Raw genomic sequence first — 57,671 nt, 5'->3', positions numbered from 1 at the left:
CCATTTGGCTTGCATATCGGGGTCACCCATAAGCATTAGAGGAGGATTATTATTGAGGCCTTCTTTCAGCTTTTTGAACACGTCTACATCTTGCTGAATGAAGGTATTTGCGAACCTGTAAAAGATTGGTTTCAGTGGTTTGAACCAACTGATATCTGTGTAAACAAACTGAGTTAGCTCAGTCTCCTGATCATTGACAGGAGTGAGGGTGGTCATAATTACGATGTCGTTTTCACCCACCCTTAGGTGCTCAGTTCTGATTCCTGGTATTTGGAAACTGATTTCTGTAGTCTGCTCTTTCTTCAGGATTTTATACGCTGCAGAATTTTTAGAAGGCGCATGTCTCACCATTGTGAATCCAAGATGAGAAGGAGCGAATTTCTTTTCCTTCAACTTAAGGTTGCTTTTCTTTCTGAAGAACCAAGACTGATGCACGAATGGAACATGGGCTGGGTCAATCAAACCGATCACCGAATGGTCGAGACCGCAATCCATTTTTTTGGCAGTGACTAAATCGAAAGATTGATTCTCACTCAGCGGAAAATATGGGAAAAGGCTTTCGTCAATATCTTCAGGCTTCCGCATATCGCGTGGCATATAAATAAATACAATGCCATGCAGTTCACGAACTGGGTAATACGGTGCTCTGATTTTGGAAACGTCTAATTTAGACTGTGGTGGTAGTGCAGGAATTTTAGAACACACACCATCGGGTCTAAATCTCCAGCCATGGTAACAGCACTCAATTTCACAACCATCAAAGTTTCCATAGGTAAGTGGAATACCTCTATGAGGACACTGATTGCGTAGGGCAAACGGCTTTCCGTTTTCATCTCTCCCCAAGCAAATTTTCTCACCATCGATTTCCTTTTCCATGGTTTCTCCTTTTTTCAGGACACTTCCATGACAGGCTACATACCAGATATTTCGTAGGTTTTTCGACTTTACTGCACTCATTAGCGTACAAACTTAATATAAACTCTTGGCAGTTTGAACTTTATGAAACAAAGCTGTTACTGCTTTTAGTTATTATGGTTGTTAAAACTAAATCTGTATTCGCTATGGAAAAACTATTTACAGTATTGTTGTTGGGCTTATCGATAAGTGCAAGTGCCCAAATTGAGTTCACCAAACTAGAGTCTACAGACAAAGATAACCCTATGGATATTAGTAATATACTCGAGCTAGAGTCTGTGAAGGGCTCTCCTTTAGGTTTTAGGGCTTGGCTTAAAGGAAGAGCCGTAAGTATAAATAGAGATACCTCTGGCTATTATCTTATAAACTATCACACTCAAGGTGATGGCGTGTTTTTTATGGATAGCGCTACAAAAGATGTTTTTGAGACTGATGAGTCTAACATCGCGTCTCTATTGATATCTAGTGATGAAGGAAACGAGAATCTTTTTCGTAGAATTCCTTGGCATGAATTTAAGGTTTACCCCAAAAACCCTAGAATTTGTCAGATTTTAGTTGATAAGCCTGGCTTTGAATTGGTTAAGTACTACGATAAGAAATTTGAGAAATCGGAGGACATAACCTTACCAGAAGTGAATAGAGTGGCCTATTTGGATTTCTATATTCCTGAAGAACGGTATTTCTGGAGAGGTGAAAATGAAGAACAGTATGAAGAGGTGAATTTCACCAAAAGCTGGTTAAAGACTATACTGAATAAAGAGCAACAAAAGCGATATAAAGACTATCAAAGGCAGAATAAAGTCCGCTGGAAAAAAGAGCAAGAAGTAATTGCCATGTTAGAAGTGGTGCTATGAGGTAGCTGTGCCCTAAGAAGGGATGAGAAGGTTCGTGTTTTGATAATACTAGAAAAATGAGTCTACAACAAAGGTGCTAACAACCTACATACCGACTCTTTGAGTTTTGGCCATAATTTGCGCCCTTGCCATCTTTCAAGTTCAACTAAATCGCTATCAGTTTTATCTATTTCGAACTCCTGTATTAACTCGGCTACTATAGTTTTGTCATAGAAGTAGGCATTTACTTCATGGTTTAGGTCGAAGCTCCTATAGTCCATATTGGCACTACCCACGGAGGCAAAGTTATCGTCTATGATGATCACTTTGGCGTGCATAAAACCCTTATCATAGAAATACACATTCACTCCAGCATCGAGCAATTGCCTCACATACGACCTAGATGCCGACTTCACTATCCATGAGTCAGAGTCTTTTGGAATGATCAACTCCACTTTTATATCGCTCTGTGCCGCTGTTGTAATAGCGTCTAAGATACTTTCTGTGGGTATAAAATAGGGGGTTGCAATCCTTACTTTTTGGTTTGCAGAGTTTATAGCCAGAAAAAAGGAGTCCATGATACTCGCTAACTCCCAATGAGGGCCACTAGCATTAATCTGAACCCAGTGAGAACCTTTAGGTGTAAATTCTGGGAAGAAGTTACTCTCAGGTAAAATCTCTTCTTGCGTAACAAATTGCCAGTTGAGGATGAACAAAAACTGAAGGGTTTTTACGGCTTCACCTTCAATCTTTACATGAGTATCTCTCCAAAAGGTGGAGTGCTTCCCATTATTTATGTATCTGTCGCTAATGTTTATTCCTCCAGTAAAGCCAACCATTCCATCTACTACAATGATTTTTCGGTGATTTCTGTAGTTGATTTTACTGGTGAAAGAAGGGAAAAGCACAGGCATAAATTCAACAAGTTGAACCCCTCCACTTTTCAACTTATTGAAAAAAGACTTAGATAAAGAAAGTGAGCCAACTCCATCTACAATTAGCCTAACGCTTACGCCTTGTTTGGCTTTCTTTATGAGTAGGTCTGCCATTTGATGTCCTATGTCATCTTCCTCATAAATGTAGTATTCAAGGTGAATATGATGGCGCGCTTGCTCAATGGCTTTGAATACTTCCGGAAACTTTTCTTCCCCGTTTTTGAGAATGGTTACCTCGTTATTTTTTGTGAGCGGAGACAGGTCTTTCCGTAGAAACCTAACAACCCTTTCGTATTGGTTTAAGCTAGGAGGAAGCACCTCATTGATCTCCACCTCATTTACCCTGTCTTGAAAGTACTGTTCACCAAAAGCCTGATTAATGAGTAGTTTTTTAGCGAAGATTTTCCGCTTGCGGATATTTTGACCGAAGAATAGATAGATTATTATACCTAGAATCGGTAAAAGTAGAAGTAGTAAAAGGTAAGAATGTGTTTTGAGTGGATTCCTGTTTTCTAGCAAAATACCGATCACCACAAAGAAGATAGCCACATAGTAAAGAGGCAGTACAAAGGGCGAAATGGTTTGCCAGAGCTCAAGCATAAATCAAGATAAGTGCTTGGTTTGGAAATCCACTCATAAAACTGTTGAAATGGGTTTATTCTTAAATATTCTGTTTTTAATTGACCAATCCAGCCCCTACTGAATAGAAAGGGAGTTGATATTGTCAGTTAACCAATCATAGACTATTCAGTATTTAAGGAATCCACTTAACGTCTTTGAAGTTTGGCTTTCTTTTTTCTAGGAAGGCATTTCGGCCTTCTTTAGCCTCATCTGTCATGTAAGCCAAACGCGTGGCTTCTCCGGCAAATACTTGCTGGCCTACCATGCCATCATCAGTCGCGTTAAAGGCAAACTTGAGCATTTTGATTGAAGTTGGTGACTTCTGGAGAATCTCTTGAGCCCAATCGTAGGCTGTATCTTCTAATTCTTCGTGAGGAATAACGGCATTTACCATTCCCATTTCAAAAGCCTCTTGTGCAGAGTAGTTTCTACCAAGAAAGAAGATTTCTCTTGCTCTTTTCTGGCCAACCATTTTGGCAAGGTAAGCCGAACCGTAACCACCATCAAAGCTGGTTACGTCTGCATCGGTTTGTTTGAATATGGCGTGTTCTTTACTGGCTAAAGTAAGGTCACAAACAGTGTGTAAACTATGACCTCCACCAACGGCCCAACCAGGACAAACACAGATCACTACTTTAGGCATAAAGCGAATTAATCGCTGAACTTCAAGGATGTTCAATCTCGGCATGCCATCATCATCTACATAGCCTTGGTGTCCACGCGCGTTTTGGTCGCCACCTGAGCAGAATGCCCAGCCACCGTCTTTTGGCGATGGACCTTCTCCTGAAAGTAAAACCACTCCAATAGAGGTGTCTTCACGGGCATCGAGCAAAGCTTCGAAGAGTTCACCCACAGTTTTGGGTCTGAAGGCGTTTCTTACCTCAGGTCTGTTGAAGGCAATGCGTGCAACGCCATCTCCCGACTTTTTATAGGTAATATCTGTGTACTCTTTTACGGTGGTCCAGTTTACTTTGCTCATAGTGAATTAATTTGTTTGCGAAAATAAGCGATAGGGCAGAAGTAGCAAGATGGAATTAGGGAAAACATAGGTTTGATCTTTAAACTAGCTTAAAGCGGAATCTTGAATAGCGCTCACTTGTAATGAGTTTATACTTAAATTGTTGACTTTAAATAGCTTCGTACTGCAAGAGCACGCCAGCTTGGAAAGGGTTTAGTAGCAATGAATAAAAGCAAAAAGGGCCACCCACCGGGTAGCCCTTTTCAATTGGTTATTTGAAATAAACTAGTTTCTAATTGGGCTAGAGAAGTCTTTGAAGAAGTTGAAGCTTACTTGCTGATAGGCTCGCTGGAATGCTGGCCAATCATTGCTGAAGAAGTCATTAACCTCTTGCACTGCCTCGTTCATCATTTTCTCTGCATTTTCTTTCAGGTCTCTTTCGTTCGGACCTGGAGCAGTAAGTCTAGAGCTTGCATATCTACGAGCTTGACCAATCCAGTTGCCAGCAGTAGTATAACGAACTGGAGCAACAGCTTGACCTCTTTCCTGACGGATTCCGGTGGTCAACTTTTGCACTTCTTCAAACTCGGCTTTTACTGTTTTCAAAGCCTCGCTAAGCGCTTTAGTTTTCTCCTTGTCGTCTTCTTCCTTGATCTGAGCTTCTACCTTGCTAATAATCTCGTCAGCTTCTCTTACTCTGTTGGTAAGTTTAGCCCAAGTCTGAGACATTTTAAGAATTTCGTCTTGGAAGTTCTGCTTAGCTCTAAGGTCATTCAAGTTCACCTCAATTCTAGGGTCGGTATGAACAGTTACAGTCTTTTCAACTTTGTTATCACCTAACTCAAGAACTACAGTGTAGTCACCAGGTAGAACTTCGCCAGCAGTTTGCTCACGGTTACGGCCTCCGCCAAAACCACCGAAACGGCCACCGCCACCGCCTGTTATTTCAACAGGGTAAGGGTTTCTTCTATTTAAGTCCCAGCTAATAGTGTTAACCTGACCCTTTTTGTAAGTGCTTTCTGAAGTTCTTATAGTGTCGCCACTATTATCTAGAACAGTCATTTTGATACGACTAGGAAGCTTTTTTGCCTCTGGCTTAGCTTCTTCCTCCTGATTCTTCTTCTTGCGTCTTCTATTGTTTTCTGGCTCTGGCGTTTCTTCCTTCGCTTCATCATCTTTCACGTAGAATTTCACAGCAGCTCTACCAAAGTATTTGTTTTGTCCTTCGTAAGAACCTCCATCGGCAGGGAATCTCATACCAGCAGGCTGACGGTAGGTCATCTGATAAGCATCTGCAATATCGAATACAATTAAGTCTTCGTTTTTAGCACTGTTAGCGCCTCTAGCAGCAAATTCTCTTAATGGACGAATATCATCCAATACATAGAATGCTCTACCAAAAGTACCAATAGCTAAGTCATGCTCTCTTTCTTGGTAAGCCAAGTCGTAAGTAGATACATTAGGGTAACCGTGGTTCCACTTATTCCAGTTCTGAGCTTTATCGAAGCTTACGTATAAGCCATTTTCAGTTCCTAAGAATACCAAATTTGGCTCAATAGGATCTTGGAGAATAGTTAAAGTGTAACCGAATACCTTGTTATTATCAGCAATTCTTGTCCAGGTTTGACCATAGTCAGAAGTATGGTAAGCATAAGCAGACCAGTCGTTTCTTCTATAGTTGTTGGCTACAACCCAAGCTTCGCCAGCGTTGTAAGTAGAAGCACGGATTTGAGGAATCCAGCTACCTGCTGGTAGCCCAGGAAGCTTAGCTCCAACGTTAGTCCAAGTTTCACCGTTGTCTCTAGTAATTTGAAGGTTACCATCGTCAGTACCTGCCCAAATAACGTCTCTTTCTACAGGGCTTGGAGCTAATGCAATAATAGTAGTGTGGTTTTCAGCACCTGTGGCATCAATTGTCAATCCGCCACTTTCATTTTGCTTTTGTTTCTCAGGGTCATTAGTAGTCAAGTCTGGAGAAATTCTGGTCCAGTCATCTCCTCTGTTTGAGCTATAGTGAACAAATTGAGAAGCATAATACACACCATTAGGATTGTGTGGATCGATAGCTACTGGAGCATTCCAGTTAAATCTAAGTTCAACTGCAGTATCTTGAGATGTTGGCTTTACAGTTTTAGTGTAGCCAGAAACTCTGTCATAACGAGTTACATTACCCTGCTGAGACATAGTATAGCCATATCTAGAGTCGCCCGGAATAGGAGCAACATCAAAACCATCGCCAAAGCTTAATTCTTGCCAATCGCTATTTCTAACACCAGCGTAGTTAAATACGTATGAAGGCCCTACCCAAGAACCGTTGTCTTGCATACCACCGTAAAGGTTGTATGGGAATTCGTTATCTACATTTACATGATAGAACTGACCTACAGGTATTTTCTCAGTGAATCTCCAAGACTTACCCATGTCTCTGGTAATGTTTAAACCACCATCATTTCCGTCTACCATAAATTCAGGATCTTCTGGGTGAATCCACCAAGCATGGTGATCTGGGTGAACACCAGAATAAGGGATAATTACCTCAAAAGACTTTCCACCATCTTCTGAACGAGAAACCATTGAGTATAGACTGTATAGTCTGTTTTCGTTATCAGGATCAGCATAAATTGAAGAATAATAGAAAGGTCTGTTACCCATATTGCCTTCTTTGGCAGCAGTAGTTGTTTGTTTCCAAGTCATGCCACCATCTTCTGAGCGATAAAGAGCATTTTCTTTAGACTCAATCATGGCGTACATGAAGTTTGGTTTGTTATGAACAATGGTTAAACCAATTCTACCGTAAGGTCCTTTTGGTAAGCCACCTTCACCAGTAAGGTTCTTCCAAGTATCTCCACCGTCTAATGTAACGTAAAGACCGGAGCCTTCCCCACCAGACTTGAATGTCCATGGCCATCTTTTGTGCTCCCACATGGCCACAAAGATTTTATCAGGGTTGCTTGGATCGGCCACCATATCGGCCACACCAGAAAGGTTGTTGGTGTAAAGAATTTTCTCCCAAGTTTTACCACCATCTTGCGTTCTGTAAACACCTCTTTCTTCGTGCTCTCCCCAAGGAGAACCAATAGCACCTACATAAACAACATCAGGGTTTTCTGGGTGAATGTAAATTCTGTGAATGTTTCTTGTTAATTCAAGGCCCATCAACTCCCAGGTTTTACCACCGTCAATGGTTTTGTAAACTCCGTAGCCAGAGCTTACTGAGTTTCTTGGGTTACCTTCGCCAGTACCTACCCATACAACATCTGGGTTTTTCTGGTTAATGGCAATGGCACCAATTCCTTGAACAGCCTCATCGTCAAAAATTGGCTCCCAGTTGAGTCCTCCTCCAGTAGATTTCCATACTCCACCAGATGCAGCACCAGCATAAATAATGTCTGGGTTGCTTTGAACAACATCAATTGCGGTAATTCTACCACTCATGGCAGCCGGGCCAATACTCCTGGCTTTCATGTCTTTAAAAATGTCCATGTCTACTTTCTGTGCCCAGCCTGTAGAGACTGTGAATAGCAGCATGAACGCTAACAGATAGATTCGTTTGGTTAGTGAATCTCCGATTTTTCTAGTCGTCATCAGATTCTTTTTTGTTGAATAAAATCCAAAATAGACCAAGAATCTGGTGTCTAAAATTTAAATCTTAGGAACGAGTAAAAACCGTTATAAGTGGCAAAGTAGAGTCGATATTAATCGATATAGGCTTTAATGCCTATGCTAAAGGTAAATGTGTCGAACCTAGACCGTTGAACATCGAGAAGATAAATCTCTTGTTCCGTATCGAACGAAACAGAGTTAGGAGTGAGGTATTCCGTTTTTCCGGTTTTGAGCGTTTTAAAATTGATATCTATTAAAATGTCTGGGTTTACCGGGATTTCTACACCAGCACCTATGCCATATGTGAAAGAAAAGTCGTGCCAGTCTAGGTATCTATCAAAAGGGTCTTCCAAAGCCGAATCTCGTAAAATAGAGCGAGTGAACACAAAATTGACCCCTGCATTAAAATCTACATAAGGGTAAAACCCAGCATCACAATCTGGCGAAATTCTTATGAAACCTAAGAGGCGAGACATTTCAAATTGTCTTCTATGTCTGTAATCGCCCATTACCGAACCATGCCAGCCATTTCTTAATTGACTACCGTAGCGAGTGAAGTCCAATGTTCCTCCTAAGAATATTGGAGAGTCTTTTAGATTGAAGGCGCCAGTAACGGCAAAACCGCCACCCCATAAATCGGGAGAATCATTTTTAAGCTCTCCTGTTGGAAGTACCGTTTGAACGTTGAAGCTCATTGTGTTTTGAGCTGATAAATTACCTAAACAGAATAATGCAATGAGGATTGAGAAAAAGGCTTTCATTTGAAATTTGAGTTGATTGACGCTCTTTACCAAACCAATAACGTGCCAAATTAACACTAAATATTTTGACATTAAGCTAAAATAATTAGCTAATTTGCTTCCAAATATTCATTATGAGTCAGGTTGCCGAAAATATTAAACACTTGAGAAAACTCCATGGGTGGACCCAAGGAGAGTTTGCGGATAAGATAAATATTAAGCGTTCTTTGGTGGGTGCTTACGAAGAAGGAAGGGCAGATCCTAGGCTTAACAACCTCCAAAATATGTCTAAAGTATTTGGAGTTTCGGTAGACTCAATGATTTCTAGAGATCTTACGGCCAAAACACTCGAGCAAATTCGTTCAACCCAGAAGAATACGGGTGGTATGAAGGTGCTATCTATTACGGTAGATCAGGAGGACAATGAGTTTATTGATTTAATACCTCAAAAGGCATCTGCGGGCTATCTGAATGGTTATGCAGACCCTCAATATTTAGAAGAGTTGCCTAAGTTTCAAATACCAAGTCTACCTAAGTCTGGTACCTATAGAGCTTTCGAAATTACTGGTGATTCCATGTTACCCATTAAGCCCGGGACAATAGTAATTGGCCAGTATTTAGATGCCATTTCCGATATTAAGGATGGCAGATGTTACATTATTCTATCTAAAGAAGAAGGAGTTGTGTATAAGCGTGTGTTCGATTATACACATGAGCATGGACAGCTGTTTCTAGTTTCTGATAATAAAGCCTATTCACCGTATAAAGTAGATACTTCAGATGTAATAGAGATTTGGGAAGCTAAAGCTTATTTAAGCATGGAGATTCCTGAGTATGCAGATGATGATATGAGTTTTGAACAGTTAAAGAATATTGTGCTTGAATTGCAGCAAGAGGTAATTAAAATGAAAGGCTAAAAGAAGTCTTTCACCATTTCATCTATTGGGAAGTTATAATTAGGGAAGATGTCAATGTGCAACAATGATTTCATCTCTAATACCAATACTATAAAAACTACAAAGAATACTAGGTTGAGGATGAAGCGGCCAGCGGTTAAAATATCTGCAAGAACAAGTTCTTTAATTGGGTTGTGGTGGTGGGCGGCTTTTTGTGACATGGCTTTTGTTTTATTATGATTTAAAGGTAGTCCGATGCGCAAAAGAATCAATAGGAGATTTACCTAATTGCAGCGAATAATGAATAGCGCAATTAGCTATTAGCCAATAAAGTTTCTTGTCTATCTGGTTTTCCAGAAGCAGTAAAACACCATTTTCTCACTAAAACCCAACGTTTTGGCAGATGATACTTTTTGAATTCATCTTTAAGAGTGTGGTAGGAATTGTTCACTTTGTCTATTAACTCCTGACTTTCTGTAAGGCCAACCAGTTGTTCTCCCAATTTTTCATTGGGTACTTTCCATACCCAAACGGAAGTATTAAAGTACTTCGATAGTTCTTTCTCCAATGGTTCCACTGATATTTTTACTCCACCACTATTAACTACCAAGTCTAAACGGCCTAGCCAATGAAACCCATTTTCTGTAGATTCTACGAGGTCATTGGTTTCAATCCATTGATTTTTGGTAACCGTGCCTTTTACCTTTAGTCGGCCATGTTCATCAACTTTTATCTGATTGTCTCCGATTAGTTGATAGGAATTTACTCTATTGTCTCCATTTATACGCTTCAGTGCAATGTGCGAAACGGTCTCTGTCATCCCAAAAGTTTGGTAAACTTTGGTTTTCAGTAATTGAAGTTTATCCAATAAGTCTTCATCTACTTTTGCACCTCCAATAATCAGTTGATCTATACGATTTAGGAAAGATACTCCCTCAGCCGACTTCATTAGTTCGAGCACCTGAAGAGGAACCATTGCAGTGAAATCTAGCGCGTTCGGAATAATTGGGCTAGAAGAAGCAGGAAGAATATGCAACTGCCAATTGCCTATTAGCGCTCTAACCAGCATCATTCTGCCTCCAACCATATCGGGATTCATGCACAGTAAGGCACTAGCACCAGTAGGAATGTTAAGGTGTTGAATGGTAGCCTCGGCACTTGCTATCATTTGAGCTCTGAGAATATCTATGTTTTTGGGTTTACCTGTGGAACCAGAGGTTTGTAAGGTGAATGATAACTTGCCCTTCAGCCAATCTTTAATAAAAGCTTGAGTATTTGAAGCCCAATCTAGACCTTTAGGCAAAGTTATTGTGGTAAATTCACTAAAGGTATAAGACTCAGTGTTGATGATAATTGTGCCTTCCACAGCCAAGTTTAACCAAATAAAATGAGACAGCAACTCAGCCTAATTACTCTTTTGCTTTTTCTTTCTGTAGGACTAAAAGCGCAGAATGGTTTTACCATTTCAGGAACCGTTAGCGATGCAGAAACAGGAGAGACTCTTCCTTTTGCGAATGTGTTTTTTGCCGAAACCACTTATGGAGTAAATACCGATGCCGATGGTAGGTTTGAGATAAAAGTATCGGAACCTGGTACTTATGATCTTATTATTCGCTTTGTGGGCTATAAGACATACGGACTAAATATTCGCTTGGAAGATAAAAGAAGCTTGTATTTTAATGTCGCTTTGACACCCGAAGAAGTGAATTTGGGTAGTGTAACTGTAACGGCTGAGAAGGATGAAAACTGGAAGCGCTATTTGCAAATATTTAAAGATACCTTTTTGGGCTTCTCTAAAAATGCATCGCAATGCAAGATTCTCAATGAAGATGATTTAGATTTCTATTACGATAGAAAAGAGAATGCTCTTTATGCTTATTCTAAAGTTCCAATAAAGGTGGAGAATAAAGCTTTAGGCTATTTGATAGATTACTACTTAGAAGAATTTAAGGTAGATTATTCAAAACGATTGAATACCTATTTTGGCTATACAGTATTCACTGAAATGGAAGCCAAAACCAAGCGAAGGGCTAGAGTTTGGGAAGAAAATAGAAGGAAGGCATATGAGGGTTCTCTGCAGCATTTCTTCTCCTCGGTTTTTGAAGGCAAGTTAGAGGAGGAGGGTTATATAGTACAGGTGGCTAAAGACGTAACCAATTTTGGTAGAGTGTTAGACCCTACGAATGTGAATCTTCGCGAGTGGTTAGATCAAGGGCAATCTGACCTATCTCGCCAGCTTCCTTTCGATAACTTTCTGTACGTAACCTATACCAAAGAAAGAGAAACACCAGAGTATGTGCAAAAAGCCAAACCTGGCGGCAAGCTTAACTCTGTTTCGGCATCGAGGTTAGGTGAGCAGATCTCTTGGATTTCTTTAGCCGAAGGCAAGGAAGCCATTGAATTTGAGAGAACAGGGTATGTTTATGATCCGCTGAGCTTTTACTCCTCAGGGTATTGGGGTTTCGAAAAAGTTGCTGACATGGTTCCTATAAACTACAAGCCTAAGCAGTAGGATTTATATGCAGTGAAGATCTCTTCGTTTTTTCTAGGGTCGGAGAAGACTTCTATGATTTTTGGCGAAGCGGATGGTTTGAAGAACTCCTTCAACTCATCATTCAATCGGTCTTCGTTTTTCACTTTTGCGTAATCGAACCCAAACTCTTTTGCCGTTAGTTTTGCCGTTAAAGGCTGTTCTGTTTGAAAAAGCTTTTGGTAGCTACTTTGAGTTTTTGGCCCCTTAATCATTCCGAAAATTCCACCTCCTGCATTGTTCAGTACTATTATTCTGAGGTTGCTCAGATCGTACCCATGCCAAAAGGCATTTCTATCATAAAGAAATGCCATATCTCCGGTAAGTAGAGTGGTTAGTTTGCCAGAAGCTAGTGCTGCACCAACAGCAGTGCTGTTGCTACCATCAATACCACTGGTACCTCTGTTACAAAATACCTCAACCCCTTTGGCCCGAATCCCTACAAAGTTAGCGTAGCGCACAGCCATGCTGTTGGCTAGGTGTAATTGGGAGTTTGCAGGGATTTGTTGGAGTACATTGTGAACAGCTTTGAGTTCACCAAAATCAGACTGTTTAATAAATTCTTCGCTTTTGCGCGAAGCTTCTTGTTCAATTTTAAACCAGTCAAGATTCAGGTCAGAGTGGTTTTCTGAAGAAACTCTTTTGGTAAGTTCTGAAGCAAAATAGGTTGGTGATAGGTTTAAGTTATTGCTAAGGTGTTGAAGACCATCATTCAAACGGTTTCCCTCTTTAATATGCCAATGATATTTTGGAGGATTTTTCCTTAGGAATATTTTTAAGTTCTTGGAGATCAGTGATTTTCCAAAGGTGATGAGTAGGTCTGGGGTTTGTATTTTTAGTTGTCCTTGTAGGAACAAGTCTTGCTTACCGATTGCCTTCTCTATGTCTTGTTGATTTCCCGTAACCTCATTGATAATGGTCAGGTTGGTTTTGCTTTGAAGCAGAGTAAGAGATTCTGTTAAATCAGAATCAGGCTCTAGTTGACCAACAACCAGCAATCTGCTTTGCGCCTTTTGCCATACATTGAGCAATTCCTTCCAGGTATTTTCTGAAAGTGTTCGTTCTGTTTTGTTAGCTGTAATCCGTCTCGTTTCTGGGTACTCATATTTATCTCCTTCGCTGGGGTAAAAAGGCTCGCGAATGGGTACATTTAGGTGGACAGGGCCTTTTGGATATTCTTCAGAGACAAGTATTGCTTGGTTTACTAACCTATTAGAATGCCATTTTGCGTCTGAATGAGAAAGGTCTACAGGTAAGCTCAAACTGGCTTTAATGTGATTTCCGAAAATACCTTCTTGCTGAATGGTCTGACCATCATACTGGTCTATCCATTCAGGTGGTCTGTCTGCAGTAATAACGAGTAATGGAATTTCTTGATAATATGCTTCGGCAACGGCTGGTGCATAATTGTAAACTGCCGAGCCAGAGGTGCAAATTAGTGCTACTGGTCTTCTCAATTGCTGAGCTATCCCCATGCCAATAAAAGCAGCAGATCTTTCATCGGCAACCACCTTAACATCTATTTCTGGGTGATTCTCAAAGGCTAATGAAATGGAGGCAGATCTAGACCCAGGAGAGATAATCGCCTGAGTGATTCCGTGAGCTGCGCACAGGCTAGCAATTTCGTTGATGTGTGGTAGTATCAATGGGCTTGATTCAAAATATTGAGCAAGGTATTGAATTTCATTTCGGTTTCGGCAAACTCTTTTTTAGGATTAGAGTGAGCAGTAACTCCTGCGCCAGCAAACAGGCGAGCTTTATCTTTCGCCAATTCCATGCACCTAAGGTTTACATATAAGCTAGTCTGCTCTTCTATATTTACAGGCCCTAAAAAACCTGCGTAGAAAGATCGATCTAGTTGTTCTTCGAGCTTTAAAAATGACAGCGCTTGCTCTTTAGGCATACCTGCTACTGCCGAAGTAGGGTGAAGCAGCTCTAGCATTACGGTAGGGAGTTCAGGGAAGTTAGTAGCTACAACATCTACTTCAAAAGAAGTCTTAAGATGAAGTAGGTTGCCAGCCTTTATGGTTTCTGGGCCTTTTTCAACGTATTCACGAAGTCTAATTTTCTTAAAACAGTTAATGATGTACCGGCTCACCATGGCCTGCTCTTCAATTTCTTTTTGTGTCCATGCCGTTTCACTCAAATCATTTTCTGGGTTGAACCGTTGAGTGGCAGCCAGAGCATGAGTTCTAAATGTGTTGAACTCTTTCTCGATTAGTATTTCTGGAGTGGCGCCCAGCCATGAGCCCAATTCAGGGATGGAAACAAAAGAGATAAAGGCATTTGGATAAGCTGCACAAAGGTTGCTGTATAGTTTGATAAGATCGAAGCCAGCAGGTAGGTCAATGTCTGTTGACCTAGCGGGAACTACTTTTTCGAAAAAACCATCTCTAATTGCTTCAACACACTTTTCAACTAAGGTCTCGTAGTCGGAGCTTTTTGGTTTTGCTAAGTTTTTTGACTGATTGAAAAGTGGTGATTCCTCGTCACTTTCGATTCGGTCTATTAACTTTTTCTTGAAGCTATCTACTTGCAGGGTATTGGCAGAAGCCTCATTTACAGGCTTAATGACCACCTCGTCAAAGTCGAAAGACAATAATACATCTCCGTTGATGAAGAAGCCTTTTTCTTGATTGAAATTGAAGGGAGCGAAAGCAAAGCCGTTTTTAAGCTCTTGCAGTTCGTATCGATCTACTTGCAAGGCTTCTGAAAAGGAAATCAGCAGGTTGATTTCAGTTTTGTTAGGCTTTCTCCAAACAGCTACTGGTAGTTGTTCTTCTTGAGCTAAAGCCAATGCCGAACCAAGAATTTGTTCTTTAGAAAACAACTTCAAGTCGGGTTCCAATACGCTCCAATTCTTCTTCTCCATTCTTATTTTCTGTCCAACACTGCCATAGTAATTCTGCTTATGCAGATTAGCTGATCTTCATCATTGGTGATTTTAATTTCCCAAACCTGTGTTTTCTTTCCCACATGAATTGGGGTGGTTTTGCCGAATACATAACCTTCTCGAGCAGATTTAATGTGGTTGGCATTGATATCTAAACCTACACAATACTGCTTTTCAGGGTCTACCGTTAAGGTTGCAGCTACACTTCCTAGTGTTTCTGCAAGTACCACCGAAGCACCACCATGTAACATTCCCAAAGGCTGATGAGTTCTATGATCTACCGGCATTTTAGCTACTAGGTAATCTTTACCTAGTTCAATCATTTCTATACCCAAATGTTCAACTAAAGTGTTTCGGCCCATTTGGTTGATAATATCTAAGGTAGCTTGAGGATTGAACATGCCTTTCTAGATTAACTTTTTAGCTTTGCGGCTGGCTGTCGCAAAAATAGAACAAATCGATGATCAAAAAAATATACCTTACCAGACACGGACAAACGGATTATAATCTCAAAGGAGTAGTGCAAGGGAGTGGAATAGATGCAGATTTAAATGCGACTGGTAGAGCTCAAGCCAATGCGTTTTATCAAGCATATAAAGATCATCCGTTCGACAAGCTATATGTGTCTGGCCTGAAGCGTACTTTTCAGTCGATGGAGAGTTTTATTAATGATAAGTTGCCGTATGAGGCCTTAACTGACTTGAATGAGATTAGCTGGGGAAAGCATGAGGGTGTTCCTGTAGACCAGGAAGGGGCGGCATATTATGCAGACATGATTAAGCGTTGGCAATTGGGTGAAACAGATATAGCCATAGAAGGAGGGGAGAGTCCGAATGAAGTAGCGGCACGCATGCAAAGAGCTTTAGAGTATATTTTAGCTCAAAAGAATGAGAGTCAGGTACTAATTTGCATGCATGGCCGGGCAATGCGAATGATGCTCAGTGTTATGCTCAATTACCCTCTCAAAAGTATGGATAGCTTTGAGCATTCTAATCTTTGTCTATACCAGTTGGCCTATACGGGAAGTTCGTTTCAGCTAGAGAAGTATAACGATACTAGTCACCTCCAAAATCTAAAAGGCTAAGCGCTACGTTGGCTTTACTGTCTAAGCTAGCTTTATAAGGATGTTTCTTGAAATTTAACACGCGCTCAAAGTACATTTTGGCCATGTCGAGATTACTTTTTTCACGCTGCAAATAACCTAATTGCAGAAATGCATTTGGTGCAAAGTAGCTTTCTTCGATCATATCTGCTTCTGCAATAACTTTTTTGTAAAGTTCTACTGCTCTAGGTTGGTTTTGAATGTGAGCCATTCTGGCTTTTCTGTAAGTGAGTTCTATAAGTTGTAGTTTGTTGAGTGTGGTTTGTTCCAAATCTGACAATAAAGTGACCGCATTTTTAAAGAAGCCACCGTCAATAGCATACCTGAGTTTAAGCATCTCAAAGTTGATGTTTTCTAGGTTGTCTATCGTCTTCTGAGCATTTTTGTCAATTTCTGATGTGTTGGCTTTACTAGCTCTAGCTTCTTCAAGCTTGTTTTCGAATGCGCTGGAGTTCCCAAGAAATTTATGAGCCAAGGCAATTTTGAGCAAGGCGTCTTTGTGGTAAGTTAGGCCATCAAATTCACTTAAAAATTGCTGAAAGTAGTTTAAGGATTCATTGTAGTTTCCTTCTTGAAAATAACTTTCTCCAATGAGGTATGTGCTAAAGGGAACGTTGTTAGCAGATGAAAGCCATAGTTTTCTGGCCTTTTCCGCTTGATGAGATTTTTGAAGAATAATGCCTTGAAAGTACTGCGCTAGAGAAGAGTTAGAAAGCTGATGCTGAGCTATGAATTCAGGGGCTTTTTCTGTCTCCTCCAACAAATGAGAGTAGATCATGCCTAGAATGATATTGCTTTCCAACCCAAAAACTGAGTTGGTGTCTCTGGTTTCCGTCAACTGCTTTATGCCATCTCTTACTGTGCCCTTCATGCCAAAGAGTTTAAAGACCCATTGATAATTATCGGGAGTCACACCAAACAAAATATTGAGTAGTCCTCTGGTTCTATTGTTGAGTTTAAAGCTTGGGTAGGATTCAAGATTTTCTTCAATGGATTTGTTGGCGCTTTTTAGGCTCCAAAAGGTATTCCATTCTTCGCCATACTTAAGTTTTAAGAAGGCCCATTGGAGCTTTATCTCAGCTTGTAGAAAACCCTTCCATGGGCTAGGCAGTTGGAAGTTTTCGATAGCATCTAGCCTTTGTTCTTCCATTTCTTTGAGAGCTTCAAAGGCGGAATCGCTTTCGTGGAAGATTAGGTAGAAAACATCGTGTAGGTTTTCAAAGTAGATGTCTTTTAGTGCTTCTTCCGACTTGGGGGGAGAGGGGCGTTGACCTGGTTTTAATTGTAGGTCTAGAAGAGTTTGGGTAGTTTGCTTTTGTCCGTAAGCTGACACGGAAAGGCACAAAAAAAATGGATAGACCAATAAGCCTATCCATTCTTTATGTTTTATAAAAGATCTCAAAACAACCTTAAGCTGTTTTTCTTGTTCTTCTGGTTTTCTTCTTCTCTTCGTTTACAATCTCATCAGTTACTTCAGCTAAAATTCTACCGCAGTGCTCACAAACGATAAGTTTTTTGTTGTCTCTGATGTCCGCTTGTCTTTGAGGAGGTACAACGTTAAAGCAACCACCACAAGCGCCTCTGCTTACTGGTACAACAGCTAAACCGTTGCGTGCATTGTTTCTAAGCTTATTGTAAGAGTTTAATAATCTGTCTTCAATATTCTTAGTTGCTTTCTCTCTGTCTTTCAAAAGCTTTTGCTCATCGGCTTCACTTTCTTGAGTCAGTACTTCAAGCTCATTTTTCTTAGTATCAAGGTCTTTTTTTCTTTCGTCAAGTTCACCTTGAGTTCTAGAAATCTCCTCTTTCTTGGCATCTATTTTTACGTATGCCTCTTTAATTCTCTTCTCAGAAATTTGAATTTCTAGGTTCTGAAGTTCAATTTCTTTGGTGATGGCATCGTACTCGCGATTGTTTCTAACATTCATCTGTTGCTCCTCATACTTCTTAATGAGTGCTTCAGAGTTCTTTATCTGAGTTTTATGGTCAGAAATATTAGCTTCTAGCTCGCTGAGTTCGTTGTTGAATTTCTCAATTCGAGTTTCGTATCCGGCTATCTCATCTTCAAGATCGGCTACCTCATCAGGAAGGGCTCCTCTAACTTTTTTGATTTCATCTAACTCAGAATCAATTGATTGGAGCTTCTTTAACGCCTCTAATTTCTGTGCAACTGTTTTTTCCATTAACCGTGTTTTTAGAAGTATTTTACGGGATTCGTATCCACCTCTGACAAATAGGTTGCAATATTAGCAAATTTTTCGCTGATAAACGCACTGAGTAGCTCTTTTGTATAGACTTCACTCTCGTAGTGTCCTATGTCTGCGATCATAAGTTTTCCTTCAGCATCAAAGAATTCGTGATACTTAAAATCTGAGGTAACAAAGGCGTCTGCTCCAGCACCTTTAGCTATTGGCAGTAAAAAGCTGCCAGCACCACCACATACGGCTACTTTTTTGATCGATTTACCATTTACAGGAGTGTACTTTATGGTGTTCAAATTCATAGAGTGCTTGAGGTGAGAAAGGAAATCTTGCTCATTCATAGCCGTTTCGAGCTCTCCAATCATGCCTGAGCCTACTTCCTGATTAGTATTTTTCAATGACTGCAAGTAAAAGGCAACCTCTTCATACGGGTGGGCATTTTTCATTGCTGAAATTATTCTACCCTCTAAATGGCTAGGGAATATTACCTCTACCTTATTTTCTTCTACAGACTCCTGCTGGTTGCTCGAACCAATAGTTGGGTTAGCCATATCGTTAGGCTTAAAGGTGCCGGTTCCTAGCACCCTAAAGCTGCAATTGCTATAGTTGCCAATATTGCCTGCACCCGCTTTGTGCATTGCTTCCAAAACATGATCGGTATTGGCTACGGGAATGAACACCTCTAGCTTACTAAGCGTGGACGCTTTGGGCAGTAGAATTTGAGTGTTCTTCAGGCCAATTTTATCTGATATCTTTTTGTTTACACCTGTTTGAACGTTGTCTAGGTTAGTGTGTATAGCATAAATGGCAATGTCGTTTTTTATCGCCTTAATAATGGTTCGCTCAACGTAGTTTTTGCCATTAAGCTTCTTAATTCCTCTAAAGACAATTGGGTGGTGAGCTACAATAAGGTTACAGTTTTTGGCTATTGCTTCTTCCACAATAGACTCTACACAGTCTAATGTGCACAGAATACCACTTACCTCTTGATTGACATCGCCCGTAATTAGACCAGCATTGTCATAATCTTCTTGATAAGCTCTTGGTGCAATGCTTTCTAGTAAGTCAGTGATATCCTTTATTTTTGCCATATTTGCTGCCTTTTAGGGGCTAAGATAGTCAGCTTGCTATGAAATTCATGAGGTATTTACTGTTTCCATTTTCTGTACTCTATGTAGGAGTTATGCAACTGCGCAATAGGCAGTATGACAATGGAACCAGGCCTGTTAGTGCCTTTGAGAAGGTGGTTATTTCAGTAGGGAATCTTTCTACTGGGGGAACAGGCAAATCGCCAATGATAGAATTTCTGATCAGAAAGTTGGTTCAGAACTACCAGGTGGCCACAGTAAGTAGGGGTTACGGAAGAAAAACCCAAGGGGAACGAATTGCTTCAGAAGAAGATACGGCTAGAACTTTAGGAGATGAGCCATATCAATTCTACCGAAAATTTGGAGAAAAAGTAAAAGTAGTGGTGGGCGAAGAGCGCGTTTTGGCCATCCCTCATTTGCTAATGGATTTTCCAGAGACAGAAGTAATTCTTCTAGATGATGCCTTTCAGCATAGAAAAGTAGCGAGAGACTTAAATATTATGCTGAGCGACTACTCTGCTCCCTTTTATAATGATCTGGTATTACCTGCGGGAAACCTTCGAGAAAGCAGAACCCAAGCCAAAAGAGCTGATGTTATTGTGGTCTCTAAGTGCCCTGCCGATCTTTCCGTTGCGCAACAGGCCAAGATTACCCAAAAGATTTCGGCCTACAATAGTCATGCTCCTGTCTTCTTTTCAACAATAAAGTATGGAGAGCTTAAGCCAGCATTTAAAGAAGGAACCATAAAAACGGATGTAGTGGTTATTTCAGCCATTGCGAAACCAAAGCCTTTTTATAGATACTTAGAAGAGCGCTTTAGTGTAGTAGATAAGTTTGAATACGTAGATCACTACAATTTCAAAAAGACAGATTTAGATAGAATATTAAGAAAGCTTAACGGAAAAGATGTTTCGCTAGTAACCACTGAAAAGGACATGGTACGGCTTTTGCCTTTTGCAGACCATCCTTTAATGAAGCAATTCAATCTATTCTATCAACCAATTGAGGTTGAGATTGACAATGAACTAGGCTTTGAAAAATTGTTAATCCAAGCTGTTGAAAAGAGGAAACGTGAACTGAATTTGTAATTTTGGCCGTGCTTAGAAAAGTCTTCCTGTTTATTTGTTTTTGCTGTATTGGATTGAGCGTTTCTGCTCAAAATGATCTCAACTCTTTTAGTAATGGTGCCGATTCACTGTTGCAGGCTCGAATGAATGCCCGAGATGCAGAGGCCCTGCGTAACAAGGAAAGCTATAGTGCCAAGAGCACTCGCTTTACTTATGAGCGAAATTTTAAATACAACAATATTGTTTTTCAAAACCCAGACACTATTCCCGATAACATGCATAGGGTTAGTTATTACGAAAGCAATAATTATCTAATTCAAAATTTAGGGAATATAGGAACTGCTCAGCGGTCTCTTTTCTATGAGGTGCCTAAAGTAATTGGTAGAACCTCAGGTTATAATGCCTACAATCCGTTTTACACCACGCCAGATCAGATTCGGTATTACGATACACGCTCTCCGTATACCGATATAAAAGCCTATTTCGCTGGAGGAGGTAGAGCTATCACAGATATTACCTTCACGCTAAATGATAGTACACAGTTTAATATTGGGGGAAGTTTTAAGGCCTTAAGGGCAGAAAAACAATTAGCTTATCTTACTCGTGGTGATAGGCAGGTGACAAGTAACGATTGGAATATCTTTGGGTTTTATCGACCTCAGAAACTGAAGAAGTATTTGCTGCTGTTTAATACTACTCAGTTTAAGCATACAGTGCAGGAGCAAGGGGGAATAATTGATCCCGCTCTACAGCCAGAGCCACCAAATGGTGATGCCCTCAGCTTCTTCGATTATGAAGACGCTAACGTTTACTTAGATGGGGCTGATAGTTATGACAAGCGCGGAGGCTTACACCTTTATCAGCAATACGATTTAGACTCCATCTTTCAGGTATATCACACGCTAGATTATGTTCAGCAAATTGCTAGATACAACGATGATTATGATTTGAGGGGGTATGATAGGTATATCTATGATGATGTTGTGAATACTGAAGATAGTACTCGCACTATCAATGATAGGAACTTCTTTAGTGACTTCAGCAATGAGTTTGGTCTTAAAGGAAGAACCAAGAAGTTCTCTTACACCGCTTATTACAGAAACAGAATATTGAAGAACGAAAGCCTTCGCTCTAGCAGTGAGGCATATAGTTCTGCAATGGAGGCCAACGAGGTAGAGCACTACGTTGGAGGAACCCTCCGTCAGCAAATTACGCCTAAGGTATTCTTGAAAGCTACTGGAGAGTTCATGTTCGATGGCAATTACCTGATTGAAGGAGATTTTAGTAGCGATTGGTTCGATGCCAAGTACTCAAGAGTGGTGAGTCAGCCATCATTCTTAGCCGACTTTTATTTTCAAGATGGAAGGAATTGGATCAGCGGCTTTGAAAATGAAACCTCAGATAATTTAGAAGGGACCATAAAGATAAGTTCGAACAGGGTTTCCTTTAGGCCCTTTCTCAGGTTCAATCGAATTTCAAACTATATCTTTTTTAATCAGGATAGAGTGGCTGAACAGGCCAATAGCGATATAATTCTTTTAACTCCCGGACTCCACTTCGATTACGCTATCACCCCTAAGCTAAAATGGAGTAATTCGGTAAGATACAATTCTATTTCTGGTGGTTCGGCTAGCAACTATAAGCTTCCACAATTTATGGCTTTAAGTCAGCTAGCTTTTAAGAATGTGATTTTCGATGGAAAGATGATTGTTCACACAGGGATAGATGTCTTCTATCAGACGGAATATGAGCCTTTGGCTTATGATCCTATTATTCAGCAGTTCTACCTTCAAGACTCTTTTGTATCTGACGACTTTGCCAAGATAGACCTCTTTGTGAACTTCAAGGTGGGTAATTTTATGATTCTAGCGAAGATGGGACACGTGAATCAGCTAGGTACGAATGGCTACTTTATAAGCCCTAATTATACTGGAGCCAGACGCACCCTAGATTTAGGAGTGCGCTGGCTGTTTTTTGATTAATCTTCAGTGCTAAATAGCGAGAAGTTTACTCCAAAATTCAATACATGCTTAAACTGAATTGCTCTTTTTGGAGCACCGCCATCACCTGTATCAATTAAGATATCGTCATCATATATTAGTTGGGTACCAAAAGTTGCATTGAACCACTTGTTCACCTTCATCACCAACAAAGTTTCCCAGTTAGTATCTACATTACCAAATGAGTCATAAGCGGTAAAGAAGTTCAAGGTACTTTTGAACTTAATATTCTCCATAATAGGCAAGTCTAATACAGCCAGAAGGTTACTACCAAACTCAGCTCTAGACTTCTTGCCAGGGTCTACTCCATAAGCACCAGCTGCAGAAAGCACATCGTCTTGTACAAAAGTAAATTTACCAGCTGCAGGAGACATAGATAAGGTGAAGACTTCACTCGGATCATACTCAATACCAAGGTTGATGGTAAGGTAGCCAGGAGCCATAAAGTTTGAAATTCTCTCAGAAACTTCTTCACCAGGCACATTTGGGTTAGGGCTATACTTTAAACCTTCTAGTAACTGAGTTCTGAAAATACCAGAAATGGCGTAAGACCAATCTTCATTAATTGCGTGGGAGTATTTAGAAAGTAGAATAATATTATCATCCGTTTTACGGAAGTCTTTATCGCCAACTTTGGCGCCACCAAGAGCAAAATCAATTTGGTTTACCCATTTATCTTCGCCTTTAATTCTTTCAATTTTTGTATTGAAGACCGTTCCTAATGCAATAGAGTTTTCACCCCCTGCGGCCCAGTTAGAGAGCCCTACGTTAGCAAAATTCACTCCCCAAGAGCCCGACTTTTTTACTACTACAGAGTCGCTCTGCGCCATAGCAGTAAGACCAGTTAGGCAAATGAAGGATAAGCTTAGTAAAAGTTTTTTCATTCTTTAGATCAGTTTATTAACTGCAAAAATGTTGCAATCGTAGAAGGAAACCAAGTTAGAATTGAAATATGGCTCAATTTGGATGCATCACTTTTCAATCTGACACGATGCCCTTACTTTTGCCATATGGCTGACGAATACACTAATCACGTCCTAGGACTGCAATTGCCAACCGACCCAAGGTGGGTTGATATTGCTCAAATGAATATTGAAGATATTTTAGTAGACCATGCTTATTGCGAGCAAAAAGCAGCTTCTTCTTGTATTTCATTAATTGTTCAGTACCCCGATAAAAAGGAATTGGTAGACATGATGACTCCTGTTGTCGCAGAAGAGTGGAGTCATTTTGAGCGTGTGATAGAGCAGCTAAATAAGCGGGGAATGAAGCTAGGCAAACAGCGAAAAGATGAGTATGTCATTAAGCTTCAGAGTATTCTGAAAAAGGGCGGGGGAAGAGAAGCTCAGCTAGTTGAAAAACTTCTAATGAACGCTCTAATAGAGGCCAGAAGTTGTGAGCGATTTAAAATGCTTCATCAAAACATAGAAGATGAAGAGTTGCAGAAGTTCTATTATGAGCTGATGATCTCAGAAGCCAGCCACTATAAGAACTTTCTAAGTCTTGCCAAGTCTTACATGGGAGATGAATACGTTTCTAAGCGCTGGAAGGAATTTCTTATTGAAGAAGCCAAAATCATTGAGAGCTTAGAAGTAAGAGGGGATAGGATGCACTAAACCAATTTTGGGATTCTTTATAAGTGTAGATATTGACTCTAACCTTTTTCTTGGTCTTAAGTCTAGTTTTCCCGTTTCATTAATATTCTTGAAGAATAACTGAGTAAAAGTTTATCTATCAAAGAACCCTTTGCCTTCCATAATTTTCGGAATGAGCTTCTCGATTCTGGCTACTCTTGTTTTAGATTGTTTAGGTTGAGTAAAATGTAGGACATAACCTCTTTTTCGGCCTGGGGTGAGATTTTCAAAAGCAGTTTTCAGATCAGGTTGTTCTGTGAATTTAGCCACCAATTCTTCAGGATATTCTAGTTCATCTTTTGCCTTGAAATCCACACTTTTCCCTGACTTCTCAATAGCAATGGCTTCATTGATATAGGTTCTGATTTCTTGCTCAAGTTTAATGACACCTTGAGTGTCTGTGAACCTAATAAGTCGAGAGGCTTGAGAGTTTGGGCCAGGTTTTTCTAGAATTTTGAAAGTGTCTTTCAAAAGAGAACCTTTAAAGAAACTCATGGAGCAGTATTCTTTAAATGCACTGATAATCAATACATTTTTCCCATTGTAGGTGTAGCAAGGTACTCCCCATTTGCGTTCTTCTTTTAGCTCAGTGTTTAACGCAATAGCTCGGAGCAGTTTTAACGGTTCGGTCCAAAAATGCACCTTACATTCAGGGGTGTTTACAAGCGAACACCTGCCACAGCCTATGGCTAGGTATTCATCTATAGCTGGGTTCATTCTTTCAGGTTTTCCTTTAAAAGTAGCAAATTAGTCTATCATTCATTCTTCCTAGGTACACTGAGGTTTTTCCTGATGAAGGACTATTTGTTAAGGTGGATTTTCTTCTTTTCTACAAACAAAGACTACTTTTAAAGCTTATCTATAAGCAGTTTTTAAGAATAAAATCCCTAATGAATTACCATAAAATATTTGCCGATATCTGTTCAGAAATACACCAAAAGGAAGACAAAGGAGTGGTGGCCTCCTATATTCCTGAGCTTAAAAAGGTAGATAAAGATAAGTTTGGCGTGTATATGTCTATGATTAATGGTGAGCATTCTGCCTATGGCGATTGGGAAGAAAAGTTCTCCATTCAAAGTATTTCTAAGGTGCTCACTCTGGTTTTGGCATATAAATCTGAAGGAGAAAAGCTATGGAAGCGAGTAGGGGTTGAACCTCCCGGAACACCTTTCAATTCATTGGTTTTACTAGAGCATGAGAATGGTATTCCTCGAAATCCGCTGATTAATGCAGGCGCTTTGGTGATCTGCGATATTCTGCTCGATACTTGTTCCAATCCTAAAGAAGAGTTCTTAGATTTTGTGCGTGAGTTAGCTGGCAATGATTCACTCGAGTATAACCAAGCGGTAGCTGAGTCGGAGAAAGCTACCAGCTTTAGAAATGCCGCTGCAGCCAACCTGATTAAGTCGTTCGGTAACCTGAAGAATAAGGTAGATGATGTGTTGGATCTTTACGCTTACACCTGCTCCATAGACATGACTTGCGCAGATTTAGCCCATAGTTTCCAATTTTTAGCAACTGATGGTTATGATAAAAAGAGTAAGAAGCAGATAATTAGTGTGAGCCGCTCTAAGCGTTTGAATGCATTAATGCAGCTCTGCGGTTTCTATGATCAGGCTGGTGAATTTTCCGTGAAAATAGGTTTACCAGGAAAGAGTGGTGTTGGTGGCGGAATTGTAGCGGTACTCCCAGACCATTATGCTATTGCTGTCTGGAGCCCAGGGCTCAATGAAAAGGGGAACTCGTATTTAGGTATGGAGTTTTTAGAGCTTTTCACTACCAAAACTGAATACTCAATTTTTTAATTATCTAAATATTCTCAGTACTTCGGAACTATCTGAGGGTTAAATTCATTTCAAAGCAGACGCTTAGTTAAAATGGCGAGAAAGAAAGCATATATAGAGGAGCAGGTGATAGAAAAGGCAATGAACCTTTTTTGGAGAAATGGCTATGAGTCTACTTCTGTTCGTATGCTGGAAAATGAAATGGGTATTAACCAGTTTTCTATTTATGCCAGTTTTGGTAGCAAACAGGGTGTTTTTAAAGAGAGCATTAAATGCTACAAAGGCAAGCTGAAAGAGTTGGTTAATGATATGGAGGCCAGCCATGGCAAGGCAGCTATTAAGGCTTATTTCTATGCCTTCAACAATTTCGCCAAACAGAACATTGGCCAAGGAGGCTGTCTAATCAACAATACTTTCAGTGAACTGGGTACTAATGCACCTGAGGAGGTAATGACTGAAATGATGGCTTTCGTAAACGAGCTCAAGGCGGTTTTCCAAAAGAAATTGCGCGATGATGATGCCACCTCTTCCCATGATTATTTAGCCAAGCAAGCCAGCTTTCTGTTGGTGGCTATTCAAGGTATGGTGGTAGCTTCTAAGGTGATGGCCAATTCAGAAATCGAAAACTTTGTTGAAATGACCTTTTCAAGCCTTTAGTTTTTTTGAACCATAACTAAGCAAATGCTTAGAAATTTAAATTAGATAAAAATAGATATGAGTAACTTTAAAATTCACGATTTAGAAACCGCACCAGAAGAGAGTAAACAACTTTTAGAAGGCTCTCAAAAAGCTTACGGATACATTCCAAACTTGCATGGAGCACTCGCTGAGGCGCCTGAGTTATTAGATGCTTATCAAAAGATTCACGCACTTTTTACTGAATCGTCTTTTGATAATGACGAGCTAACCGTGGTATGGCAAACCATTAATGTGTACCACAAATGTCATTATTGTGTGCCAGCCCATACCGCTATTGCACACAGCATGAAGGTAGATTCGGCCATTACAGAGGCGTTGAGAAATGGTACAGAAATGCCAACAGCCAAACTTCAAGCACTACACAAAATGACTTTGGCTATTACCGAGAATAGAGGGAATGTTTCTCAAGACGAACTACAGGAATTTTTCGATGCTGGTTACAGTCAGCGACACGTACTAGAAATTATTCTGGGGCTTTCACAGAAGGTGATTAGCAATTACACGAATCATTTGGTTGAAACGCCTATTGACAAACCATTCCAAAAGTTTGCTTGGGAAAAGAAAGAATCAGTTGAAGCATAAGTCAAATTGTCCCGTTTGATGACTCAGACGGGACTTTCTTTTTTTAATGTATGAAGTCTAGAAGAACTTTTATTAAACGCATGAGTCTGGCAGGAAGTGCTGGAGCGCTGGTTCCTGGAGTGCTATCGGCCAATGAAGACTCAAACCAACCAACTAGTATTATGAGAAATGAAAAAGCACCTAAAGTCCTGTTTTTCGATGTGAACGAGTCGCTTTTAGACTTGGCAGCTATAAAAAGTAGCATTGGTAAAGCTTTGAATGGCAGAGAAGATCTGGTGCCTCTTTGGTTCACCACCATGCTGCAGTATTCACTAGTCTCTACCACTGCCAGGCAGTATGCCGACTTTGGTGCTATAGGTATGGCTACTTTGAAAATGGTAGCTGCAAATAACGGTATTGAATTATCTGACGATGATGCCAAAGCTGCAGTTAGCCCAATTAAGTCTTTGCCCGCTCACAGTGAAGTCAAAGAAGCTCTTGCTCTTATAAAAAAGGCAGGTTACAGAATGATCTCTCTGACTAATTCTTCAAATGCTGGAGTTGCAGCTCAGTTTGAAAATGCTGGGTTAACCGATTTTTTTGACCAACGATTAAGCGTAGAAGACATTGGCAAGTTTAAACCACATACCGATGTGTATGACTGGGCAGCCAGAAAAGTAGGAGTGAAGCCAGAGGAATGTATGATGATAGCTGCCCATGGTTGGGATATTGCCGGTGCACTTTGGGCCAATTGGCGAGGTGCTTTTATCGCAAGACCAGGTCAGCAGTTGTATCCATTAGCTCCCTTACCAGAGATAAATGAGCCAGATTTATTGAAAATAGCCAACCGATTGGTAGCATTAAAGAGGTAGAAGACCCTCATAGAAAAGAAAAAAAAGAGGCTGTTTCAGAAGTTACTGATGCAAGCAAAATGCATTGGCAGTACTTCCGAAACAGCCTTATTTATTGAAGTCAAAGACTTCAGTAGATATAATGATTATACTACATCGATAACAAATTCATCGCGAGGTATTCTCACCTTCTTCATTGGTTTCATCCAGTCTCTTTCTTCATCTGAATAGCCAATGTAAAGCAATGACACGCTCTTGAGCCCGTGCTTTTCTAACTCGAGTACTTCATCAACCACTTTGGTGCTGAAACCTTCGGCAGGGCAAGTGTCTACTTTAAGCTCTGCAGCCTGCGCCATGGCCAAGCCTAAAGCGATATAGCTTTGACGAGAAGTATGAGCGAAGTTGACTTCAGCAGGTTGTTTTAGGTAAATAGCCTTCAACTGATCTGTATAGCTGCTGAATCTACCTTTTGGTAAGCCTCTTTCTTCAGTGGTATAATCAAACACCTTGTCTATGCGCTCAGCAGTGTATCTGTCCCAGGCTGCAAAAACCAAAACGTGAGAACAGTCTTTCATGCTTTCCGGGTTTAGTGCGCCTTGTACTAGCTTTTCCTTAATTTCTTGGTTAGAAACCTTTAAAACTCTGAATTGCTGCAGGCCTGAAGAAGTAGGAGCAAGCCTCGCTGCCTCAATAATCTTCTCCACATTTTCCTCACTTACTTTCTTTTCTGGGTTGAACGCTTTGACAGCGTATCTCCAGTTTAAATCTTCAATTAGTGCCAAAATACTATGTATTTAATCGTTAGTTACGTTCAATTCTACTTCAATATTTCCTCTTGTAGCATTAGAATAAGGGCATACTTGATGTGCCTTTTCTGCTAAAGATTTCGCCTCTTCCATGTCTACTTCGGGAATGTTAATGTCCAGTGTTACTGCTAAACCAAAACCTCCATTATCGGTCTGGCCGATGCTCACATTCGCCTTAACAGAGGTGGTTCCAGTTTTTGCGTTAGACTTCTGGATTACCAAGTTCAAAGCGCTGTCAAAACAAGCGGCATAACCTGCTGCAAATAGCATTTCTGGGTTAGCATAATCGTCATTTGCTCCACCTAGGGCTTTTGGGTGCCTTACTTCTAGGTCTAGAATGCCGTTTTCACTTTTAACATGACCGTTTCTTCCTCCTGTGGCTGTTGCGCCAATGGTATACATTGTTTTCATATCTATTTTCTTATTTGATTTAATATGTTGTCAATACCCGTCTTAAGTGCTTCAAGCTGTTCTACAGTAACATTCAACGAGTTTAAAATCTGTTCAGGAACTTGAGTTGCGGCAGTTTTCATCTTTTGCCCGTCAGCCGTAAGTTCAATCTGAACAATGCGTTCATCTTGAGCACTTCTATTTCGCTCAATCAATTTTTTCTGCTCCAATCGCTTAAGCAATGGTGTAAGTGTGCCACTATCTAAGTGGAGTTTAGTTCCTATCTCAGAAACATTTTGTGTGCCTTCTTCCCAGAGTATCAGCATTACTAAATACTGTGGGTATGTCAAATCTAACTGCTGAAGGATAGGCCTGTAAAGTCCTACAACCTCCTTGGCCAATGAGTAGATTGGGAAGCAAACTTGGTTCGATAGTTTTAAATTTTCCGACATAGTCGTTATACATTAGTTTATTTATTGTGTGCTATTGTATTGTACACAACATAATTAAAAATAGTTCACTGCTCTGGTGAAAAAGTTTCTAGAATGTTTTAGTTATTTAAAGAGTAGAACGGTTCAATCCACTTGAATTCACCTGTCCTCTGGTTCTGATTATAGATTATTCTCATGGCACCTCCGAACGTCTCATTGGGATGGTCTGAAACATGTTTTACTATTTCCACCATTTCTTGATAAGGAATGATTTCGAGGGCTTCTTTAATAGGCATCCATTTGATGTTTCGCTTAGACTCACCGTTTGTTTTTACCACCGAAGAATAGTACATCATAGTGGTTGGGCGCTCTCTATTATCGTGATGAAAGGTGATTACTCCATTCAGCTTGAGTTGAGTTGGCTTTTGCCCGTGAAGAGCTGCTAGACTATTAAGAAAGGATTTTTGTGTCTCATCAGCTTTGTATCGACCACCAGGAATTTCCCATTCACCATCGAATTCAACTAGAAGTACTTCACCTTTTTCATTGAGCATTATCAGTTTGTGAAAAGTTGGATTGCCCGATTGAGCCATCGTCCAAGCACTGATCAACAAGGTGAGTAATGTGAGTGTATACTTCATTTGATTATCATTTTTCGGTAGCAATAATAATAAAAAGAAAACCCCAAGCTGTTCTCAACTTGGGGTTCTCGTCTTTCCTATTAACTGATTAAGTTCAAATGTCTGGGAGATTCTTCAGTCGCACATTTCTAATTATCATGGAAATGTTCTTCTTCTGAATGACGCCATAAAACAGGCTTCTGCAGTACCTAGACTTTGAACTTTAAACCTTGAACCTAGAACTCACCAAGTTACCCTCGATCCCTAAAGGGATGCCAACGAATAACGATCAACGAATAACGATTAACCAATCCCTACACCACGAGATTCACAATCTTCTTCGGTACTACAATCACCTTTTTTGGAGGCTTGCCTTCCAGCCATTTTTGAACGGTTTCATCAGCTAGTGCTGCGGCTTCAATTTCGGCTTTGCTCATGTCGGCAGAGAGCTGAAGTTTGGTGCGCATTTTTCCGTTAATCATTACCGGATACTCAATGTCGCTTTCTTTTAAGTACTCCTCATTAAACTCAGGATAAGGCGCATCTACAATGCTGGTTTCGTGACCAAGCAGCGACCATAGCTCCTCCGTGATATGCGGAGCATAAGGGGAGATAACTACCAACAAGTCTTGTAATACTGCGCGGTTGTTGCATTTCAATGCTGAAAGCTCATTCACACAGATCATAAAAGTGGAAACCGATGTGTTGAACGAGTAACGCTCAATATCTTCCTCTGCCTTTTTAATGGTTTTGTGCAGTGACTTCAGTTCATCTTTACTTGGTGCAGCATCCGATACTTCAAACTCACCTTGGCCGTTGTGGAACAATCTCCAAAGCTTGCCTAAGAACTTGCGCACACCATCAATTCCATTTGTATTCCAAGGCTTGAATTGCTCCAAAGGCCCGAGGAACATCTCGTACAAACGAAGGGTGTCCGCACCGTATCTTTCAATGATATCATCTGGGTTTACCACATTGTACTTCGACTTGGACATTTTCTCCACTTCCCAGCCGCAGATGTATTTTCCATCTTCTAGAATGAATTCGGCATCCGCTAAATCTGGTCGCCAGTTTTTGAAGCCTTCAAGGTCCAATTCATCATTTCGGCAGAGACTAACATCCACGTGCATGGCAGTAGTGTCATATTCTTTTCTCAAGCCAAACGAAACGAACTTATTCTCGCCTTTAACGCGATAAACAAAATTCGATCTACCCTGAATCATTCCTTGGTTAATGAGCTTCTTGAAAGGCTCTTCTTGATTTACATGACCAAGGTCGAATAAAATCTTATTCCAGAAACGAGAGTAGAGTAGGTGACCAGTTGCGTGTTCAGAACCACCAATATACAAGTCTACATTCTCCCAGTATTCCTGCACATCTTTATCGACAAATGCGTTTTCATTGTGCGCATCCATATAGCGGTACCAATACCAGCTAGAGCCTGCCCAACCTGGCATGGTGCTCATTTCAAGCGGATATGCTTCGTTTTCACCTTCAGGGGTGTAAGTAAAGTTTTCAGCCCTACCCAATGGCGGATCGCCATCTTCCGTAGGTAGGTATTTGTCTACTTCTGGTAGAATGATTGGCAAATCTTTCTCAGCTACTAAGTAAGGCGTGTCGTTTTTGAAGTACACCGGAACTGGCTCACCCCAATAACGCTGACGCGCAAAAATGGCATCACGAATTCGGTAGTTGATCTTGCCTTTTCCTACGCCTTTTTCTTCGGCAAAAGCAATGGCTTTGTCAATGGCTTCTAAGCAAGTTAAACCATCCAAGAAACCGGAATTGATCATAATTCCGTCTTTGGTCGGGTCGGCTTGCTCACTGATATCTGCATCTTTTATTACCGGAATAATTGGTAAATCGAAGTGCTTCGCGAAGTCGTAATCTCTTTGGTCACCACAAGGTACGGCCATTACTGCACCAGTTCCATAACCTGCCAATACGTAATCAGCTACCCAGACTGGTACTTTCTCACCGTTGTAAGGGTTAATAGCATAGCTACCAGTAAACACGCCTGAAATGGTTTTTACATCGGCCATTCTATCGCGCTCAGAACGCGTAGCAGCTTGCGCCACATAGGCTTCAACCGCTTCTTTCTGCTCTGGTGTTGTCAACTGGGCAGTCAAATCACTTTCAGGAGCTAATGATAAGAATGTCACGCCAAAGATGGTATCAATTCTAGTGGTGAATACTTCGATTTCCAGATCAGAGTTTTCTACCTGAAAACGCACTTCAGCACCTTTAGATTTACCAATCCAGTTGCGCTGCATTTCCTTCAGCGGTTCTGGCCAATCTATGGTATCTAAGCCTTCCAACAAACGCTCGGCATAAGCGGTGATTCGCATGCTCCACTGCTTCATATTTTTACGAATTACAGGGAAGCCACCTCTTTCAGAAAAGCCGTCTTTTACTTCATCGTTAGAAAGTACTGTTCCTAATTCAGGACACCAGTTTACAGCGGTTTCAGAAAGGTAGGTTAAGCGGTATTTCAGCAACATGCTTTGCTGATCTTCTTCGCTCATGGCGTTCCATTCTTCGGCAGAAAAGCTCGGCACATCTTCATCGCAGGCAGCGTTTACGCTATCATTACCCGACTCGCTGAAGATAGCAGTTAGCTCATCGATTGTTCTGGCTTTAGCAGCATCGTAATCGTACCAGCTGTTGAAGATTTGCATAAAGATCCACTGCGTCCACTTGTAGTATTTAGGGTCGCAGGTTTGTACTTCTTTGTCCCAATCGAAAGCGAAGCCGATGTTTTCAAGCTGTTCTTTGTAGCGCTCAATATTTTCTTTAGTGGTAATGGCAGGGTGCTGACCAGTTTGAATAGCATACTGTTCTGCCGGTAAACCAAAAGCATCGAAACCCATTGGATGCAAGACATTAAAGCCTTTGTTGCGTTTGTGTCGCGAAACAATATCCGAAGCAATGTAGCCCAATGGGTGACCTACGTGAAGTCCCGCACCAGATGGGTAAGGGAACATGTCGAGCGAGTAAAACTTAGGTTTACTCTTGTCTACCGTTGCTTTGAAAGTTTCGTTTGACTTCCAGTACTGCTGCCATTTAGGCTCAATTTGTTTATGATTATAGTCAGCCATTGCCGTTTAACCGATTGTTCTTAGTAAAGCCTGCAAAATTAGTGTTTTTCAATGCTTAGAAAATGGTTTTTGGGAATATTAGTCAACCATAAGGCTGTCATTCCTGCGAAGGCAGGAATCTCTCAGAAAAAAATGTCAACCAATGCAGAACTTCGCTTTCGTGGGGATGATGGGAAAGAGCCCCCATCCAAACCTTCCCCCAAGGGGGAAGGCTTAGCAGCCTGCTAGTTTGGACTGTTTAGTTTGAACTAGCAGTGGCTAAAGCCCCTCTCCAAGGAGAGGGGTTGGGGTGAGGCCTTTTTGATGGCTTTCAACTGCAGAATGACGTGGTAGAATTCCAAAACACCTTCTATATTTAGAGTTTAAATACAAGCTATGTTCGGACTGTTCAAAAAGAAACCCAAGGAGCCAACTCCTCCCAAACTTTTAGACCTCAACAATAACCCTATTGTAGAAGGGTCTGTGGTGAAATCGCTTCGCTATGAATTGGGCGAATGCGTGGTGGAATTAGAAGGTTTGGAGTACTTCTATGTTTCTAAGAGTTCAGGACAGCGCATCAGTTACACCAAAATGGTTGATGCCATTACAGAAAATCAGAAGGTGCTCTTATTGGGTTCTAGCGATGGAGCTGAGTAAGGAGGTTGTCATCTCTCGGCTAAACGAATTTACCTTATTTCAATAGGTAGTTTAATCCAAGTTGAAAGCTTTGAGTTTTTAGCTTATTAGGGTCAGAGTCATCGTTACTCCAAGACTGTACGGGGCTTTCAAATATACTTGTAATGGACTGTCTGTAACTGTATTTAAATTCTACTCTCATTTGCTTGTTCAGCCTATAGCTTAATCCTAGTCCTGCAGCAGCTTCCATAAAGGCACTTTTTGTTTCCTCAAAGTCATTGTCAGATAGGAGAAAGTTATTGTAGATGCCTGCTTCAAAAATGGGAGCAAGTTTAGCTCCTCTGTCTTCAAAACGAACTAAGAATGGAATGGATAGAAATCGTTGGTTTATTTCTTTAGGAATAGGTACATAAGATAGAAATAGTGCCCTCTGATTTACCTGTCCGTAGTAAGCAAAACACGATACACAGTACTCATAGGTTGTAATATCCTTTTTTGAATAGAGCAGCCCAGTTTGAAAACTGAAGCTAGAGTTGGTAAGAAAATTGGCCGTTAGGCCGGTAGAGAAGTTAAATTCATCTCTTGCAATATTGGTGTTCAAGGCGCTTTCTCTTGTGGCCAGAAAACCATCTCCAGATATATTTTCACCAGAAAACTGAAAACCTAATCGAATATTCTTGTCTTGAGAGAAAGCTTCAAGAGAAGCTAGTAGAAGGAGGGTAAAAATAACGTATCTCATGCTTAATGTCTGTCTTTACTGTTTTGACACTAAAGCTTTTAATTTGGTTGTAACTAACCATAGATCAATTGATTCGAAAAGCTAGGATGGGCGCAAAGAAGGAGCAAGAGCAGCATTCTTGTAAGAAACGAGGTGTGAGAAATTCAAAAGCGACTCCAGTTAGGAGTCGCTTTTCAGGTAGTAGTCTACCTCTGGGTAACGGTATGGTGTGTGTTGAATTAGTATACAATTTTAAGGCAGTTTGGTCTGATGGGTAAGCGTAGAATTACTTGGTTTGCAGAACGAGTAGAAAACTGTTTAACATAAATTTCATTTTTCACTTCCAACTTTTCACTTCCTATTCGTTACCTATACATAAAACTGCATATCTATGAGAAATTTATACTTTGTTCTAATGAGTCTGTTGGTAATGAGTTGTTCTTCGCAGGCGCAGATTCTTCAAAAAGCTAAAGGACTGTTGGGAGGAGATGCCGCATTTACTAAAGAGGAAGCTGCCAATGCTTTGAAACAGGCCCTAGAACAGGGAACGGTAAAGGGAGTGAGTGTTGTTTCGCAGGTAGATGGTTATCTGAAGAATCCAGAAATAAAAATCCCTTTTCCACCAGAAGCTGAAAATGTGGAGCAAAAACTGAGAGCCATTGGGCTGGGTAATCAGGTAGATGAAGCGGTGGAGTCCTTGAACAGAGCTGCAGAAGATGCGGCCTCAGAAGCCAAGGATATTTTCATTACCGCTATTAAAGCTTTGACTATTCAGGATGCCATTAACATAGTGAAGGGAGAACAAGATGCAGCCACTAGGTTTTTGGAAAGGACCACCACGGCTGAGTTGACAGCTAAGTTTAGTCCAATAATCAATAGTAGTTTGCAAAAAGTAAATGCCACTAAATATTGGGGAGATGTAATGGGTACTTACAACAAAATCCCTTTTGTAAAGAAAGTTGAAACTGATTTAACGGCTTATGTTACCCAAAAGGCCATTGATGGATTATTTGTAATGATTGCCAACGAGGAGTTAAACATACGTCAAAACCCAGCAGCAAGAACCACTGAGTTGTTGAAGAAGGTGTTTAAATAAGTCTCTTTTTTGCTGATTTCATTCCTAGACCGATGAATATTAGGATGATACCAAAGCTTAGGTTTGTCCAGTCTGGGTCGCTTTGTTTTTGTTGCATTGAACCTAGAAGAGCAAGATAGATGATGTTCGATAAGACGAAACCAAAGCCGCTCCAAATAAAGATTTTAAAGAATAGGCCAAGTAAATTCTTCATGTCTAATCCAAAAGATACTGATTCATCAGTTCTCTTTTTTGTCAAATAGTTAACAACAGAAATACCCAGGTAAAGTATTAAAAGGGAGATGACTAATTGAATAAATAGGTTAGGGTAATTATTTGTTGGGTTAGGGAAGATTTGACTGAAAGGATCCATGTTTTGTGTTTATTGTCTTGGCTAAATATATACAAAAGATCTAGGTAAGAAAAAGCTAGGAATAAGAAGGCTGTCTCAAAAGCTACTATTTTCGTCATTCTTAGTTTGACTGAGAACCTCTTTCGGCCTGTAAAGCCAGTCTAGGGAGATTCCCTCCCGATATGTCAGGACGAAGTCGGGAATGACAATTAGCTTTTGAGACAGCCTCCTTTAAATCTGCAATATTATTTCCTAACTATTTATTCGGCTGAGGTGTAGTTCTCAAATAAGGTTTGATGACCTTATGCCCTTTAGGGAATTTGGCTGGGATGTCTTCTGTTTTAATGGCCGGAGAAACCACTACATCTTCACCATTTTTCCAATCTGCCGGTGTGGCTACGCTATGATTAGCCGTAAGCTGAAGGGAGTCTATTACTCTTAGAATCTCCAAGAAGTTTCTTCCTGTTGATGCAGGGTAGGTAAGCGTTAACTTCACTTTCTTGTCTGGCCCAATTACAAATACCGAACGCACCGTAAGCGTATCATTCGCATTGGGGTGAATCATGTCGTAAAGTGTTGCCACATTTCTATCTTCATCGGCAATAATTGGAAAGTTTACCGAAGTGTTCTGGGTTTCGTTGATGTCGTTGATCCACCCTTTATGAGATTCTAGACCATCTACTGAAACAGCAATGGCTTTTACACCTCGCTTCTCGAATTCACTTTTTAGTTGCGCAGTTCTGCCCAGCTCGGTAGTACATACGGGTGTGTAGTCTGCCGGATGAGAAAATAAAAGTCCCCAGCCATCGCCCAGCCACTCGTGAAAGTTGATGGTTCCTTCTGTTGTCTCTGCTGTAAAATCTGGAGCTATGTCTCCTAATCTGATTGCCATAATTGTGTTTTTTAGATTGAATAACTGCTAGCTCAAACGTAAGCAGAGACACAAAGTTCAAAAACTCTATAGAAATTATAGGATGTTAATTTCAGCCTAAAATCTAGGCGAAAGTGAAGTTATAGTTGGCCGTGAAATTCCAGATTATAGCTACACCAATGGCAATGAGTTTAGCGAGATAGAAATTCATGTCTTTCTTATTCACTAAAAGGTAAATAACCAAGGTGTTAATGCCTAGACCTATTAAGGCAATAGAAAGGTATTGGGAAAACTGAATGAAGTCATCGGGATTTTTGTCTTCAAAAGTCCAATACTGGTTCAGTAAGAAGTTAGTAGTTGCTGCACATAGAAAGCCAATTCCGTTGGCCACATATTTATTCATTTTCATTTTCTCCTTGCCCACGTAGGTAAGGGAATAGTCTATTAAAAGACCCGAGAAGCCTACAACACAGAATCGGATAAACTTGAAAAAGACTTCAGTCATTTAGATAAAAGTGAATTAGCACAGCTACAAATATGCAGAAGATTTGATGTTCTTAAAAAACCTTAGTTTTGCCATCTTAAATTTCTTCGATGATCAAAGAATATTTCAACTACAAGAAGAATCCGTTTCCACTGTTTCTTCTACTTTGGTTTGTCTTCTGTGGCGTTTTCAATGCCCTAATTGAGGTAAATGGTGAAGAGGCATATTATTGGCTTTTTTCTCAGTATCCTGCTTGGGGTTATCTAGACCACCCTCCAATGGTAGGATTCTTTACAGCTCCTTTTTACTGGATGTTCAGCAACCCTTTTGGCCTGAGGTTGGGGATGTTAGTTGGCAATATTCTAACGCTCATTGTGGTGCGCAAAACTCTGCTAAAAAAGGATGACAACCTGTTTATCTGGCTAGCCATTGCTTCTATAATGATTCACGTAGGGGCTTATCATGTGAAAACAGATGTTCCGCTTTTATTATTTGTAGCCATGTTCTTTTACTTCTACAAGAAGTATTTGAATGACGATAATCTTAAAACGATATTCTTTTTGGCTATTTCTATTGCAGGAATAATGTTGAGTAAGCACCACGGCTTTTTGATGGTCATTTTCACGGTTGCTTCGAACCCTAAAATGTTCCTGAAGAAGTCTTTCTGGCTAGTGGTTTTATTTACCACCGTTTTGATGATACCGCACACCATCTGGCAATATCAGAATGAGTTTGCGACCATAAAATTCCATCTCTATAACAGAATAGATATGGGCTTTAGCTGGGAAACTATAGCCTACTATATCGGCATTCAGCCTATAGTTTTTGGGCCATTAGTTGGTGTTATGCTCATTGGAGGTTCAATTCTTAACAAGCACACTTCAGACTTCAGAAGAGCTTTGAGGTTTTGTCTGGTTGGGGTGTTTGTATTCTTTCTTATTTCAACCTTTAAAGTTGAATTTCATAAACATTGGACGAGCATAATGCTCGTACCTTTGCTCATTTTGGGGCATGAATATATTGCTGAGCATCAGAAGTGGAGGAGAATTACCAAGAAGTTGATGATCATTTCAGTAATTCTGATTATTCCAGCCAGAGTGTATTTAGCTCATGATTTTCTGCCAGAAAAGTGGACTGAAGGCTGGGATGTGCTCCATGGTTGGGACTCATGGGCCGATGAGGTTCAAGAACTGAGTGGAGGCTTGCCAATTATGTTCAACAATCATTATGAAAGAGCCTCTAGATACGCTTGGCTCACAGGCGATATTGTACACTGCTACAATACTTTCGACTATAGAGAAACGCAGCATGACCTGATGGATTTGGAAGAAAATTTACAAGGGAAAAGAGTGTTCCAAATCAACCGGAAAAGAGATACCACTCGCTATGCAGACTTTGAGACCAGCATTGGCAAGGGCATCCACTACAGGGTTATTGAAGATTTCAGAAGCTTTAGAAAGGTGCAGGTAGAAGTTGTTGATGAAGAACGAGTAGAGTTGTTGGAAGCAGGTTCGGCCACATTAAAGTTGAAACTCACCAATAAGTACGATAGAACTGTAGACTTTGCGTCTCTAGGTGATAGAAAGGTTGTGCTCAATGCACATTTTCTTAAAGGGTTGAGGCCAGTTGGTTTGCAGCAACTTAAGGTGCTAAACCAAAGGATGGCCTCTGAAGAGGAGTTAGAGTTGGAAGTATCTATCAACCAGCCTCAGCTGGAAGAGGAGGGCGTGTATCACCTTCGTTTTTCCATTCAGGTAGAAGGAATAGAGCCGCCAATTAACTCTAAGAAATATGAGCTTGAGCTAGATTAGGTCTTCGTGTTCAGTGCTTTTTGGCGTGCCATCTTTGTTAAACCTAAGCCTTAATTGCCTTTCGGTTATTACAATGGCAGCCATCATGGCAACTGTGAAAACCGCTACTGCTACAATAATGCTGGTTTCTCTCTCAAAAATGAATACTGAGAAAACCTGAACGGTTATACTAATGGCTGCTGCCCACCACATGAGTTTGGAGCTGTATTTTTGGGCAAACTTCCAGGTTTCTTCGCTTTTCATAGACCATTTCGTTCTGTAGCCCACCAGTTTGTTGGGTTCGTCAATATCTATAAAGTGCATTAAAAAGGCTGGAAGTATGGTCGATGAGGCCATAATCATGTGAACCAAAATAAACTCTGACTTTTCCATTAGGTACTAATAAAATCAAGAATATTCGAAATTGTACCAGATCTGCCCATTTTGTACATCTCTGTGTATCCGCATCGAGTGCAGCTAATTGTGGCAAATTTTCGGTTTTGGAGGTCGAAGAATTTACTAAGGCCACTGCCCGTAGTAGCAATTGAATCGGTTTCAAAACTTCGGTTTTCACACTTTGGGCATTTCCAGTTTCTGTGTTCCATTAATCTTTCTTTTTGGGGAGTCTATTGGCTTCTTTAAGCGCTTTATTTACAATCCATTCCATTTGGCCATTGGTACTACGAAACTCATCGGCTGCCCATTTTTCGACAGCCGCAAGAACTTCAGGATCTAACCTCAATACAAAAGGCTTCTTTTTTGGCATAATCAATATTTCTCTTTGCCGAGCACTAAATAAAAGTCTCCCAGCGATGTCACAATTCTCCAGCCCGACATAGCCATTTCATTCAATCGCTTTTCGAACTTTTCCACTTTTTCAAACGGACCTTTTTGAATGATTTTATACTGCATGGCTTAATGATTTAGTGTTCCTGCATTAACAACCGGAGAGGCCGATTTGTCCGAGCAAAGCACCACCATAAGGTTGCTTACCATGGCTGCCTTCTTTTCCTCATCTAGGTCTACAATCTGCTTCTTGTTCAACTCTTCAAGAGCAGATTCAACCATGCCCACAGCACCTTCTACAATCTTATACCTAGCGGCAACAATGGCGGTGGCCTGCTGTCTTTGAAGCATGGCACTCGCAATTTCTTCGGCATAGGCCAAGTAACCAATTCTTGCCTCAATTACCTTAATGCCCGCTATAGCCAACCTTTCAGACAACTCGCCTTCAAGGTCATGATTTACTTCTTCCATTCCAGATCGAAGCGTGATTTCACTGTCATCTTCAAAGTTGTCATAGGCGTAAGTATTGGCCAGTTTTCTCACCGCTGCATCCGTCTGAACACGCACGAAGTGGGTATAATCATTTACCTCGAAAGCTGCTTTATAAGTTTCTTCTACCTGCCAAACCAAAATCACAGAAATGAGAATGGGGTTCCCGAGTTTGTCATTCACCTTTACCCTTTCGCTATCGAAATTATGTGCTCTAAGCGATATTTTCTTTTTGGTAAAGAAAGGATTAACCCAGAAGAAGCCATTTTCTTTAGCAGTGCCTCGGTAGTCGCCAAAGAAGATTAATACCCTCGATTGATTGGGTTGAACCACAAAAAATCCGGGAAGCATAAACAGAAATAGAATGAATAGAATGCCAAAGTATGGATTTCTAGTGATGGCTAAACCAGCTACTCCGGCAGCAAAAATGAGGAAGGCTATGGCTAGCATTCCAAAACCAGAGCTAGGCTTATAAGGTGTTTCGTTTTTCATGGTGTTGAATTTAAAGTGATATTAAAATGATATCAAATTGTTGTTGAATTTACGGAGTGATTTTGAAAAAGGTTGGCTTTTGGCCGAAAAATTTTTTCAAGACTAGACAAACAGCGTAATTCAAGTATGGAACTGAAAATCACTAGACCGACCCTTTTACTCGATGAAAATAAAATGTTAGCTAACCTTCAGCGAATGCTTGAAAAGGCTGAAAGAACAGGAACTGAGCTAATACCACATTTCAAGACTCATCAGTCTAAAGAAATAGGTCAACTGATTAAAGAGAAGGGAGTAAAGAAGATCACCGTTTCATCTATGAAGATGGCTGAATACTTTGCCCAAAACGGCTGGAACGACATAACCGTGGCATTTCCATTCAACCCTTTAGAAATAGATGTTGCTAACCAGCTTATTGAACAGGGGGGAGCACTCACTATATTGGTTTCAGACCCGGCTGTGGTTTCCATATTGGCAGGTAGGTTCTCAGGCAAGGTCAACGTGTTGGTAGAGGTTGATGCAGGTTATAATAGATCTGGAATAGATTCTGCTGAAACAGATTTGATTAAGAGTCTTTTGACCGAGCTGAAAGAAGACGCTTATATGGACTTCTATGGTTTGTATTGCCACCCAGGTAATACTTACCAAACAGACAATATTGAAGAGATTAGACAGATTTGGGCTGCAGCTATTAAAAAAGTAAATGGGCTAAAGAATGCTATTTTGCCCTTGGCTCCAGACTTAAAGGTGAGAATGGGAGATACTCCTGGCTGTACAGTTGTTGAAGATATGGACGGAGTAGACGAAATTGGGCCTGGTAATTTCATCTTCTACGATTTAGTAATGAATTACCTCAATGTTTGTGATGAATCGGACATTGCAGTAGCCGTTGCTTGTCCTGTTGTGGCCAAATATGAGGAGAGAAATCAGATAGTTGTACATGGTGGTGCGGTTCACTTTTCTAAAGACCATTTGTTCGATGATCAGGAGCGAAAGTTCTTTGGCGAATTGGTTATTCTTGCGGAAGATGGTTGGTCACAGATAATTTCAGAGGCTAAACTCACCTCCCTTTCTCAAGAGCACGGTGTGCTTACAGTTAACCAAGAAACGTTCAATACTATCCAAATTGGTGATGTTTTGGGTTTTCTACCCATACACTCTTGTCTAACAGCCAATCTGTTAAAGTCTTACTTAACCCTAGATGGGAAGGTTTATGAGCATTTAGAAAATTCTTAGTCTCATGCAACTTGGTTGAGTTTACCAACGTCTTGCGTCCAAAGGTGCAAGCCAAGGTCAAAACTCAAATCAACAACCATGTTAAAAAATTACTTCAAAATTGCTTTAAGAAGCATTTGGAAAGACAAGTTCTTCTCCTTCCTCAACATTTCAGGTCTGGCTATTGGGATAGCTTGTTGTTTATTGATCGTCACTTATGTTCGCTACGAACTGAGTTATGACAAGCACTTTCAAGGACACGAGAATATTTACCGAATAATAATAGACGGCAGTTTTAATGGTAGAGATTTCACCGGAGCCGAATGTCCTGCTCCTGCAGGAACCACTTATAGAGATCAGATTCCGGGTGTTGAGCAGCGTTTACGCATGCGTAGCACAGGTAGCTGGATTGTTAAATATGAAGAGAAGGTTTTTAATGAAGAGAGGGTGGTTTTCTCTGACGAAACTTTCTTCGATGTTTTTAAAGTAAAGCTCATTCAGGGCAACCCTGAAGAAGTGCTAAGTAGAAAAAATCATCTGGTATTGAGCCAAACTTTAGCTACAAAGTACTTCGGTACTCAAGATCCTGTGGGTAAGGTGGTACGTTTAGATAATGACAGCGATTGGACAGTTGCAGGAGTTTATGAAGACATTCCTGCAAATAGTCATTTTCGGTTCAATATGATTCTCTCATTTATTACGCGAGAAGATGAATACAATGGTCAGGAATGGTTGAATCAGAATTACGATACCTATCTGGTATTGAATGAAAATGCCAGTGTAGAGGGTGTACAGGCTCAAATGAATGAGATTGCCATTGAAAAGATGGGCGTTGAATTCAAACAGTATCTAGACATGACTTATGATCAGTTTTTGCAGGCTGGTAATAGCTTTAACTACTTTCTGCAACCTTTGGCCGATGTGCATTTAAAGTCGGACGGTTATGGTGGTTTTGAACCTGAGGCCGATATTACTTATGTCTACATTTTTTCTGCAATAGCCGCTTTCATTCTCATAATAGCTTGTATCAACTTTATGAACCTCTCTACTGCCAGAAGCGCTAATAGAGCTAAAGAAGTAGGGGTAAGAAAGGTGATGGGCTCTCTAAGAGAGCAGTTGATTTTCCAATTCATTTCAGAATCTGTTCTTATTACTTTCTTGAGTGGCCTAATAGGTCTGGCCATTGCCATTGTTGTATTACCATTCTTCAATGATTTTGCTGAGCGACAAATGAGCTTGAGCTTTTTAGAGAGCCTTCCTTTTGTGGTATTAGGTTCATTAATAGTAGGTTTCTTGGCCGGAATCTATCCTGCATTTTTCCTATCTGCGTTCACGCCTGTAAAGGTGCTTAAGGGGAATGTGAGCATGGGTATGAAAAGTGGCGGTTTACGAAAAACACTGGTCACCTTTCAGTTCTTTATTTCTATTCTCTTAATCATCGGTACGTTCAGTATCCTCAATCAACTGAACTATATTCAAAATAAGAAACTAGGTTTTGAGAAAGACCAAGTTCTACTAGTACATAATACCTATCTGTTGGGCGAAAATTTTGAGCCTTACAAAAACAGAACGCTGAGTAATGCTAATGTAGAAAGTGTAAGTGCCACATGGTATTTACCTACATATAGTAGTAGGTCATCTACGGTGTTTTTTCCAGATGCCATTGTAGATCAAGATAGGGGACAAGTTTCGCAAAACTGGTATGTAGAAGATACTTATGCTGAGGTTTTTGGTTTAACGCTAAAGGCTGGAAGATTTTTTGATAAAGACATTCCTACTGATTCCATGACTATGGTTATTAACGAAAAGGCTGCACAGGTTTATGGTATCGATGATCTTGAAAATGCTGTAATCGGAGATTTCAATAATGATGGGTCTAGTTTAGACAGATATAAGGTCATAGGCATTATTGAAGACTTTCACTTTGAGTCATTAAAGGCAGAAATTGGTCCCTTAATTATGCGGTTAGGCTCTCAGCGAGGATATATGGCCATGCGCCTCAATTCTGCTAACTATCAACAGGTGATAGATGATGCTAAGGCCGCTTGGGATGAAATGGCTGCAGATCAACCATTTGAGTATAGCTTTTTAGACGATAGGTTCGGAAATATGTATGAAGCCGAAAGTCAGTTGGGTGAAATATTCTCCATTTTCGCCACTCTAGCCATTATTATTGCCTGCTTAGGTTTGTTTGGTTTGGCAGCCTTCACAGCTCAGCAGAAAACCAAAGAAGTTGGCATAAGAAAAGTTCTTGGTGCTTCACTGGGCCAGCTCATCTACCTAATGAGTAAAGAAGTGTCAATACTTATAATTATCTCATTCATAATTGCTTCGGCCGTAGGCTGGTATGGTGTAGACCTCTGGCTTCAATCATTTGCTTATAGGCCGCCTATTAGTGTGACCGCCTTTATATTGGCAGGAGTAAGCGCGTTGCTAGTGGCCCTTATAACTATGAGCTATCAATCAATAAAAGTGGCTACAGGTAACCCGGTTAAAGCCTTGAGAAATGAATAAAACTGGCGGCTGTCTCAGTGGCTACTAGTTTTGTTCATTAACAGCTTTACTGTCAATAACTAAGGGTTTTTGAAGATGCTTTTGACAGGTTCCTTCCCGATGAATCGGGAGGGAACTGGATGTGTAAGTCAGCTGTTGAGACAGCCATTTTTTCTTCTTACCGATGCGTAGCGTTGGTTTACCGAATGGCACTATAGACTTTTTGTCTTTTACTCTTCCTTTATATCGTCAAAACTCAAACAACACAAACATGTATCGTAATTATCTGAAGGTCGCGTTCAGGAGCTTATTAAGAAATAAGTTCTATTCATTACTCAACATTTCTGGTCTGGCCATTGGCATTGCTTGCTGCATTCTCATAATGCTTTTTGTTACCGATGAGCTCAGCTATGATAAGCACTTCGAAAAGGCCGATAGAATTCATAGGCTTACCATGTCAGGAGCACTGAATGGCTCTTCTTTCGACTTGGCTGTAGTGGGGCCTTCTGTTGGAAAAGCCATGTTAGACGACTACCCTGAAGTTGTAGAATATGGTAGGTTCAGAGGAAATGGTTCTCCTTTTATTCGTTATGGTGAAAATGTATTTAAGGAAGAAAATTTCGTTTGGGCAGATCATTCCATTCTTAGCATTTTCGATATGGACTTGGTCTTGGGTGACCCCGAGACTGCTTTGGTCAATCCGAAGTCTCTTGTAATGAGCGAAACTGCTGCCAAGAAGTATTTTGGTAGCGAAGACCCAATTGGTAAAACCATTGAGTTTGGTTCTAATAAAGACTATAGCGTTACAGGAGTTTTTAAAGATGTTCCTAAAAACTCTCACTTCGAATTCGATGTGCTAGGGTCTATGGAGACCTTAGATGAAGCGAAACGACCTATGTGGTTAAGTATGAATTTTCAGACTTATGTGGTGCTTACTGAAGATGCTGATATAGCTTCTATGCAGGCACGTTTTCCAGAAATGTTGAAGAGATACGTAGGCCCGGAGTTGAAGCAGTTCATGAACATGGATTGGGATGAAATGGGTGATGCCGGATCAGATATGGCTTTTGATATGCAGCCACTTACTGATATTCATTTGCATTCAGATCTTCAAGGGGAACTTGCTGCAAATGGTGACATAAAATACGTGTACATCTTTTCTGCCATTGCTTTATTTATTCTACTCATTGCGTGCATTAATTTCATGAATTTGGCCACGGCCAGATCGGCACATAGAGCTAAAGAAGTAGGAGTGAGAAAGGTTTTAGGTTCATTGAAACTGCAACTTGTAAATCAGTTTTTGGCAGAATCATTGTTGATTAGCTTTCTATCATTTCTCTTAGCTATTGGCCTTGCGTATGTGGCTCTTCCTTTCTTCAATGATTTATCTAACAAGGAGTTAAGTATTCCTTTTGCCAATCCCGTTTTTCTAGGAAGCGTCTTTTTAGGCGTGCTAATGGTTGGTTTGTTAGCCGGTAGTTACCCAGCGTTTTTCCTTTCGGCTTTTCAACCTGTAAAAGTGCTAAAAGGAAGTCTTAGTGGAGGAATGAAAAGTGGTGCATTAAGGAATGTATTGGTAGTAGTTCAATTCTGTACTTCCATCTTTTTGGTAATTGGTACTTTGGTAATTCTTAACCAACTAAACTTTATTCAGAATAAGAGTTTGGGCTTCGATAGAGACCAGGTTTTAATTATCAATGACGCTTACCTAGCTAGGTCTAACGTACAGGCTTTAAAAACCGAAATACAGACCTTTCCAGAAGTAAAATCGGTTTCAGTTTCTGGCTATTTGCCCACACCTTCAAATAACAACATGAATGTGTTTATAAAAGGGTTAGTGGCTTCGCAAGATAATCAGGTGCTCATGAGTAATTGGTATGTAGACCATGATTATATAGAGACTATGGGAATGGAAATGGTGGCTGGGAGAAGCTTTTCCAAAGATTTTGCCACCGATTCGCTTGGTATTATAATTAATGAAGCCGCTGTGAAAGAGTTTGGGTTCGAAGATCCGATAGGCCAAGCCATTGGCAACTTTGTAGACATGCAAGGAACCATACAAGGACTTAAAGTGGTGGGAGTAGTGAAAGACTTTCATTACAGAACCCTTAAAGATAGAATTGCCCCTATGTGCATGATGCTTGGAGATAATGCAGGTTTAATGAGTATTAAAGTGAACACCAATGATTACTCTGGTTTGATAGCCAAAGTTGAAGATTCGTGGACTCGCTTGGCTCCAAATCAACCATTTGAGACATCTTTTCTAGACGATAGATTCAACCGAATTTATGATACCGAACAACGTTTAGGACGAATATTTGGAGTGTTTGCCGGTCTAGCTATTCTAATAGCTTGTTTGGGCTTATTTGGTCTGGCTTCATACACTGCAGAAAACAGAATTAAAGAGGTGGGAATAAGAAAAGTACTCGGGGCTAATGTTGGTCAATTGGTTTTCTTGCTTTCGAAAGACATGGGTAAGTTGGTTTTAATTGCATTCGTAATTGGAGCCCCTTTAGCATGGTATTTTATGAATTCTTGGTTGTCTGGTTTCGAATATAGAACAGTTATTGGTTGGTATGTTTTTGCGGTTACAGCTGTAGGAGCTTTGTTCATAGCCTTGCTTACCATGAGTTATCAATCGCTTAAAGCGGCCATGGGAAACCCGGTTAAAGCGTTAAGAAGCGAATAGATTTTAAGATTGTAGGGTCAAGGTAGTCAACGGCTTAGCCAACTGCCTTGGCTCTTTATTATTTTTGCGCTTTGAGTTACAAGAAAATCACTCTAAACTTGTTAGAATAGTGATTGAAAACTCTAGATGAAGGCGATTCTTAGGTTACCTCTTATTATTTGGTTTTTCGGAACCCTGCTAATTTATTCGAGTGTCTTAGTTTCTCCTTTGTTCTTTAAGTACTCAGGTCTGGTTTCTTTTGGGGTACCTATTCTCATTCTTTTCAACCTGATATATCTTATCCTAGCCCTCGTTTTTAAGTGGAAGTCGGGCTTTATGGCTCTATTACTTTTGGTTATAGCATTTCCTTTTGTGCGAGTAGGGCTTTCTTTTTCAGGTCCAGTAGAGCCCGTAGGAGAAACAGTGAGTTTGCTCAACTATAATGTGAAATGGTTTACGGACGCCAAAAAGGATAACTATTCTGAGGTGTTGGATTGGATTGCTGAAACAGATGCAGACATTCTCTGTTTTCAAGAGTTTTACCCTTCTAAGAATATTGCTTCGCGAATTGCTGAAATGGGCGGCTATAACTTATCCATGAGTAAGAATAATTTCCATGTCGCCATTTTCTCCAAGTTTCCAATAGTGAACGATGGTTTGATTCTTTCTGAAGAAGAGCTCAATAATATTCGTTTTGCCGACCTCAGGGTGAAAAATGATACTATTCGCGTGTATAGCATTCATCTAGAGTCGATGGGTATTAACCCAGATAAAATTCAAGATACTGAGGGGCTCAAAGCCGAATATGAAGATGTAAGTAGGCGCTTTGTTAATGCATCTTATTACAGAACCAGACAAATCAATACGCTTTTTGACCATGTAGAGAAAACTAAGTATCCTGTCATAATTGCGGGAGACTTTAATGATGTGCCTTTTAGCTACAATTACTTCCAATTCAAAAAGCGCTTCAAAAATGCCTTTGAAGAGGTAGGGAGTGGTTTTGGAATAACCTATAACGGAAAAATTCCATTTCTAAGAATAGATAATCAATTCTATTCCAAAGGATTAACCGCTCGTTCATTGAACACAATAAATGATATTTATTATTCCGATCATTTTCCGTTAATCGGAAAATATGAGATAACTCCTTAAATTGTGAGCTAATCAATTTTTATGGCTGGCAACAACAAGTTATTTCGTTCGCGTGAAAATAAGGTAGTAGCAGGTGTATGTGCAGGTTTGGCTGAATGGCTAGGCTGGGATGCAACCCAAGTAAGAGTGCTTTATGTTTTAGTTTCCTTCTTTAGTGCTGCTTTTCCAGGAATCATTGTGTACTTAATTCTATGGGCTGTCATGCCAGAGAAATAGCACAACCTCAACATGAAAAAGCTAATAACACTCTGTACATTGGGACTGAGCGCAGTCCTGGTGGCATGCAATGTACAGTATTTTGAAAATGCCGAATTCGATGACAACATAATTTTTGATCCATCTATTGCCGTAGCGTTTGGAGAACTCAATTACACGGTAGACGAGTTGTTCGAACAGTTGAACGATGCAAATGCTGGAGTAACTTCTAATAATGAAGGAGTTGTAACCATTGTTTACTCAGAACAGCTACAATCTCAAGGTGCTCAAGAGTTTTTGCAAGTACCAGATCAGAGCTTTGGTTCTTCTCTACCTAGCGGAGTTAATATCAGTAATCCGCCAACAACTACAGTGGTTACTGTTTCAGAGTCTTATGAATTTGATTTGACCCAACGAGGAGCTGAAGAGTATGATAGCATATTTTTTCAATCAGGTTCTTTTGAATTTTCGGTAGAGTCAGATTTCAATGCTAACATTGACTTTGTAGCCACCTTTACTTCTTTGGAGACTTCCGATGCTCCCTTAGTAATGTCTGGTTCGCTAAGCTCTTCAAATAACAGTTTCAGTGAAACAGAACCTCTAGATGGTTATGTAGGGTATTTTCACTTAGATAGCGATGGAAACCCCGCTTCTAATAAGTTTTTGGTAGAGATTACCTACGATGTTGAAGTTACACCATCTAGTTCAATATCAGATACAGATAGAGTGTCATTCAACTTAGCTATGACCAATACTAAGTTCGATGCTATTTATGGATTTGTAGATTCTCAAGAGTTAGAGGTAAGCTTTGAAATAGTGAATTTCGACTTCTTTAAGCAGTTCGATACTGGCGGAATTACCTTTGCAGATCCAAAGGTGAACTTTGTATTCAATAACAGTTTTGGGTTTCCTTTAGGAGTAGATTTTCAAAATATAACGGCAACTAACTCCGATGGTCAAAGTTTATCGCTGGAGGGTGATATTATAAGTCAGTTAAACGCAGTGGCTGGTCCTCGGTTGGTAAATGAAGGCCAAACAAGAACTACGGAAATTGAAGTAAATAACAGCAACTCGAATCTGGTTGACTTACTCAGCTTGCAACCAGAAAGAATAGTAGTAGATGTTAAGGCAACATCTAATCCAAATGGTGTCCCATTTCAATATAACTTCATCAATGATCAGAGTATATTAGATGTTGGAGTTGACATTGAAATTCCATTTGACATGACGCTCGATGGCCTGCAGGCCGAAGAGAGCATGCCTTTTTCTCCACCAGAAGATATTGATCAGGCAAAGAGACTGATGATTCGCTTAGCTTCTGAAAATTACATTCCAATGGGAGGTAAAGTAGAAATACAGTTTCTTGGAGCCAATAATAACCTCTTGCATTCTGTAGATGAGCAAGCTGTGTTTGAAGGAGCTGAGGTAGGTACTAACGGAAGAACCAATGAACCTGCACGAGCTACTGCCGACTTTGTGTTGGAAGAAGACGATATTCAGTCAATTAAGGATGCAGAGACTATTTTGTTGCTGGTTACTCTTACCACTACCGATGCAGACCAAGGAGCCAATGTTAAACTGTTCGATGATTACGAACTGAAGTTTAAAGTCTCGGGTCAATTAGATATAGTTGTAAACGCTAATGGAAACTAAGATGAGAAAGCATATACTTTTAATACTCGCCATAGTAGTTTCCTTCAGTGTATCGGCACAAGGGTTTCTTTCATTTTATCAGTTAAGAGATATAGTCCCGCAGACTGCTAATTTTCAACCTGCTTTTATCCCTAATAATAGCTTTACGTTAGGCCTTCCTACCAATGTTGGAGTAACGGTTCAGGGAGATGTAAAACTGGAAGAGCTGTTATACAAAGCTCCTGGGCAGAATGACCTGAGCATTAACTTTGATGTGTTGAACGGTGTAGCACTAGAGCGCAATAATATTAATGTTCAGGTAGACCTAAATGCACTTCACCTAGGGTTTAAAACCAAAAAAGGAGGATTCCATATTTTTTCCAATGTTAGAGCCAATGTAGACTTTGTTTATAATAAAGATCTGATTGAATTCTTGGCCAATGGAAATTCAAACAGTATAGGCGCTACTTTAGATTTTACAGGCAGTACTGTTCGGATAGACGCTTTTCATGAAGTAGGCTTTGGGTATGCCCGAAAGTTTTTGAATGAAAAACTTGTAGTAGGAGGTAGAATCAAGTTAGTGACAGGTATGTATCATGCTTCAATTGAAGAAGACGCAGGCTTAAGACTAACTACCGATGCCAATGACTATAGCTGGCAAGTTCAGGTACAAAATGGAACTGTAAATACTGCTGGATTTGGCTTCTTTGGAGATTCTGATGATGAAGGTTCTGACATGTCGTCATACATGGTTTCTAATGGCAACCGTACCGTGGCTTTCGATATTGGTGCTAAGTACAAACCACTTCACTGGTTAGAGGTTGAGGCTGCTGTTAATGATATAGGAAAGATTAACTGGACAGATGAAGTTAGAAACTATAACACAGAGGACACTGACTTCACTTTTACAGGAATAGATCTTCGAAATCAAGATGAAACAGCAGATGCTATTCAAGACAGCCTTACCAATAAGTTTACATCTAACGAAACTCAAAATGAGTTTTCAACTACAATGGCTAGAAGGATGTATCTTTCCACTTCAGTATACCTAACTCCGAACGATAGGTTCTCGCTCCTTTATTTTAAGCGAGATGCCTTAAGTCACATGAAGGCCAATTACGCCTTAGCTTATAATCACAAGTTCGATAAATTTGTGGTGGGAGTTTTAGGTAGCATGAGGGGTGAAAATGACTTTAACTTTGGCGCCAATTTAGGAACCAATATTGGCCCAGTTCAGCTCTACCTTGCTATGGATAATGTTTTGGTCACCAATAAACCAGAACAGTATTCTAAAGCCGACTTCAGGTTTGGGTTAAATCTAATGTTTGGTTACAAGAAGTGGTTTAAAAAGCCTGATGTGGTAGACCTAGATGAACTTTAGCCTTTTCTTTTAGAAAGTATTATTGGCAGAATGATAAGGTCTAACAACAATGCAATTACAGCAGCTAAGACAATAAAGAAGCCAAGATAATAAGAGGCCGAAAAACCTGAACTCAGGAATACAGAGAAGCCCAAAACTATTACAATAGAAGTTACAAGAATGCTTTTGCCAGTTCCGGTAAAAGCATTTTTTATAGCCTCCTTATTGGTGTGGAAGTCTCTTTCTAATTTATACCGTGCTATAAAGTGAATACTGTCATCTATGGCTATGCCTAAGGCTACGGTAAAAATGATTGCTGTAGAAATATTCAAGTGCACTCCAAACCAACCCATAAGTCCAAATAAAATTGCGATAGGTATTAAGTTGGGTACAAGTGTATATATGGCCAAACGCAAACTCTTAAAGAAGATTAGGATAAAGAAAGAAACCGATAGAAGCGCGAAGCCAATGCCTTTCAAAAGCGCAGAAACTACATATTCATCAGTTTTGTCGATAAGATAGGAGGCCCCAGTAATTCTGGCTTCAAATCCATCGCCATTAATTTCTGAAGTAAGGAATTGCTCAAGTTTGGTGTTAAGGTTAAGGTAGTGTGCGCTGCCTAAGTCTTTGTTTCTACCTATCATTCGAATCAATTTTCCGTCATTTGCCTGAATTTGCTGGCGCTGATCTTCCAAACGTGGCGAATTATAATACCTCGCTACACCCTTCAAATCATCGGCTTTCGGAAGCTCAATGTATTTTCTAGAACCACCGTTTCTACCTGCGTTAATTTCTCTGATGATGTTCAGTGGAGACTGCAAATGCGCTACTCCATAATCTTCTATGAGGTAGTTTTCTAGTTTGGCCATTTTGGCTATGACTTCCGGAGAAAGAAGGTTGACATCAGCGTTCAGCTCAATCCCTAACTCAAAGGGTTTGTATCCATCAAAATTTTTGTCAAAATAGGCTACTTTTTGAAGTTCTGGCTCGTTTTTTTGAAGGCCAACAATTAGGCTTGTTGAAAGGTGGAGTTTGGGTATCCCCGCAATTAAAACGATAGAAACTAGAGATACACAGATTACTAATAGCGATTTTTTCTTGATAATTCTGTCATGTACAGTACCTAGGATAAGTTCCCAATTAAACCTGCTTTTCAGCCTTCTTTCCACTGTTGAAGGAAAGAAATAGAGTAAAGCAGGTAGCACTAGAAAAGTAATTAGAAAAGCCATTATTACTCCCGCGGCTGTTATTAGACCAAACTCTCTTATTGGCCCTATAGGGATGAAAACTAAACTGATGAACCCAATGGCTGTGGTTACAGAGGTTAGAAATGTAGCCTTTCCAATAGTTAAAATAGTTTTGTGAATGGCCTCTTTGTATTCTAAGCCTTTGTTTCTGAGTTCGTCATACTTGTGAACGAAATGAATAACATCGGAAAGCGCAATAATGAGTAGAATGGCCGGAATCATTACTACCATTACGTCTATGGGCTTGCCTGTCCAAGCCATAAAACCCATGGTCCAGATAATAGTCAGTACTAGAGTTGTAATGGGTAAAATGAGTCCTTTAAGGCTTCTAAATAAAGCCAGTAAAACCACTAGGACTACAATTAAACTAGTTATAAGTAAGGTACCCAGTTCTGTTTCCAGTTTCTGAGTAAAATCATACTGCATCTGTATTTTTCCTGAAGCTATAGCATCTTCAAAACCACTGTCTTTTATGCTCTGCAGAATGGCTAGGTAATAAGAATCGGCTAGTTTCTTGTCTAAGAATTCTTGATGCCTCAAAATCAGCATAGCTGATTCATCTTCTCGTCCAAAGAGTTGACCAAGCAATTTTAAATCCTCCAGTTTACTTTGGTCGGTAGGTTGGCTTCTGCTAATGAGGTTGAATGTATTTACCCCTAAAGGGTTTATTTGCACACCCTTTAAATCGAATGGGCTGGTGACCTTTTGTGTTTCTGGTAAAGACTCCAGTACATTCTTTAGTTGATTTACCTTTTCTATGAACGAGGGCTGAATGGAGTATTCGGTTTTCAGAACTACAAATAGGAAATCATTGTGCTGACCAAATTCTTCAATAAACTGCTCATAGTATTCAAGGTCATCATCTCCTTTAGGAAAAAAGCTGTTGAAGCTATAGTTAAACCTGAGGTCACTTAATCTGCTACCGAAGAAAACAGTAAGGGCGAGCACTATGTTAAGTGCTGTTATGGATTTTATTCGGTTAGGGTAGAGCTTTTTCCGAAGACTCACCTGAAGTCCTTTTTCCTGAACATCTTGCTTCTCTTTACCCACATTTTGCTTTAATTTGTTCACTAGTTCAAATCTAAAAATACCCAGCAGAAAATGAGGCAATACCACGACTTGATGAGACATATTTTGGAAAATGGTGTTCAAAAGGGCGATCGTACTGGTACGGGTACGGTAAGTGTTTTCGGTTACCAAATGCGTTTCGATCTCTCAGAAGGTTTTCCGGTGGTCACCACTAAGAAGCTTCATTTGCGCTCTATTATTCACGAGCTTTTATGGTTTCTTCAAGGAGATACGAATATTAAGTACCTCAAAGATCATGGCGTGAGAATTTGGGATGAATGGGCTGATGAGAATGGGGACTTAGGTCCTGTCTATGGCTATCAGTGGAGAAATTGGCCTGATGGAAATGGAGGTACAATAGATCAGATTAAGAAATTAGTAGAAGGGATCAAAAAGAATCCTAACTCTAGAAGACATATTGTAAGTGCATGGAATGTGGCAGATGTAGATAATATGGCCTTGCCTCCTTGTCATACCATGTTCCAGTTTTATGTGGCCGAAGGGAAACTGAGCTGTCAGTTGTATCAAAGGTCTGCAGACGTGTTTTTAGGTGTGCCTTTCAACATAGCGTCTTATTCATTATTGGTGTTAATGATTGCTCAGGTTTGTGATTTAGAACCTGGCGAGTTTGTGCATACTTTTGGCGATGTACACTTGTATTCGAATCATCTGGATCAGGCCAAACTTCAACTTACTCGAGACTTCAGACCTTTACCAACGATGAAACTGAATCCTGACGTGAAGGATCTGTTCGACTTTAAGTTTGAAGACTTCGAATTGCAGAATTACGATCCACATCCGCACATTAAGGCTGAAGTAGCAGTTTAAGAATTGGCTGAATCAATTCTTCAGGGTCGGAAAACTGTTTTCCATTTACATGCTTAAACCAAGTAATACCTGAAGCATTGGTGGCAAAAGCCGAGTCTGCTTTCATTAAAGTAGAGGCAGGTTTTTGGGTTTCTTCAACCTCAATTCCAATAGATTGCGATGCTTTAATAACCGCATTTCTCATTACGCCTTCTATGCAACCAGTGCTTAAATGAGGAGTGAAGAGCTTATTGCCTTTAGCCCAGAAGAGGTTGGCAATATGAGTTTCAGATAGATTGTTCTGACCATCGGTTAAAATAATTTCGTCAAACCCCTTATCCTTCATTTCCTTACCAGCCAAAACGTAATTTAAAGCATTCATGGTTTTTGCAAATGAAATAGGGGAGTGATGGGTTTTATAATGTTCCGAGATGCCCGCGTTGTTTATAGACCTGTAAAAAGGCTTCAAGCTCTGCTTACATTCAATAAGGTAATTCACCGAATTACTTTCAGGTGAATACAAGCCGCCCTCTTCTCGCCAAATCTGTATTTTAGTTCGGGTGTTGCCCTGCAGATTGTTCTCTTGTTTTAGTGAAAGGATACTTTCTCTAATAAATTCTTCAGTCAACTCTTTAGGGAAATTGACTCCCAACACATCACAGCCACGTTTCAGTCGTCCTAAATGAGCACCGATTAAATCAATTCTACTATCGGCTGTAACAATCGTCTCGAATAGGCCGTCTCCATAACAAAATGCGCGATTGCTTGAAGAAAACAGCGGTTTGGAGGTGTCAATTATTCGGGAGTTAAATATTGCTTTCATGGAAGGTATTCACCTTTTAAACAGAATCGAAAATCAAGTAGGGCATATTTCTCTAATATTGAAAGTATAAGTTAGCGCAAAATGGCAGAGCAAAGTAGTGTGTTTGATATGATAGGACCTGTAATGATAGGCCCTTCTAGTTCTCATACTGCAGGAGTTGTAAGAATTGGACGTGTAGCGCGAAAAATTCTAGGCAAGAACCCCGAAGCAGCAGAAATCACTTTTTATAATTCATTTGCCCGCACCTATGAAGGTCACGGTAGTGATAGGGCAATTATTGCAGGCTTATTAGATTTTAAAACTGACGATGAGCGAATCAGAAATGCATTCGATCATGCAGAGACAGCTGGTTTTGAGTTCAAGTTTAGGTCGGTAGGTAATGCCAATACCATGCATCCGAACACGGTTAAAGTGGTTGCCTCTGTGGGCGATAGAAAAGTTGAGGTGATTGGTGAGAGCCGAGGAGGTGGTGTAATTAAGATAGTAGGTGTAAATGGATTTGGAGTTGGGTTCAACGCTAATATTACTACTATGATTCTTCTAGCAAACGATAAAAAAGGAGCCATTGCTTTTATTGCAACCATTCTAGCAAACGATGAGTGCAACATTGCTTCAATGTCGGTTAACAGAAAAGGTAAAAACGATCAGGCTTGCCATGTAATTGAAATGGACTCAAAGCCACCACAAATAACTGTAGATTATTTAAAGCATTTACCCTGGATAAATGAGGTCATATTTATTCCGGACATAGATTTTTAAACAAGTAAAATGAAGTTCAAGAACACAATTATTTTGGGGCTAGGATTGCTCTTTAGTGTCAACCTGGCGCGAGGTCAAGAAAGTCAAACAACATTCACGCTAGAAGAATGTATTGCCTATGCCTGGGAGAATAACCTAAACGTTAGAAATAACCAGCTAAACCAAGTAAGCAATGAAATTGCTCTTAAGCAGTCTAAAATGGCCTTATTGCCAAGTTTAAGTGCTGGAGGAAGTGTAGGTAAGTCTTTTGGTAGAAGTATTGACCCGGTGTCTAACTCTTTCGTGAGTCAAGACTTTACTACAGGTGGTTTTTCTGCTAATTCTTCGGTAACCCTTTTTGGAGGAGGAACTCTTAGGAATACCATTAAGCAGAACGAGTTGAATCTAGAGGCAAGTGCCTTTGATCTAGAAAAGGCCAAAAACGATATTGGACTTCAGGTAGCTACCAATTTTTTGAATGTTCTTTTAAATAAAGAGCAACTTGAAAACGCGAAGTATCAAAGAGAGATTACTTCTGCTCAGTTAGAAAGAACAAAGAAACAGGTTCAGGCCGGGGCTCTCCCTTTAACCAATCAGTTGGACCTAGAGTCGCAATTCGCCTCTAACGAAGTACAAGTTGTTAATGCTGAAAATGCCCTGAATCTTGCCATTCTTAATTTGAAGCAAGCAATGCAAATGTCGGCAGACCAACAGTTAAATGTTGCAGCACCAGAAATTGAGGTAGACGACATTCAATTGGCTATGGAAGATCCTGCAAAGATTTACGAAATAGCATTGTCAAATCAACCAGAGGTTAAAAGTGCAGAATTAGGCATCGAAAGTGGGGACGTTGGGGTAAAGATATCTAAAGGTGCTTTTCTTCCAACTCTTTCTTTAAGTGGAAGTATTTCAACCAACTATTCAGACCAGGCAAGGGAGTTTGTGAAAACCGAACCAGTTGATGTTCCATCTCAAGAGATTGGTTTTGTGCAAGGCTCTAATAATCCTGTATTTTCTAACCCTTCGACCAGAACTGTGTCTGTGTTCTCAGATGATTACAAGACTTTCGACCAGTTTAGTGATAACTTAGGGCAGTCAGTTAGGCTTAATTTAAATGTTCCAATATTCAGCAGGTATAGCAACTCGGCCAATTTACAAAGAGCGGAGATCAACAAGCAGAGAGCTGAAATTCAAGCACAAACGGTTAAGAATACCCTAAGACAAAATATTGAAACGGCTTACAATAGTGCTATTGCAGCCCTTAAGTCTTTCGAAGCGTCAGAGAAAAGAGTGGCTGCTTTAGAGGAGTCATTTAGAGCTATTGAAAGCAGATACAACGTAGGTGATG

Annotated in this window: 55 protein-coding genes (2 of these 55 only partly in view); 24 read left to right on the top strand and 31 right to left on the bottom strand. The window is 40.2% G+C overall.

The annotated features are described in order from the left end of the window. Positions 1-957, bottom strand: partial view of an aromatic ring-hydroxylating oxygenase subunit alpha gene (locus AWW68_RS17505; protein WP_068224029.1) — the 5' portion only. 96 nt of this gene lie to the left of the window's left edge; 957 of the gene's 1,053 nt are visible here — the first part of the coding sequence; it begins with the start codon at positions 955-957; its stop codon lies off the left edge, out of view. Between the two features lie 104 nt (positions 958-1,061). Here AWW68_RS17505 and AWW68_RS17500 point away from each other — a divergent pair, with 104 nt between their 5' ends. Beyond that, positions 1,062-1,769, top strand: a complete 708-nt coding sequence (locus AWW68_RS17500; protein WP_157717707.1) for a hypothetical protein — start codon at positions 1,062-1,064, stop codon at positions 1,767-1,769. A 62-nt stretch (positions 1,770-1,831) separates the two neighbouring features. On the opposite strand, the gene cls is transcribed toward AWW68_RS17500, so the two are convergent. From cls to AWW68_RS17480, 4 genes are all read right to left on the bottom strand, one after another. Beyond that, complete coding sequence (cls, locus tag AWW68_RS17495; RefSeq protein WP_068224024.1) at positions 1,832-3,283, bottom strand: cardiolipin synthase; 1,452 nt, start codon at positions 3,281-3,283, stop codon at positions 1,832-1,834. A gap of 154 nt (positions 3,284-3,437) precedes the next feature. Further along, complete coding sequence (locus tag AWW68_RS17490; protein ID WP_068224018.1) at positions 3,438-4,283, bottom strand: 1,4-dihydroxy-2-naphthoyl-CoA synthase; 846 nt, start codon at positions 4,281-4,283, stop codon at positions 3,438-3,440. 264 nt (positions 4,284-4,547) lie between these two features. Beyond that, on the bottom strand, positions 4,548-7,847 hold the full coding sequence (locus AWW68_RS17485) for a VPS10 domain-containing protein (protein WP_084375736.1): 3,300 nt from the start codon (positions 7,845-7,847) through the stop codon (positions 4,548-4,550). A gap of 110 nt (positions 7,848-7,957) precedes the next feature. Beyond that, positions 7,958-8,698, bottom strand: coding sequence for a hypothetical protein (locus AWW68_RS17480; RefSeq protein WP_068224014.1), 741 nt, complete (start codon positions 8,696-8,698; stop codon positions 7,958-7,960). Positions 8,699-8,739: 41 nt separating this feature from the next. Between AWW68_RS17480 and AWW68_RS17475 the strand changes: the two genes are divergently transcribed. Further along, complete coding sequence (locus AWW68_RS17475; RefSeq protein ID WP_068224011.1) at positions 8,740-9,522, top strand: XRE family transcriptional regulator; 783 nt, start codon at positions 8,740-8,742, stop codon at positions 9,520-9,522. On the opposite strand, the gene AWW68_RS17470 is transcribed toward AWW68_RS17475, so the two are convergent. Then, complete coding sequence (locus AWW68_RS17470) at positions 9,519-9,722, bottom strand: hypothetical protein (RefSeq protein WP_068224009.1); 204 nt, start codon at positions 9,720-9,722, stop codon at positions 9,519-9,521. The two genes, AWW68_RS17475 and AWW68_RS17470, sit on opposite strands and share 4 nt — an antisense overlap. Positions 9,723-9,814: 92 nt before the next feature. After that, on the bottom strand, positions 9,815-10,867 hold the full coding sequence (locus tag AWW68_RS17465; RefSeq protein WP_157717705.1) for an AMP-binding protein: 1,053 nt from the start codon (positions 10,865-10,867) through the stop codon (positions 9,815-9,817). A 21-nt stretch (positions 10,868-10,888) separates the two neighbouring features. Here AWW68_RS17465 and AWW68_RS17460 point away from each other — a divergent pair, with 21 nt between their 5' ends. Continuing rightward, a complete protein-coding gene (locus tag AWW68_RS17460) occupies positions 10,889-12,013 on the top strand; it encodes a carboxypeptidase-like regulatory domain-containing protein (RefSeq protein WP_068224001.1) in 1,125 nt (374 codons plus the stop codon). Here the strand turns inward: AWW68_RS17460 and menD are convergent. Genes menD through AWW68_RS17445 form a run of 3 tightly spaced genes read right to left on the bottom strand, consistent with a single transcriptional unit; the run spans position 11,995 to position 15,325 of the window. Next, positions 11,995-13,677: a 2-succinyl-5-enolpyruvyl-6-hydroxy-3-cyclohexene-1-carboxylic-acid synthase gene (gene menD, locus AWW68_RS17455; protein WP_068223998.1), complete on the bottom strand. Its 1,683-nt coding sequence runs from the start codon at positions 13,675-13,677 to the stop codon at positions 11,995-11,997. The genes AWW68_RS17460 and menD overlap by 19 nt on opposite strands. Further along, entirely contained in the window at positions 13,674-14,903 is a 1,230-nt protein-coding gene (locus tag AWW68_RS17450) for a chorismate-binding protein (protein WP_068223995.1), read from the bottom strand. The genes menD and AWW68_RS17450 overlap by 4 nt, the downstream gene beginning before the upstream one ends. 2 nt (positions 14,904-14,905) lie before the next feature. Further along, positions 14,906-15,325 carry a hotdog fold thioesterase gene (locus tag AWW68_RS17445; protein WP_068223992.1) on the bottom strand — a complete coding sequence of 140 codons (420 nt, stop codon included), beginning with the start codon at positions 15,323-15,325 and terminating at the stop codon, positions 14,906-14,908. Between the two features lie 59 nt (positions 15,326-15,384). On the opposite strand from AWW68_RS17445, the gene AWW68_RS17440 reads away from it, so the two are divergent. Then, positions 15,385-16,008, top strand: a complete 624-nt coding sequence (locus AWW68_RS17440) for a histidine phosphatase family protein (protein WP_068223989.1) — start codon at positions 15,385-15,387, stop codon at positions 16,006-16,008. On the opposite strand, the gene AWW68_RS17435 is transcribed toward AWW68_RS17440, so the two are convergent. From AWW68_RS17435 to AWW68_RS17425, 3 genes are all read right to left on the bottom strand, one after another. Next, on the bottom strand, positions 15,980-17,359 hold the full coding sequence (locus tag AWW68_RS17435) for a tetratricopeptide repeat protein (protein WP_068223987.1): 1,380 nt from the start codon (positions 17,357-17,359) through the stop codon (positions 15,980-15,982). The two genes, AWW68_RS17440 and AWW68_RS17435, sit on opposite strands and share 29 nt — an antisense overlap. Positions 17,360-17,435: 76 nt before the next feature. Continuing rightward, the gene (locus AWW68_RS17430) at positions 17,436-18,209 is read right to left on the bottom strand and encodes a zinc ribbon domain-containing protein (RefSeq protein ID WP_068223984.1); all 774 of its coding nucleotides are present in this window, start codon (positions 18,207-18,209) and stop codon (positions 17,436-17,438) included. Between the two features lie 11 nt (positions 18,210-18,220). Beyond that, the gene (locus AWW68_RS17425; RefSeq protein WP_068223981.1) at positions 18,221-19,318 is read right to left on the bottom strand and encodes a Nif3-like dinuclear metal center hexameric protein; all 1,098 of its coding nucleotides are present in this window, start codon (positions 19,316-19,318) and stop codon (positions 18,221-18,223) included. Positions 19,319-19,365: 47 nt separating this feature from the next. Here AWW68_RS17425 and lpxK point away from each other — a divergent pair, with 47 nt between their 5' ends. Next, positions 19,366-20,403, top strand: coding sequence for a tetraacyldisaccharide 4'-kinase (gene lpxK, locus AWW68_RS17420; protein ID WP_157717704.1), 1,038 nt, complete (start codon positions 19,366-19,368; stop codon positions 20,401-20,403). Positions 20,404-20,456: 53 nt separating this feature from the next. Further along, positions 20,457-22,364 (top strand): putative porin, encoded by a 1,908-nt coding sequence (locus AWW68_RS17415; protein WP_068223976.1) that lies wholly within the window; start codon positions 20,457-20,459, stop codon positions 22,362-22,364. Here AWW68_RS17415 and AWW68_RS17410 read toward each other — a convergent pair. Beyond that, the gene (locus tag AWW68_RS17410; protein ID WP_068223973.1) at positions 22,361-23,266 is read right to left on the bottom strand and encodes a DUF3078 domain-containing protein; all 906 of its coding nucleotides are present in this window, start codon (positions 23,264-23,266) and stop codon (positions 22,361-22,363) included. The genes AWW68_RS17415 and AWW68_RS17410 overlap by 4 nt on opposite strands. A 126-nt stretch (positions 23,267-23,392) precedes the next feature. Here AWW68_RS17410 and miaE point away from each other — a divergent pair, with 126 nt between their 5' ends. Beyond that, positions 23,393-23,998, top strand: a complete 606-nt coding sequence (gene miaE / locus AWW68_RS17405; protein ID WP_068223969.1) for a tRNA-(ms[2]io[6]A)-hydroxylase — start codon at positions 23,393-23,395, stop codon at positions 23,996-23,998. 111 nt (positions 23,999-24,109) lie between these two features. Here the strand turns inward: miaE and AWW68_RS17400 are convergent, their stop codons facing one another. Further along, on the bottom strand, positions 24,110-24,733 hold the full coding sequence (locus tag AWW68_RS17400; protein WP_068223962.1) for a YdeI/OmpD-associated family protein: 624 nt from the start codon (positions 24,731-24,733) through the stop codon (positions 24,110-24,112). A gap of 173 nt (positions 24,734-24,906) precedes the next feature. Between AWW68_RS17400 and AWW68_RS17395 the strand changes: the two genes are divergently transcribed. The 4 genes from AWW68_RS17395 (at position 24,907) to AWW68_RS17380 (ending at position 27,932) form a co-directional block, all read left to right on the top strand. Continuing rightward, the gene (locus AWW68_RS17395) at positions 24,907-25,821 is read left to right on the top strand and encodes a glutaminase (RefSeq protein WP_068224268.1); all 915 of its coding nucleotides are present in this window, start codon (positions 24,907-24,909) and stop codon (positions 25,819-25,821) included. Between the two features lie 72 nt (positions 25,822-25,893). Further along, positions 25,894-26,457 (top strand): TetR/AcrR family transcriptional regulator, encoded by a 564-nt coding sequence (locus AWW68_RS17390; RefSeq protein ID WP_068223959.1) that lies wholly within the window; start codon positions 25,894-25,896, stop codon positions 26,455-26,457. A 57-nt stretch (positions 26,458-26,514) separates the two neighbouring features. Next, on the top strand, positions 26,515-27,081 hold the full coding sequence (locus AWW68_RS17385; RefSeq protein WP_068223954.1) for a carboxymuconolactone decarboxylase family protein: 567 nt from the start codon (positions 26,515-26,517) through the stop codon (positions 27,079-27,081). Positions 27,082-27,131: 50 nt separating this feature from the next. After that, entirely contained in the window at positions 27,132-27,932 is an 801-nt protein-coding gene (locus AWW68_RS17380) for a haloacid dehalogenase type II (protein WP_068223951.1), read from the top strand. Positions 27,933-28,057: 125 nt separating this feature from the next. On the opposite strand, the gene AWW68_RS17375 is transcribed toward AWW68_RS17380, so the two are convergent. From AWW68_RS17375 to leuS, 5 genes are all read right to left on the bottom strand, one after another. Continuing rightward, entirely contained in the window at positions 28,058-28,693 is a 636-nt protein-coding gene (locus AWW68_RS17375; protein ID WP_068223948.1) for a nitroreductase family protein, read from the bottom strand. Positions 28,694-28,705: 12 nt separating this feature from the next. Next, on the bottom strand, positions 28,706-29,128 hold the full coding sequence (locus AWW68_RS17370) for an organic hydroperoxide resistance protein (RefSeq protein ID WP_068223945.1): 423 nt from the start codon (positions 29,126-29,128) through the stop codon (positions 28,706-28,708). Positions 29,129-29,130: 2 nt separating this feature from the next. Beyond that, positions 29,131-29,559, bottom strand: coding sequence for a MarR family winged helix-turn-helix transcriptional regulator (locus AWW68_RS17365; RefSeq protein WP_068223943.1), 429 nt, complete (start codon positions 29,557-29,559; stop codon positions 29,131-29,133). A gap of 98 nt (positions 29,560-29,657) precedes the next feature. Next, on the bottom strand, positions 29,658-30,179 hold the full coding sequence (locus AWW68_RS17360) for an NUDIX hydrolase (protein ID WP_157717703.1): 522 nt from the start codon (positions 30,177-30,179) through the stop codon (positions 29,658-29,660). 293 nt (positions 30,180-30,472) lie between these two features. After that, the gene (gene leuS, locus AWW68_RS17355; RefSeq protein WP_068223938.1) at positions 30,473-33,256 is read right to left on the bottom strand and encodes a leucine--tRNA ligase; all 2,784 of its coding nucleotides are present in this window, start codon (positions 33,254-33,256) and stop codon (positions 30,473-30,475) included. A gap of 375 nt (positions 33,257-33,631) precedes the next feature. Here leuS and AWW68_RS17350 point away from each other — a divergent pair, with 375 nt between their 5' ends. Next, positions 33,632-33,892: a hypothetical protein gene (locus AWW68_RS17350; RefSeq protein ID WP_068223935.1), complete on the top strand. Its 261-nt coding sequence runs from the start codon at positions 33,632-33,634 to the stop codon at positions 33,890-33,892. Positions 33,893-33,926: 34 nt separating this feature from the next. Here the strand turns inward: AWW68_RS17350 and AWW68_RS17345 are convergent, their stop codons facing one another. After that, on the bottom strand, positions 33,927-34,610 hold the full coding sequence (locus AWW68_RS17345) for an outer membrane beta-barrel protein (protein ID WP_068223932.1): 684 nt from the start codon (positions 34,608-34,610) through the stop codon (positions 33,927-33,929). A 370-nt stretch (positions 34,611-34,980) separates the two neighbouring features. Between AWW68_RS17345 and AWW68_RS17340 the strand changes: the two genes are divergently transcribed. Continuing rightward, positions 34,981-35,685 carry a DUF4197 domain-containing protein gene (locus AWW68_RS17340; protein ID WP_068223928.1) on the top strand — a complete coding sequence of 235 codons (705 nt, stop codon included), beginning with the start codon at positions 34,981-34,983 and terminating at the stop codon, positions 35,683-35,685. Here the strand turns inward: AWW68_RS17340 and AWW68_RS17335 are convergent. From AWW68_RS17335 to AWW68_RS17325, 3 genes are all read right to left on the bottom strand, one after another. Beyond that, positions 35,678-36,037, bottom strand: a complete 360-nt coding sequence (locus tag AWW68_RS17335) for a hypothetical protein (protein WP_068223925.1) — start codon at positions 36,035-36,037, stop codon at positions 35,678-35,680. The two genes, AWW68_RS17340 and AWW68_RS17335, sit on opposite strands and share 8 nt — an antisense overlap. Before the next feature lie 235 nt (positions 36,038-36,272). Next, entirely contained in the window at positions 36,273-36,908 is a 636-nt protein-coding gene (locus tag AWW68_RS17330) for a peroxiredoxin (RefSeq protein WP_068223923.1), read from the bottom strand. Positions 36,909-37,011: 103 nt separating this feature from the next. Next, positions 37,012-37,392 (bottom strand): GtrA family protein, encoded by a 381-nt coding sequence (locus AWW68_RS17325; RefSeq protein ID WP_068223919.1) that lies wholly within the window; start codon positions 37,390-37,392, stop codon positions 37,012-37,014. An 89-nt stretch (positions 37,393-37,481) separates the two neighbouring features. Here AWW68_RS17325 and AWW68_RS17320 point away from each other — a divergent pair, with 89 nt between their 5' ends. Continuing rightward, entirely contained in the window at positions 37,482-39,182 is a 1,701-nt protein-coding gene (locus tag AWW68_RS17320; protein ID WP_068223915.1) for an ArnT family glycosyltransferase, read from the top strand. Here AWW68_RS17320 and AWW68_RS17315 read toward each other — a convergent pair. The 5 genes from AWW68_RS17315 to AWW68_RS17310 are packed head-to-tail and all read right to left on the bottom strand — an operon-like array spanning position 39,174 to position 40,928. Then, positions 39,174-39,554, bottom strand: a complete 381-nt coding sequence (locus tag AWW68_RS17315; protein WP_068223912.1) for an SdpI family protein — start codon at positions 39,552-39,554, stop codon at positions 39,174-39,176. The two genes, AWW68_RS17320 and AWW68_RS17315, sit on opposite strands and share 9 nt — an antisense overlap. Next, positions 39,554-39,766 (bottom strand): zinc ribbon domain-containing protein, encoded by a 213-nt coding sequence (locus tag AWW68_RS20510; protein ID WP_084375734.1) that lies wholly within the window; start codon positions 39,764-39,766, stop codon positions 39,554-39,556. The genes AWW68_RS17315 and AWW68_RS20510 overlap by 1 nt, the downstream gene beginning before the upstream one ends. After that, entirely contained in the window at positions 39,766-39,927 is a 162-nt protein-coding gene (locus AWW68_RS19960; protein WP_084375733.1) for an Arc family DNA binding domain-containing protein, read from the bottom strand. The genes AWW68_RS20510 and AWW68_RS19960 overlap by 1 nt, the downstream gene beginning before the upstream one ends. Before the next feature lie 2 nt (positions 39,928-39,929). Continuing rightward, positions 39,930-40,073 (bottom strand): hypothetical protein, encoded by a 144-nt coding sequence (locus AWW68_RS20185; protein WP_157717702.1) that lies wholly within the window; start codon positions 40,071-40,073, stop codon positions 39,930-39,932. A gap of 3 nt (positions 40,074-40,076) precedes the next feature. Next, positions 40,077-40,928 (bottom strand): SPFH domain-containing protein, encoded by an 852-nt coding sequence (locus tag AWW68_RS17310; protein WP_068223910.1) that lies wholly within the window; start codon positions 40,926-40,928, stop codon positions 40,077-40,079. Between the two features lie 126 nt (positions 40,929-41,054). Here AWW68_RS17310 and AWW68_RS17305 point away from each other — a divergent pair, with 126 nt between their 5' ends. The 7 genes from AWW68_RS17305 (at position 41,055) to AWW68_RS17275 (ending at position 51,661) form a co-directional block, all read left to right on the top strand. Next, entirely contained in the window at positions 41,055-42,161 is a 1,107-nt protein-coding gene (locus tag AWW68_RS17305) for an alanine racemase (RefSeq protein ID WP_068223907.1), read from the top strand. A 78-nt stretch (positions 42,162-42,239) separates the two neighbouring features. After that, positions 42,240-44,654, top strand: coding sequence for an ABC transporter permease (locus tag AWW68_RS17300; RefSeq protein WP_068223904.1), 2,415 nt, complete (start codon positions 42,240-42,242; stop codon positions 44,652-44,654). Positions 44,655-44,904: 250 nt separating this feature from the next. Continuing rightward, positions 44,905-47,322 carry an ABC transporter permease gene (locus tag AWW68_RS17295; protein ID WP_185101291.1) on the top strand — a complete coding sequence of 806 codons (2,418 nt, stop codon included), beginning with the start codon at positions 44,905-44,907 and terminating at the stop codon, positions 47,320-47,322. A gap of 126 nt (positions 47,323-47,448) precedes the next feature. Continuing rightward, a complete protein-coding gene (locus AWW68_RS17290; protein ID WP_068223898.1) occupies positions 47,449-48,453 on the top strand; it encodes an endonuclease/exonuclease/phosphatase family protein in 1,005 nt (334 codons plus the stop codon). A 21-nt stretch (positions 48,454-48,474) separates the two neighbouring features. Next, the gene (locus AWW68_RS17285; RefSeq protein ID WP_068223895.1) at positions 48,475-48,669 is read left to right on the top strand and encodes a PspC domain-containing protein; all 195 of its coding nucleotides are present in this window, start codon (positions 48,475-48,477) and stop codon (positions 48,667-48,669) included. Positions 48,670-48,681: 12 nt separating this feature from the next. Continuing rightward, positions 48,682-50,301, top strand: a complete 1,620-nt coding sequence (locus tag AWW68_RS17280; protein WP_157717701.1) for a hypothetical protein — start codon at positions 48,682-48,684, stop codon at positions 50,299-50,301. Continuing rightward, the gene (locus AWW68_RS17275) at positions 50,291-51,661 is read left to right on the top strand and encodes a DUF5723 family protein (RefSeq protein WP_068223887.1); all 1,371 of its coding nucleotides are present in this window, start codon (positions 50,291-50,293) and stop codon (positions 51,659-51,661) included. The genes AWW68_RS17280 and AWW68_RS17275 overlap by 11 nt, the downstream gene beginning before the upstream one ends. Here AWW68_RS17275 and AWW68_RS17270 read toward each other — a convergent pair. Beyond that, positions 51,658-53,958: an efflux RND transporter permease subunit gene (locus AWW68_RS17270; RefSeq protein ID WP_185101289.1), complete on the bottom strand. Its 2,301-nt coding sequence runs from the start codon at positions 53,956-53,958 to the stop codon at positions 51,658-51,660. The genes AWW68_RS17275 and AWW68_RS17270 overlap by 4 nt on opposite strands. A gap of 30 nt (positions 53,959-53,988) precedes the next feature. Between AWW68_RS17270 and AWW68_RS17265 the strand changes: the two genes are divergently transcribed. After that, positions 53,989-54,783: a thymidylate synthase gene (locus AWW68_RS17265; protein ID WP_068223882.1), complete on the top strand. Its 795-nt coding sequence runs from the start codon at positions 53,989-53,991 to the stop codon at positions 54,781-54,783. Here AWW68_RS17265 and AWW68_RS17260 read toward each other — a convergent pair. Beyond that, entirely contained in the window at positions 54,761-55,585 is an 825-nt protein-coding gene (locus AWW68_RS17260; protein ID WP_068223879.1) for an aminotransferase class IV, read from the bottom strand. The genes AWW68_RS17265 and AWW68_RS17260 overlap by 23 nt on opposite strands. Positions 55,586-55,666: 81 nt before the next feature. On the opposite strand from AWW68_RS17260, the gene sdaAB reads away from it, so the two are divergent. After that, positions 55,667-56,344 (top strand): L-serine ammonia-lyase, iron-sulfur-dependent subunit beta, encoded by a 678-nt coding sequence (gene sdaAB, locus AWW68_RS17255; protein ID WP_068223877.1) that lies wholly within the window; start codon positions 55,667-55,669, stop codon positions 56,342-56,344. Between the two features lie 9 nt (positions 56,345-56,353). Next, a protein-coding gene (locus tag AWW68_RS17250; RefSeq protein WP_068223873.1) for a TolC family protein crosses the window boundary here: on the top strand, positions 56,354-57,671 show its 5' portion. Its footprint extends 137 nt past the window's final position; only the first 1,318 of its 1,455 coding nucleotides appear in the window; the start codon lies at positions 56,354-56,356; its stop codon lies off the right edge, out of view.

This window comes from Roseivirga spongicola (assembly GCF_001592965.1).
Lineage (GTDB): Bacteria > Bacteroidota > Bacteroidia > Cytophagales > Cyclobacteriaceae > Roseivirga > Roseivirga spongicola.
Note: the sequence above shows the minus strand (reverse complement) of the source record. Positions and strands in the feature narration are given on the sequence as shown.

Excerpts from the sequence above, each read along its gene's own strand:
- miaE (WP_068223969.1), top strand. The coding sequence starts at position 23,393 with ATGGCTGACGAATACACTAATCACGTCCTAGGACTGCAATTGCCAACC.
- AWW68_RS17430 (WP_068223984.1), bottom strand. The coding sequence starts at position 18,209 with ATGGAAAAAACAGTTGCACAGAAATTAGAGGCGTTAAAGAAGCTCCAA.
- AWW68_RS17365 (WP_068223943.1), bottom strand. The coding sequence starts at position 29,559 with ATGTCGGAAAATTTAAAACTATCGAACCAAGTTTGCTTCCCAATCTAC.
- AWW68_RS17325 (WP_068223919.1), bottom strand. The coding sequence starts at position 37,392 with ATGACTGAAGTCTTTTTCAAGTTTATCCGATTCTGTGTTGTAGGCTTC.
- AWW68_RS17275 (WP_068223887.1), top strand. The coding sequence starts at position 50,291 with ATGGAAACTAAGATGAGAAAGCATATACTTTTAATACTCGCCATAGTA.
- AWW68_RS17285 (WP_068223895.1), top strand. The coding sequence starts at position 48,475 with ATGGCTGGCAACAACAAGTTATTTCGTTCGCGTGAAAATAAGGTAGTA.
- AWW68_RS17350 (WP_068223935.1), top strand. The coding sequence starts at position 33,632 with ATGTTCGGACTGTTCAAAAAGAAACCCAAGGAGCCAACTCCTCCCAAA.
- AWW68_RS17385 (WP_068223954.1), top strand. The coding sequence starts at position 26,515 with ATGAGTAACTTTAAAATTCACGATTTAGAAACCGCACCAGAAGAGAGT.
- AWW68_RS19960 (WP_084375733.1), bottom strand. The coding sequence starts at position 39,927 with ATGCCAAAAAAGAAGCCTTTTGTATTGAGGTTAGATCCTGAAGTTCTT.
- AWW68_RS20510 (WP_084375734.1), bottom strand. The coding sequence starts at position 39,766 with ATGGAACACAGAAACTGGAAATGCCCAAAGTGTGAAAACCGAAGTTTT.
- AWW68_RS17475 (WP_068224011.1), top strand. The coding sequence starts at position 8,740 with ATGAGTCAGGTTGCCGAAAATATTAAACACTTGAGAAAACTCCATGGG.
- cls (WP_068224024.1), bottom strand. The coding sequence starts at position 3,283 with ATGCTTGAGCTCTGGCAAACCATTTCGCCCTTTGTACTGCCTCTTTAC.
- AWW68_RS17345 (WP_068223932.1), bottom strand. The coding sequence starts at position 34,610 with ATGAGATACGTTATTTTTACCCTCCTTCTACTAGCTTCTCTTGAAGCT.
- AWW68_RS17330 (WP_068223923.1), bottom strand. The coding sequence starts at position 36,908 with ATGGCAATCAGATTAGGAGACATAGCTCCAGATTTTACAGCAGAGACA.
- AWW68_RS17445 (WP_068223992.1), bottom strand. The coding sequence starts at position 15,325 with ATGTTCAATCCTCAAGCTACCTTAGATATTATCAACCAAATGGGCCGA.
- lpxK (WP_157717704.1), top strand. The coding sequence starts at position 19,366 with ATGAGGTATTTACTGTTTCCATTTTCTGTACTCTATGTAGGAGTTATG.
- leuS (WP_068223938.1), bottom strand. The coding sequence starts at position 33,256 with ATGGCTGACTATAATCATAAACAAATTGAGCCTAAATGGCAGCAGTAC.
- AWW68_RS17390 (WP_068223959.1), top strand. The coding sequence starts at position 25,894 with ATGGCGAGAAAGAAAGCATATATAGAGGAGCAGGTGATAGAAAAGGCA.
- AWW68_RS17295 (WP_185101291.1), top strand. The coding sequence starts at position 44,905 with ATGTATCGTAATTATCTGAAGGTCGCGTTCAGGAGCTTATTAAGAAAT.
- AWW68_RS17400 (WP_068223962.1), bottom strand. The coding sequence starts at position 24,733 with ATGAACCCAGCTATAGATGAATACCTAGCCATAGGCTGTGGCAGGTGT.
- AWW68_RS17370 (WP_068223945.1), bottom strand. The coding sequence starts at position 29,128 with ATGAAAACAATGTATACCATTGGCGCAACAGCCACAGGAGGAAGAAAC.
- AWW68_RS17340 (WP_068223928.1), top strand. The coding sequence starts at position 34,981 with ATGAGAAATTTATACTTTGTTCTAATGAGTCTGTTGGTAATGAGTTGT.
- sdaAB (WP_068223877.1), top strand. The coding sequence starts at position 55,667 with ATGGCAGAGCAAAGTAGTGTGTTTGATATGATAGGACCTGTAATGATA.
- AWW68_RS17410 (WP_068223973.1), bottom strand. The coding sequence starts at position 23,266 with ATGAAAAAACTTTTACTAAGCTTATCCTTCATTTGCCTAACTGGTCTT.
- AWW68_RS17480 (WP_068224014.1), bottom strand. The coding sequence starts at position 8,698 with ATGTCAAAATATTTAGTGTTAATTTGGCACGTTATTGGTTTGGTAAAG.
- AWW68_RS17360 (WP_157717703.1), bottom strand. The coding sequence starts at position 30,179 with ATGAAGTATACACTCACATTACTCACCTTGTTGATCAGTGCTTGGACG.
- AWW68_RS17310 (WP_068223910.1), bottom strand. The coding sequence starts at position 40,928 with ATGAAAAACGAAACACCTTATAAGCCTAGCTCTGGTTTTGGAATGCTA.
- AWW68_RS17490 (WP_068224018.1), bottom strand. The coding sequence starts at position 4,283 with ATGAGCAAAGTAAACTGGACCACCGTAAAAGAGTACACAGATATTACC.
- AWW68_RS17315 (WP_068223912.1), bottom strand. The coding sequence starts at position 39,554 with ATGGAAAAGTCAGAGTTTATTTTGGTTCACATGATTATGGCCTCATCG.
- AWW68_RS17280 (WP_157717701.1), top strand. The coding sequence starts at position 48,682 with ATGAAAAAGCTAATAACACTCTGTACATTGGGACTGAGCGCAGTCCTG.
- AWW68_RS17260 (WP_068223879.1), bottom strand. The coding sequence starts at position 55,585 with ATGAAAGCAATATTTAACTCCCGAATAATTGACACCTCCAAACCGCTG.
- AWW68_RS17460 (WP_068224001.1), top strand. The coding sequence starts at position 10,889 with ATGAGACAGCAACTCAGCCTAATTACTCTTTTGCTTTTTCTTTCTGTA.
- AWW68_RS17470 (WP_068224009.1), bottom strand. The coding sequence starts at position 9,722 with ATGTCACAAAAAGCCGCCCACCACCACAACCCAATTAAAGAACTTGTT.
- AWW68_RS17380 (WP_068223951.1), top strand. The coding sequence starts at position 27,132 with ATGAAGTCTAGAAGAACTTTTATTAAACGCATGAGTCTGGCAGGAAGT.
- AWW68_RS17290 (WP_068223898.1), top strand. The coding sequence starts at position 47,449 with ATGAAGGCGATTCTTAGGTTACCTCTTATTATTTGGTTTTTCGGAACC.
- AWW68_RS17300 (WP_068223904.1), top strand. The coding sequence starts at position 42,240 with ATGTTAAAAAATTACTTCAAAATTGCTTTAAGAAGCATTTGGAAAGAC.
- AWW68_RS17335 (WP_068223925.1), bottom strand. The coding sequence starts at position 36,037 with ATGGATCCTTTCAGTCAAATCTTCCCTAACCCAACAAATAATTACCCT.
- AWW68_RS17320 (WP_068223915.1), top strand. The coding sequence starts at position 37,482 with ATGATCAAAGAATATTTCAACTACAAGAAGAATCCGTTTCCACTGTTT.
- AWW68_RS20185 (WP_157717702.1), bottom strand. The coding sequence starts at position 40,073 with ATGCAGTATAAAATCATTCAAAAAGGTCCGTTTGAAAAAGTGGAAAAG.
- AWW68_RS17265 (WP_068223882.1), top strand. The coding sequence starts at position 53,989 with ATGAGGCAATACCACGACTTGATGAGACATATTTTGGAAAATGGTGTT.
- AWW68_RS17440 (WP_068223989.1), top strand. The coding sequence starts at position 15,385 with ATGATCAAAAAAATATACCTTACCAGACACGGACAAACGGATTATAAT.
- AWW68_RS17450 (WP_068223995.1), bottom strand. The coding sequence starts at position 14,903 with ATGGAGAAGAAGAATTGGAGCGTATTGGAACCCGACTTGAAGTTGTTT.
- AWW68_RS17305 (WP_068223907.1), top strand. The coding sequence starts at position 41,055 with ATGGAACTGAAAATCACTAGACCGACCCTTTTACTCGATGAAAATAAA.
- AWW68_RS17425 (WP_068223981.1), bottom strand. The coding sequence starts at position 19,318 with ATGGCAAAAATAAAGGATATCACTGACTTACTAGAAAGCATTGCACCA.
- AWW68_RS17485 (WP_084375736.1), bottom strand. The coding sequence starts at position 7,847 with ATGACGACTAGAAAAATCGGAGATTCACTAACCAAACGAATCTATCTG.
- AWW68_RS17500 (WP_157717707.1), top strand. The coding sequence starts at position 1,062 with ATGGAAAAACTATTTACAGTATTGTTGTTGGGCTTATCGATAAGTGCA.
- AWW68_RS17395 (WP_068224268.1), top strand. The coding sequence starts at position 24,907 with ATGAATTACCATAAAATATTTGCCGATATCTGTTCAGAAATACACCAA.